We start from the raw sequence: 56,646 nt of genomic DNA, 5'->3' as shown, positions 1-56,646 counted from the left end.
CAGAAACTGCAATGACCCCCTCGACGAACAATTGACGTCAAACATTCGCCGAGCGGTCAACAACAAAAGCCCCACCCAGCGTTTCGAGACGCTCAAAAGGGCGGTTCAAAGCCTCCCGACACGGCGTACACCCTTTTACATCCCGATACGCAGGACACACGACATGATCGATCTCGCAACCTGGAACCTGAGCATTCCTGAAGGCGCACCACCGGCGACCATCCAGACTTCGCAACTGGTACAAGGCTTCAAGAACCAGTATTTCAACTCGGAAACCGGCACCGTTTTTTTCTGGGTCCCCGTCACGGGCGCCACGACGGCCAACGCCATTTACCCGCGCAGCGAGCTGCGCGAAACCAACAGCGACGGCACATTGCGCAATTGGTTGTACCCGGCTGCGGATAACAAGCTGGCCGCCACGTTGACCGTCGGCCAGGTGCCCAGCACCGGCAAGCTGGTGATCGGTCAGATCCATACCAAGGACAGCACCAGCCCCATGGTGAAGCTGGAATACCAGTACAAGACCTACAGCTCCACCGGCAACATCGTCGCCAAGGTGCGCATGCGTCCCGACGACGCCACGGGCCAGGTCATCACCATCGCCACCGGCATCAAGCTCAACCAGCCGTTCTCGTACCTGATCCACCTCAACCGTGCAGGCCTCTTGACCATCAACGGCGCCGGCTATCAGTGGAGTGCCACCGTCAGCAACACCTGGAGCACTAAACCGTTGTACTTCAAGGCAGGCGTCTACGTGCAGGACAACGCTGGCTACGCCACCGAAGGTGCAAAAGCCACGTTCAGCCTGCTGGATATCGATCACAACCTCTAAGGTTTCCCCCCGAGCAGCAGCATGGATCGCTGCCTGCCCGCCGCCGACTCGCTCCCCTTCGATCAACGTGGCAATGGCACCGCCAAAAAGCCATCGTTCAATAAAATTTTGACGCTACCGACCAACGGTCAACTATCTGCGGCACAAAATCGCCAATCCCTACTCTGACGGACTGCTGACGCCAAACCTCCGCCGTACGAACGTGCCAAATGTTTGTCCGCATTCCTGCTGGCGTCCGCAGAAAGCGCGTCTTAGAGCCTCCGGCTGTGGCGTAAATCATTTCTTCTTCTCAGAAAGGATCCGAACATGGTCGATCTAGCAACTTGGAACCTGAGCATCCCCGAAGGCAGCCCGCCGAAAACCATCGAAACCCCTCGACTGGTGGATGGATTCAGGGACAAGTACTTCAACTCCGAAGGCAGCACGGTGTATTTCTGGTCGCCGGTGACCGGCACCAAGACCGAAAACGCGATCTACCCGCGCAGCGAACTACGCGAGACCTACCGAGACGGCACCCTGCGCAACTGGCTTTACCCAGAGGCCGACAATCAATTGCGCGCAACGCTGGTGGTCAATCAAGTTCCCAGCAGCGGCAAGATTGTCATTGGCCAGATCCATGCCAAGGACAGCAACAAACCGATGGTGAAGCTGGAATACCAATTCAAGGACGCCACCAACACTGGCAACATTGTCGCCAAGGTGCGCATGCGCCCCGATGACAGCAAAAGCCGGGTCATCACAGTAGCGACAGGCGTGAAGCTTGACCGGGCCTTTTCTTATCGGATCCACCTGGATCGCACCGGCGACCTGGGCATCACCGCCGCCGGTAATAGCTGGTACACCACGGTCGGCGCCGCCTGGCGGGTCAAGCCGTTGTATTTCAAGGCCGGGGTTTATGTGCAGGACAACAGTGGCTATACCAGCGAAGGCGGCAAGGTGACGTTCAGCAAGTTGGACATCGATCACAACACTTGAAATTTCACGTCCTAAAAACTCGTAGGAATTTACGCCCCGTGGCGAGGGAGCTTGCTCCCGCTGGGCTGCGAAGCGGCCCCATCTTTTGTCAGACCTAGCTCATACAACGGTTTGCGGCGGCTGCGCCCCCGAGCGGGAGCAAGCTCCCTCGCCACGGGGGCGCGGTGCGTCCTACAGGTCGATTTTGGCCTGGGAAATCTGCTCTATAGTTTGGTTGGTCTGCTGGCTTTGGTCAGTGGCAGGGGTTTCGCAGCCCTGGTGAGTTAGAATCACGACCGTCAGAAGTCAACATAGGCGAATCCCGCCTGCGTTCGGCTTTTTATGGCGGCTGTGTGTGGGAGATCTTCGGGTCTGCCGGGTTTCTCTAACTCCTCGGTCTGCGAACCCGCACATGGCTGCCACCCAATTTGTTTCGCAGCGAACGGTGGCAATTACTTTTCTTGAGTTAGAGGTTTGTCATGAAAACCGAACAATTGCTTGGCCGCTTTACCCCACTCACCCCAATCGCCACCAACCAACCCGTCCTGTTCATCGACAGCACCGCGCCACTGACCGAGCTTCACGCCTGCGCCAGCGAACGCTTGCAGGCCACTCTTGATTACCTGACGCTCATGGCCTGCACCACCCTGCGCGATTCGGCTGCCGGCGATCTCAATACCCTCACTAATGTCGCCCGGATTCTGGTTCAGGATGTGGCCGATGTGTTCGGTGTCATTGAGCAACGTGGGCTCGAAGAGCACTGAAACCCGCCTGCAGGAGATCCCCTGTGGGAGCGAGCTTGCTCGCGATGGCGTTGGGTCTGTAGCGGAAATGTTGGCTGACTCGGCGCTATCAGGATCGGTGTGTATATCCGTTTCTGCGGTAACGGCTGCTTATGGTTCCGCTTTTACAGCGGGTCACTTTCGAAAAGCGCGAGGCGGCCTGATAGCCGACCTGGTTTTGGATGGGTCCGCGTTCCTCCTGTGGGAGCGAGCCTGCTCGCGAAGAGGCCAGTCATTCAAATATCCTCAACGCACATGCTCATCCACTTTCCGCTTGCCAAGCCTAGGTGATGACAGGAGGTCATGTGCATATTCTTCTGAGCAGAGTAGGATTAAATCCTATCGTCTCAAGGGGTCCGTCATGCGTAGCACTCAACAATTCAGCATCACCCTGCCCAACCAAATGGCTGACCTAGTGAAAGCCAAGGTGGCCGCTGGCGAGTACGCGACTGAAAGTGAAGTCATTCGCGATGGGCTGCGCGCGCTACTGGCTCGTGATCGTGCTTTGGAAAACTGGCTTATAGGCCAGGTAGCTCCTGCTTACGATGCCTTGAAAGCTGATCCGTCGCGTGCACTAGGCGCTGATGATGTGCGCTCCCGATTGGCGGCAGAGCACCAGAACCTCACTGCTGAATCCTGATGGCCTATACCGTCAAGTTTGCACCGGAAGCCCTTGAGCAATTAGCTGCGCTCTATCGCTACATTGCCGCAGCGGCTTCGCCGAAAATTGCCCATAGGTATACCGACGCTATTGCGACCTACTGTGAAGACCTATGGACATTCCCGCACCGAGGGGACCAGAGGGACGATATACGGCCGGGGTTGCGTATAACAAACTACCGCAAACGGACTGTGATCGCCTTTGTCGTTGAACCCGAACAGGTTTTCATCTTGGGCGTGTTTTACGGCGGACAGGACTTCAAGGTCGCTTTGCAGACCGAGCAGGAAGATTGATGCAAGCAGCTCACCAGGAAGCCTGCTTATCCAATATCCTCATCGACTGACACCTCGCCTTCGCGAGCAGGCTCCCACAGGGGCAACGCGAACCTCATCCAGAACCAGGTCGGCTACCAGGCCGCCTCGTGGTGGACGTTGATCTCGGGCGCCCCGTTAACCACGATGGCCGAACGCAGGTATTGTGGAGGGGGCATCCCGGCATGGATGCCGGGATAGCCGCGCTGGGCCAGGGACGGCCCTTCGCGGCGGGCCCACGGAGCAATGCCGGAGTGAGGGCATGCCGAGCCTAGGCGAGGCACCAAGTGGTGGGGCAAAAGCGTTTTGCTTACTTTTGCGCTTCTCAAAAGTGAGACGCTGTAAGAGCGTAACCATAAGCAGCCATCACCAAAAAAACGGATATACACACAAAACCACAACATCCCAAGCATAAAAAACCCGCATCACTGCGGGTTTTCCAACAACGCTAAACCATCAATTAACCTTAGCGTTCAACTCACCCTTCAAATACCGCTGGTACATGGCTTCCAAAGAGATCGGCTTAATCTTCGAAGCATTACCCGCCGTACCAAACGCCTCATAACGCGCGATACACACATCACGCATCGCAGTAACAGTCGCCCCGAAGAATTTACGCGGATCGAACTCGCTAGGATTGGTCGCCATCAGACGACGCATGGCACCGGTGGAAGCCAGGCGCAGGTCAGTGTCGATGTTGACTTTGCGCACGCCGTACTTGATGCCTTCGACGATTTCCTCGACCGGCACGCCGTAGGTTTCCTTGATGTCGCCACCGTACTGGTTGATGATCGCCAGCCACTCCTGCGGTACCGAGGAAGAACCGTGCATCACCAGGTGAGTGTTGGGGATGCGCTTGTGGATTTCCTTGATGCGGTCGATCGCCAGCACGTCGCCGGTAGGCGGCTTGGTGAACTTATACGCGCCGTGGCTGGTGCCGATGGCGATCGCCAAGGCGTCGACCTGGGTTTTCTTGACGAAGTCGGCGGCTTCTTCCGGGTCGGTCAGCATCTGGCTGTGATCCAGCACGCCTTCGGCGCCGATGCCATCTTCTTCACCGGCCATGCCGGTTTCCAGCGAGCCCAGGCAACCCAGCTCACCTTCCACCGAGACGCCGCAGGCGTGGGCCATGGCGACGGTTTGCTGGGTGACGCGGACGTTGTATTCGTAGTCGGTCGGGGTCTTGCCGTCTTCGCCCAGGGAGCCGTCCATCATGACCGAGCTGAAGCCCAGCTGGATGGAGCGCTGGCAGACGTCAGGGCTGGTGCCGTGGTCCTGGTGCATGCACACCGGGATGTGCGGGAATTCTTCGATTGCCGCCAGGATCAGGTGACGCAGGAACGGCGCGCCGGCGTATTTGCGAGCGCCGGCCGAAGCCTGGACGATCACCGGGGAGTCAGTCTTGTCAGCGGCTTCCATGATGGCGCGCATCTGCTCAAGGTTGTTGACGTTAAAGGCTGGGACGCCGTAGCCGAACTCGGCTGCGTGGTCCAGCATCTGACGCATGCTGATAAGTGCCATTAGTGTGTCTCTCCCGGTCGAGGGTCGTTAATCGTGCCAGCCTGCCGGAGCGGCGGCGGCTATTCAAGTCATTGCGGGTCGGGGCTGGCCCGAACCTGCGTGTTCCGTATCGCCAAACCCAAACATTGACGCGATCCCTGTGGGAGCGAGCTTGCTCGCGATGAGGGTGGCACATTCAACATCTCTGTTGCCTGATGGACCGCTATCGCGAGCAAGCTCGCTCCCACATTGGAACTGCTTCCCTGTTCAGATCTGTGTAAATCAGATGAATCCTGTCAATCGGCCTTGCAGCCCCGCCCAATCAGATCATTGGTGGCGACCCAATACGCCAGGCCTTCCTCACCCTTGATGTGCAACGCCAGCATGTCATCGCTGTACAGCGAACCTTCGGCGCCGGGTTCGAGCTTGAGGCGATAAACCTTGTCAGCGCCGCCCAGCCGGACATCGACTTCCTTGCGCGCAGCATCGGCATAACGCCAGAGCACCTTGGCCTCGCTGTCACATGTCCAACTCGTCCAACCCCCTGCAGCAGGCTCGGACGACTGCAAAAAACCCAGTTGCGAGCAACCGGCCAACAATGCCAACGCCACGACGGCGATAAAGCCTTTCATCCGTGTTCCTCGACGGGCGGCCCGTGCCGCTCGCCATGAGTTAAGAGTCTGACCCGTCAAGGGCAACCATGTTCCTTGACCGGCGCCTGCGTCTCGTATTTATCCAGGCCGTCCGGCCCGGAACGCTTGTTCAGTACCGGGTTGGTCTCGGCCTGCCAGTCAGCCTGATAACAGCCTTGCTCAGGCACTGGCACCGGCGTATCCGGCGCGGTGGCTTGCGGGCTGCTCGAGCAGGCCACCAACAGCGTCGCGGCTATCAGCGACATGAACGTCTTGACCATCGGAACACTCCTTTGCCTGGTCAACGTCGCCTCAGGCCTTGGCCCGGCTTTCCAGGACTTCCACGGCAGGCAGCACTTTGCCCTCGACGAATTCGAGGAACGCGCCGCCACCGGTAGAAATGTAGGAGATCTGCTCGGCTACGCCATATTTATCGATGGCGGCCAGGGTGTCGCCACCGCCCGCGATGGAAAACGCAGCGCTTTCGGCGATCGCCTGGGCCAGCACCTTGGTGCCGTTGCCAAACTGGTCGAACTCGAACACACCGACCGGACCGTTCCACAGGATGGTCTGGGAGGATTTCAGCAGTTCGGCGAAGTTGGCTGCGGTTTGCGGACCGATGTCGAGGATCATGTCGTCCTCGGCCACGTCGTCGATCAGCTTGACGGTGGCGGTGGCGCTTTCGGCGAACTCCTTGGCAACCACCACGTCCACCGGCAACGGTACGCTGACCTTGGCGGCGATATCACGGGCGGTGTCCAGCAGATCCGGCTCGTACAGGGACTTGCCTACCGGGTGACCGGCGGCGGCGAGGAAGGTGTTGGCGATGCCGCCACCGACGATCAACTGGTTGCAGACCTGGCTCAGGCTGTTGAGCACGTCCAGCTTGGTCGAAACCTTGGAGCCGGCAACGATGGCGGCCATCGGCTGGGCCGGCGAGCCCAGGGCCTTGCCCAGCGCGTCCAGCTCGGCCGCCAGCAACGGACCTGCGGCGGCGACTTTGGCGAACTTGGCCACGCCGTGGGTCGAGCCCTCGGCGCGGTGCGCGGTGCCGAAGGCGTCCATCACGAACACGTCGCACAGGGCGGCGTATTGCTGGGCCAGCTCATCGGCGTTCTTTTTCTCGCCCTTGTTGAAGCGCACGTTTTCGAACAGCACGACATCGCCAGCCTTGACGTCGACGCCGCCCAGGTAATCGGCGATCAACGGCACGTCACGGCCCAGGGCCTTGCTCAGGTAGTCCGCCACTGGCTTGAGGCTGTTCTCGGCCGAGAATTCGCCTTCGGTCGGACGGCCCAGGTGCGAGCAGACCATCACCGCCGCGCCTTTTTCCAGGGCCAGCTTGATGGTCGGCAGCGAGGCCAGGATGCGCGCGTCGCTGGTGACAACACCGTCCTTGACGGGAACGTTGAGGTCTTCGCGAATCAGTACGCGCTTACCTTGCAGATCGAGGTCGGACATCTTCAACACGGTCATGGGTCGCAATTCCTGGGTAACTGTTTAGAGAGCAGGTTTATTGGAAGCGGTTTGCAGGTAATGCTCGGCAACGTCCAGCATACGATTGGCAAAACCCCATTCGTTGTCGAACCAGGCCAGGATGTTCACAAGCCTGGGCCCGGAAACGCGGGTCTGGCTGGCATCGACGATGGCCGAATGTGGGTCGTGGTTGAAATCACAACTGGCGTGAGGCAACTCGGTGTAGGCCAGGAGGCCTTTGAGCGGGCCGCTGGTGGCGGCTTCGCGCAGGATCCGGTTGACCTCGGTGGCGTCGGTATCGCTCACGGTCTGCATCGTGATGTCGAGGCAGGACACGTTGACCGTCGGCACCCGCACGGCTTTGGCCTGAATTCGCCCGGCAAGTTCCGGCAACAGCCGTTCAATGCCGCGCGCCAGACCAGTGGACACCGGAATCACCGACTGGAAGGCCGAACGGGTACGGCGCAAATCCTCGTGGTGATAGGCGTCAATCACCGGCTGATCGTTCATCGCCGAGTGGATGGTGGTGATCGACACGTATTCCAGGCCGATAGCCTGGTCCAGCAGGCGCAACAGCGGCACGCCGCAGTTGGTGGTGCAGGACGCGTTGGACACCAGCAGCTCCTCGCCGGTCAGGCAGTCCTGGGTTCACCCCGTAGACGATGGTGGCGTCAACGTCGGCCTCGCTGGCCATCGGTTGGGAGAACAGCACCCGTGGCGCGCCGGCAGCGATGAAGCGCTGGCCATCGTCGCGAGTGTTATAGGCACCGGAGCATTCAAGCACCAGAACGTTCAGGGACGCCCAATCGATGCCTTCGGGCGTGGCGCTGCGCAGGATCTTCACGCAGTCGCCATTAATGTACAGACAATCGCCCTCGACCCGCACTTCGCCGGGAAACCGGCCGTGGGTGGAGTCAAAGCGTGTCAGGTATTCAATGCTGGCCATGTCGGCCAGATCGTTGATGGCCACAATCTCGAACCCGGCCTTTGCCCCTCGCTCGAACAACGCACGCAAGACGCAACGACCAATGCGGCCGTAGCCGTTGAGTGCAACTTTGTAGGGACGCGGTTGGGGCATGGGGGTTCTCTGATCGGGTGAATCCGTTAAGACCAGCATTGCCTGCACCACCGCTATCGCGAGCAAGCTCGCTCCCACAGGGTCAGTGGAGATCCTTGTGGGAGCGAGCTCGCTCGCGATGGCGTCAGCAGAGACAACCTTTTACAGATCAGTCTTCCAGCAGCTCTTCAGCCTGCCCCAGGATGTTCTCCAGGGTGAAGCCGAATTCCTCGAACAGCGCCGACGCAGGCGCCGACTCACCGTAGGTGGTCATGCCGATCACGCGGCCTTCCAGGCCCACGTACTTGTACCAGTAATCGGCGTGAGCGGCTTCGATGGCAATGCGCGCGCTGACTTGCAACGGCAACACCGCTTGCTTGTAGCCCGCATCCTGGGCATCGAACACGCTGGTGCAAGGCATGGACACCACGCGCACGTTGCGGCCCTGCCCGGTCAGCTTGTCGTAGGCCTGGACGGCCAGGCCGACTTCCGAACCGGTGGCGATCAGGATCAGCTCAGGCTCGCCGATGCAGTCCTTGAGCACGTAGCCGCCACGGCTGATGTCGCCGATCTGGCCGGCATCGCGCTCCTGGTGTTGCAGGTTCTGGCGCGAGAAGATCAGCGCCGATGGGCCGTCGTTGCGCTCGATGGCGTGTTTCCAGGCCACAGCGGACTCCACGGCGTCGCATGGGCGCCAGGTGTCCAGGTTCGGCGTGCAGCGCAGGCTCGCCAGTTGCTCGATCGGCTGGTGAGTCGGGCCGTCTTCGCCCAGGCCGATGGAGTCGTGGGTGAACACATACAGGATGCGTTTTTTCATCAGCGCCGACATGCGCACGGCGTTGCGGGCGTATTCCATGAACATCAGGAAGGTCGCGCCGTAAGGCACCAGGCCGCCGTGCAGGGCAACGCCGTTCATGATCGCGCTCATGCCGAACTCACGAACGCCGTAGTACATGTAGTTGCCGCTGGCGTCTTCGGCGGTTACGCCCTTGCAGCCTTTCCACAGGGTCAGGTTGGAACCGGCCAGGTCGGCCGAACCGCCCAGCAGCTCCGGCAGCAGAGGACCGAAGGCGTTCAGGGTGTTCTGGCTGGCCTTGCGGCTGGCGATGGTTTCGCCCTTGGCCGCGACTTCGGCGATGTAGGCAGAAGCTTTCTCGGCGAAATCGGCCGGCAGCTCGCCGCTGAGGCGACGTACCAGTTCGTTGGCCAGCTCAGGGAATTCGGCGGAGTAGGCGGCAAAACGCTGGTCCCACTCGGCTTCGGCCGCGCGACCTTTGTCCTTGGCGTCCCATTCGGCATAAATATCGGCCGGGATTTCGAACGGGCCATGTTCCCATTTCAGCGCAGCGCGGGTCAGGGCGATTTCCTCGGCGCCCAGTGGCGCGCCGTGGCAGTCTTCCTTGCCCTGCTTGTTTGGTGAGCCGAAACCGATGGTGGTCTTGCAGCAGATCAGTGTCGGCTGGGCGCTCTTGCGCGCAGTCTCGATGGCGATCTTGATTTCTTCCGGGTCGTGACCGTCGACGTTGCGAATCACCAGCCAGTTGTAGGCTTCGAAGCGCTTGGGGGTGTCGTCGGTGAACCAGCCTTCGACTTCGCCGTCGATGGAAATGCCGTTGTCATCGTAGAAGGCGATCAGCTTGTCCAGGCCCAGGGTACCGGCCAAAGAAGCGACTTCGTGGGAAATGCCTTCCATCATGCAGCCATCACCCAGGAACACGTAGGTGTGGTGATCGACGATGTCGTGGCCCGGACGGTTGAACTGCGCCGCCAGGACTTTTTCCGCCAAAGCGAAGCCCACGGCGTTGGCCAGGCCCTGGCCCAACGGACCGGTGGTGGTTTCTACGCCCGGGGTATAGCCGTATTCCGGGTGGCCCGGGGTGCGGCTGTGCAGCTGGCGGAAATTCTTCAGGTCATCGATCGACAGGTCATAGCCGGTCAGGTGCAGCAGCGAGTAGATCAACATCGAGCCGTGGCCGTTGGACAGCACGAAGCGGTCGCGGTCGGCAAACGATGGGTTGCTCGGGTTGTGCTTGAGGTAGTCGCGCCAAAGCACCTCGGCGATATCCGCCATACCCATGGGGGCACCGGGATGGCCGCTGTTGGCTTTCTGCACGGCATCCATGCTGAGGGCACGAATGGCATTGGCACGCTCACGACGGCTGGGCATCGCTGATCTCCTGGGTTTTGAATAACGAAACTGAAAAAGGCGAGCATTTTCCCTCACCCACCCGCCTCGGGGCAATCAGATACTCGTCCAAAGGCGATATTTGCGCTGGATAAAGCCGCATCGGCCAGGTGAAACCTTTCCGCTGTTGCTGGGTAGAGTCAAGCTGCTCCCGGGAAGTGCCATTTATCGAGCAATATCAAAACTTTTTGATATTGCCCTTGCGATGCGCCAGACCCGTCACTAGACTGCCCCCCATGAATTTACGCGTGCCTTCCATTCGCCATGACGATTGCGATGAGCTGGCGGCCCTTTGCAAGGCCGGCGGCGATCCGCTGCGGCTCAATGTATTGCGCGCCCTGGCCAACGACTCGTTCGGCGTCCTGGAACTGGCGCAAATCTTCGGCATCGGCCAATCCGGCATGAGCCACCATCTGAAGGTGCTCGCCCAGGCCGACCTGGTGGCGACGCGCCGGGAAGGCAACGCGATTTTCTACCGCCGCGCCCTGCCCCACACCGAACTGCTCGGCGGCAAGCTGCACGCAGCGCTGCTCGAAGAGGTGGACGAACTGGCCTTGCCGCTGGACGTGCAAGCCCGCATCGCCCAGGTACACGGGCAACGAGCCGCCGCCAGCCAGGACTTTTTCGCCCGGGTAGCAGAGAAATTTCGCGCCCAGCAGGACCTGATCGCAGGACTGCCGCAATACCGTGACAGCGTCGTGGCGCTGTTGGACAAGCTGAGCTTCGAGCCCACCGCCACGGCGCTGGAAGTCGGCCCCGGCGACGGTGCATTCCTGCCGGAACTGGCGCGGCGCTTCAGCCAGGTGACCGCGCTGGACAACAGCCCGGCGATGCTCGAACTGGCCCGCCAGGTGTGCGAACGTGAGTCCCTGGCGAATGTCCGCCTGCAACTGGCCGATGCCCTCAACGGCGTGAGCCTGCAGGTCGATTGTGTTGTATTGAACATGGTGCTTCACCATTTTGCCGCGCCGGCCGATGCACTCAAGCACATGGCCAACCTGCTGCAACCGGGCGGTAGCCTGTTGGTGACAGAGTTATGCAGCCACAACCAGAGTTGGGCCAAGGAGGCCTGCGGTGATCTCTGGCTGGGGTTTGAACAGGACGATCTGGCCCGTTGGGCCACCGCTGCGGGCCTCGTGCCCGGGGAAAGCCTCTATGTAGGCTTACGTAATGGTTTCCAGATCCAGGTTCGCCATTTTCAGCGACCGGCTGGCGACACTCACCATCGGTAACTTGTAGGAAAACATCGAGATGAGCGAATACTCCCTTTTCACCTCCGAGTCCGTGTCTGAAGGGCATCCGGACAAAATCGCCGACCAGATTTCTGATGCGGTGCTGGACGCCATCATTGCTGAAGACAAGTTCGCCCGCGTGGCGTGCGAGACTCTGGTGAAAACGGGCGTGGCGATCATCGCCGGCGAAGTCACCACCTCGGCCTGGGTCGACCTGGAGCAGATCGTTCGCGACGTGATCCTGGGCATCGGCTACAACAGCTCCGACGTCGGCTTCGACGGCGCGACCTGCGGCGTGATGAACATCATTGGCAAGCAGTCCCCGGACATCAACCAGGGCGTTGACCGCGCCAAGCCGGAAGACCAGGGTGCCGGCGACCAAGGCCTGATGTTCGGCTACGCCAGCAACGAAACCGACGTGCTGATGCCGGCACCGATCACCTTTTCGCACCAGTTGGTCCAGCGCCAGGCTGAAGCGCGCAAATCCGGCCTGCTGCCTTGGCTACGCCCGGACGCCAAGTCCCAGGTGACCTGCCGTTACGAAGGTGGCAAGGTGGTTGGCATCGACGCCGTCGTGCTGTCGACCCAGCACAACCCGGAAGTCTCCTACAAAGACCTGCGCGAAGGCGTGATGGAGCTGATCGTCAAGCACGTGCTGCCTGCCGAACTGCTGTCCAAGGACACCCAGTTCCACATCAACCCGACCGGCCAGTTCATCATCGGCGGCCCGGTAGGCGACTGCGGCCTGACCGGTCGCAAGATCATCGTCGACAGCTACGGCGGCATGGCCCGTCATGGCGGCGGCGCGTTCTCCGGCAAGGACCCGTCCAAGGTTGACCGTTCGGCCGCCTACGCCGGTCGTTATGTGGCCAAGAACATCGTCGCCGCCGGCCTGGCCGAGCGTTGCGAGATCCAGGTGTCCTACGCCATTGGCGTCGCCCAGCCTACGTCGATTTCGCTGAATACCTTCGGCACCGGCAAGATTGGCGATGACAAGATCATCCAACTGGTCCGTGAAGTGTTCGACCTGCGTCCTTACGCGATCACCACCATGCTTGATCTGCTGCACCCGATGTACCAGGACACCGCAGCCTACGGCCACTTCGGCCGCACGCCGCAGACCAAGACGGTGGGTGACGATACCTTCACCACCTTCACCTGGGAAAAGACCGACCGCGCCGACGCCCTGCGCGCCGCTGCTGGCCTGTAATACCCCGCCGCACTGAAAAAGCCCCTGGCGACCCGGTCGCCAGGGGCTTTTTTGCGCCTGCTGCTGTAGCAATGTTCAGGTCCGCCGCGCCACCAGCAAAAACGACGCTGCACTGGCGAGTAACCCGGCGCACATCCGGTTGAACAACCGCCTGCCGCTCGGCCGGGCGAACAGCCGCCGGGCATAAATACCCATGTAGCAATACAAGCCAATGGCAACGCATTCCAACGCCAGGAACAGCCCGCCCAGCACCGCGAACTGCTGGGTGACGGTGTCCGCGCGGTCAACGAACTGTGGCAGGAAAGCGGTAAAAAGCAGGATTGCCTTCGGGTTGCCGATCGCCACGAGGAATTCCTGGCGCGCCAGGCTGGCCATGCTCATCGAACTGGCCTCTGCCTCGCCGGCAGCTTCAGGTTGCGCACGCCACAACTGCACAGCGAGATAAAAAAGATAACCGGCACCGACGAGCTTGATGCCCAGGAACAACAGCTGCGAGGTGTGCAGCACCGCCGTCAGCCCCACCGCCGCCAGGGCGATCATGATCGCAAATGCCAGCAGACGGCCGATGCCACCGCTGCAGGCGCGGACGAAACCATAGCGCGAGGCATTGCTGATCGACAGCAGGTTGTTCGGGCCCGGCGCCATGTTCAGCGCAAAGCAGGCCGGGATGAAGACCGCGAGCGTGGTCAGGTCCATCGGTTGCACTCCTGGCAGAGCGGATCGAGTGTCCATTCTGCACCGCTCACCGACGTGTTCAAGGCACAGTTGCCCGGGCAAATCATTCCCGACTGTACCGCCACCGCTGCGCCATCGTGCTTGGCAAAACCCGGTAACGCACTGGGCCTCGCGCCTTTCGCGACAGTGACTAGCCTTCCAGTACCTCACCTGGCAAGGATGCTTCGATGCTGTCGTTATTGCGCGTACTTATGTGCTTTTTACTGGCCATGCCCGTCATCGCGGCTCCCTGCCCGAGTGGGCCAACCGAAGGCGCCCAGGCACAGGCCGAGGTCCTCCAGCAACAGATCGATGACTGGGACGACGCTTATCACCGCCTCGGCCACTCCCTAGTGGCCGATGAGCTTTACGATCAGTCGCGGGCGCAACTGGAAGATTGGCGCAACTGCCTTGGCCTCGGCTCGCCGGGCACGCCCTTGCGCTCCGCTGGCGGGAAAGTCCTCCACCCGATCGCTCATACCGGCCTGGATAAACTCAAGGATGCCGATGCCGTGCGCAGCTGGTTGGACGGCCGCGACGACGTCTGGGCCCAGCCAAAAGTCGATGGCGTAGCGGTTACCCTGGTTTATCGCGGTGGACGCCTGCACCAGGCGATCAGCCGCGGCGATGGCATCCTGGGACATGACTGGACCAACACTGCACGAAAGATCCGCGATATCCCCCAACGGTTGCGCGAACCTGCGGACCTGCTCGTCCAGGGCGAGCTCTACTGGCGGCTCGACGATCACGTACAGGCCGTCAGCGGCAGCCTTAACGCTCGATCAATCGTGGCGGGACTGATGGTCCGTAAGGACCTGAGCGCGGAACAGGCGTCTGGCATCGGCCTGTTCGTGTGGGAGTGGCCGGAAGGGCCGGTGACCCTGACGGAACGGATTGCCGCACTGCACGAACTGGGTTTCGCCAATGCGACCGTTCATAGCCAGCCCATCCAGACGTTGGCCGAAGCAGAGCACTGGCGCAACCACTGGTACCGCACGCCGCTGCCGTTCGCCAGCGACGGGGTCGTCTTGCGCCAGAGTCGTCGCCCACCCGCCGACCGCTGGCGAGCCCGGGCGCCCTCCTGGAGCGTGGCCTGGAAATACCCACACGCCCAGGCGCTGGCCGAGGTGCGCGAGGTGCGTTTCAAAATCGGCCGCACCGGGCGCATCACGCCGGTGCTGGAGCTTGCGCCAGTGATGCTCGACGACCGCCAGATTCGCCGGGTAAGCGTCAGCTCACTCAAGCGCTGGGAAGGCATGGATATCCGCCCCGGCGATCAGGTCGCCATCAGCTTGGCCGGGTTGACCATTCCGCGGCTCGACGGTGTCGTACTGCGCAGTGTCGAGCGCCGGAGCCTCGACATCCCCGTCGCTGCCGATTATCACTTCTTGAGCTGCTGGCAACCGACGCCTGGCTGTGAAAGCCAGTTCCTCGCGCGCCTGAACTGGCTCAGCGGCAAGCACGGGCTCGCGCTGCCCCATGTTGGCCCCGGCACCTGGGAGCAACTGCTGGCCGCCGGCCAGCTCGACGGATTGCTGGATTGGTTGACCCTCGATGCCGCCGAGCTTGCTAACATTGCCGGTTTCGGCGAACGCAACAGCGCGCGTCTGCTCGCCAGCCTGGACAGCGCCCGGCAGCGCCCCTTCCGTCAATGGCTCAAGGCGCTTGGCGTGCCACCCACCGGAGGGGCAAGGCTCGAGGAGCGCTGGGAGGTCCTGGCCGAACGCGACACTGAACAATGGCAAGCCGAAACGGGTATCGGGCCGGGACGCGCCGCGCAGCTGAGCGCTTTTTTTCGCGACCCGCAGGTACTGGCCTTGAGTGAAACATTACGCACCGCAGGGGTCGATGGCTTCTAGCCCGGCCCGTGCGGTTGAACCCAAGAGACGGGAGGCGCTCCAACTGCGCATCTGTCCCGACCGCTCGTGAGTTTTTATACGGAGTTGCTATGAATTTCCTGTACCCCGTTGCCCTGCTGGCCTTATGCGGTGCCATGGCCGCCCCCTTGATGGCGGATGAACAGACCCCGGAACTGACCGGTTGTGCAGCCAAGCGCCAGGGCATCATCAACCAGATCGAACTGGCCAAGTCCCGAGGCAATCAGGACCAACAGGCCGGGCTGGAAACAGCCTTGGCCGAAGTCACCACCCACTGCACCGATGCTTCGCTGCGCAAGGAGCGTGAAAACAAGGTGCTGGAGGCCAAGCATGAAGTCAGTCGCCGTCAGGCCGACCTGGAAAAGGCCATGAAAAAAGGCGACGCGGAGAGAATCAACAAGCGCAAGGACAAGCTGGCGGCATCCCGCAAGGAGCTGCAGGAAGCGGTGGACGAGCTGGATAAATAAGCACCGGGCTGGATTTCAATAGTCCCGGAATTCCTTATGACAGGCACTGCACGCATCCTCGACCTTCTGCACCGCCGGCCCCAGGTTACTGGCCCGGTAGGGCTGGACCCGACTGGCGATCACCAATTCGGCGGTGGCCGCTTCGAGACTGCGGGCCAGTTCCTGGAAACGCGCCTGCTTCTGCCAGACTTCGTCCCGGGCGCTGGTGTGATCCTGCTCACGCACCTGCGGAAAATGTTTCCACGGTTCATGGGAAAGTTGATCCAGTCGCACCGCGCCTTCGGCGAAACGCGCGCCATCGAACGGTACACGACCACGCAACATGCCACCCAACTCTTCGTTGGTCTTGAGCATCTGCTTGAAAATCGTCTTGCGCTGGCCCAGTGGTGAGTTGGGATCGACACCACCACAGGCGGACAGCATCAGGCAGGCCAGCACTGCCATGGAAAATCGTCTTACAAACATTTTGGCCTCTGGACAGAAAACGACCGCTAGTATCCCCGGGTCGTCGGAAAACACCAATGGCCTATCAACAATACGGGTGCCAGGCGCATGACAGCGCCTGGACGACCGCAAAGGAAATATCATGAACAGCCGCTTCAAGTCCTGGCGCAAGGGCCTGGCGTTGACCTTACCGCTGATTGCACTGCTGGCCGGCTGCAACCGCGGCGAAAAGGTCGAGGAGCCCCAGACTCATGCCCTCGCCACTTACGTCAGCGCGCCCTGGGAGGCATTGCCGTCGGTAGCCGATGAAGACCTGCTGGCCGGCTTTGGCGCCTGGCGCAGCGCCTGCACCCGCCTCAAGGCCGATGCGGCCTGGGGGCCGACCTGCGCGGCGGCGGCCAATGTGCCGCAAACCGCCGCGGCGGTACGCAGCTTCCTGAAACAGAACCTCGACGTCTATGGCTTGCGCTCGGGCGACAACAGCCCCAACGGCCTGATTACCGGTTACTACGAGCCGGTCTATCCCGGCAGCCTCACGCAGACCGCGACGGCGAACATCCCGGTCTACGGTGTGCCTGAAGACATGATCGTCGTGGCGCTGGACAGCCTCTACCCGGAGCTCAAGGGCAAGCGTCTGCGCGGGCGTCTCGAAGGCCGCGTGCTGAAACCCTACGACGATGCCAGCACCATCGAGGCCAACGGCGTGAAAGCGCCGGTCATCGCCTGGCTCACCGACCCGATGAACCTGCAATTCCTGCAGATTCAGGGTTCGGGACGCATCCGGCTCGATGACGGCCGCCAGTTGCGCATCGGTTATGCCGACCAGAATGGCCACCCCTACCGGCCCATCGGCCGCTGGCTGGTGGAACAGGGCGAGCTGAAAAAAGAAGACGTGACCATGGGCACCATAAGTGCCTGGGCCAAGGCCCATCCGGAGCGAATCCCCGAGTTGCTGGGCAGCAACCCCAGTTATGTGTTTTTCAACCGCAACCCCGACAGCAACGAAGGCCCGCGAGGCTCGCTGAATGTACCGCTTACCGCCGGCTACAGCGTGGCGGTGGACCGCAAGGTGATTCCGTTGGGCAGCCTGCTGTGGCTGTCGACGACTCGCCCCGATGGCAGCGCCCTGAACCGTCCCGTCGCCGCCCAGGACACAGGGGGTGCGATCTCTGGTGAAGTGCGGGCGGATCTGTTCTGGGGCACCGGGGACGCGGCCGGGCAACTGGCCGGGGACATGAAACAGCAAGGTCAGATCTGGATGTTGTGGCCCAAGGGCATGGCACTGCCGCAAGTGCCACAGGTGGCGAATGCGGTCAGCGCCAATCCTTGAGGAATGAGCTGACAGTGCAATCCCTTCGCGAGCAAGCTCGCTCCCACATGGGATCCGGATTCACTGAGATCCATTGTAGGAGCGAGCCTGCTCGCGAAGAGGCCCGCACAAATATCAAATATTCAACAAACAGCCTCAGACCGAAACAAAGAAGAAACTCAGTACCAACCCTACCCCCACGAACCACACCAGCGAACGCAGGATCGCCCAGTCCGCCAGGTAGCAAATGATGTAGAGCAGGCGGCTGGTGATGAACAGCACCGCCAGCACATTGATGGTGACCAGTTCGGCATTGCCGGCCAGATGCGCGACGATCACGGCGGCGGCAAAAAACGGGGCGATTTCAAAACTGTTCAATTGCGCGGCGTAGGCACGGCGGGGAGCGCCCTCGAGCGAGTCGAGAAAATCCCGGGGGTCGTGGTTATCCTGCAGTCTGTATCTGCCGCCGGCCTTGGCGATGCCGATACACAGGTAAGGCAGGATAAAAGCAATCAAAACGCACCACAGGGCTACCGTCATACCGCATTTCCTTATTGAGTTTTATCGAGAATCGAGCGTCAAGCACCGCTAGAGCTTCATCACAGCATGCCAGCCCGCAGGCTAAGAGTCGCGGCCGGCCGAAAGGTTCTTTCAGGTAGCGCATGCCGAAAAGCACCACCACCGTTATACTGCACCCGACCACGCCGCACTCAGTTGCGCATAGATCAATTCCAATAATTCTGCTGCTGCCCGTTCATTCGAACCAAGGCATCGGCATGCGTATGCCTGATCAGAGCGTCAAGACTACAGACAGAGACCTTGCGCATGCCACTTGCCTTGCTTGCTTTGGCCGTCGCCGCTTTCGGCATCGGCACGACTGAATTCGTCATCATGGGGCTGTTGCCCGATGTCGCCCGTGACCTGGCCGTGAGCATTCCCCACGCCGGGCTGCTGATTACCGGCTATGCGCTGGGGGTGGTATTCGGCGCACCGATCCTGGCGATCGGCACCGCGAACATGCCGCGCAAGGCCACGCTGCTGGGCATGACGCTGATGTTCATTCTCGGCAACGTGCTCTGCGCCCTCGCGCCGAACTACGTCACGCTGATGGCTGCCCGGGTCATTACCGCGCTCTGTCACGGGGCCTTTTTCGGCATCGGGTCGGTGGTGGCCGCCGGGCTGGTAGCACCGAACAAACGGGCCCAGGCGATTGCAATGATGTTCACCGGCCTGACCCTGGCAAATGTGCTGGGCGTGCCACTGGGTACAGCCTTGGGTCAATACGCCGGCTGGCGGTCGACGTTCTGGGCGGTAGCGGTCATCGGCGTCATTGCTGCCATCGCCCAATGGGTGTGGTTGCCCAAGGAAATCCCCATGGACAAGGCCAACCTCGCCAGCGAGTTCAAGGTACTGGGCAAGGCCAACGTGCTGCTGGCGCTGGGTATGAGTGTGCTGGCCTCGACCAGCCTGTTCAGCGTATTCACCTACATCGCACCGATCCTGCAGGACATCACTGGCGTGAGTCCCCACGGCATCACCATCATGCTGTTGTTATTCGGCGTGGGCCTGACGGCGGGCAGTTTCCTTGGCGGGCGCCTGGCCGACCGGCGCCTGTTGCCGTCCCTGGTGGGCATGGCGCTGGCCGTGGTGCTGGTGCTCGCCGCGTTCAGTCAGACCAGCCAATCGGTGATTCCGGCGGCGATCACCCTGGTGTTGTGGGGCGTCTTTGCGTTCGCCCTGTGCCCGATCCTGCAATTGCTGATCATCGACCAGGCCCACGAAGCCCCCAACCTGGGCTCGACCCTGAACCAGAGCGCCTTCAACCTGGGCAACGCGGCCGGCGCCTGGATCGGCGGCCTGGTGGTCGCCAGCGGCGCCGACCTCGCCGATTTGCCGTGGACCGGCGCCCTGGTCGGCGGACTCACCGTACTGACCGCGCTTTACTTCATTTATCGGCAACGTCACGTCGGCGCGGCGGCAGACCTTGCCGACTGAGGGGCGTATTGGTTTCGCTGCGCACCTGGGCGTGGCTGATCAGAGCAAAGATGAAGCTGCCGCCGATGATGTTTCCCGCCAGGGTCGGCGCGGCGAACACCATCCAGAAGTCCTCCCACGACAGCTGCCCGGCAAACACCAGGTAAGACACCTCGGCCGATCCCACGACGATGTGGGTGAAATCCCCGAGCGCCATGAGGTAGGTGATGAGGACAATGATCCACATCTTGGCGTTCTCCATGGAGGGGATCATCCATACCATGGTTGCGATCATCCAGCCGGAAATGATGCCTTTGGCGAACATCTGACCGGCGTCGTTCTCCATCACCTTGCGGCCAATCTCCAGAAAGGCCAGGTCGGTGCGCCGGTCAAAGATCGGCAGGTGCAGCATCACATAGGCCACCAGCAAGGTGCCGCACAGGTTGCCCACCAGCACCACGCCCCATAACCGGAACAACCGGCCGAAGTTGCCCAGCGTGGGTTTGCTCATGATCGGCAGCACCGCCGTCAGGGTGTTTTCGGTAAACAACTGCTGCCGCGCGAGGATCACTGCCAGGAAGCCGGCGCAATAGCCAAAACTGGCGATGACCTTGAAGCCTTCATGGTCCGGCAACCGGGAGTTGAGCAGCCCCATCGCCATCAGCGACAAACCCATCGTCAAACCTGCCGCCAAGGCCGACCACCACAGGGCGGCGACACTGCGCTCCAGCTCCTGATCACCCTGGGTACGTATGATTTCATGCAAGACCGCCGCCCGTGGCGGCTGGTTGCGGTCGACCTCGTGCTGCTCCTCTGCCGAGAGGTCAGGGGTCTTGCCGTCTTTATGAGTGTCCATACAGCTCCTGAACCGGTGGCGTGATGTACCTACGACACGCGGCGCTCGGAGCTGTTCAGTGGTGCCAGGAAATGACCGGCGCCGGTAATGCCGCCTTCGCGAGCAGGCTCGCTCCCACAGAGGATCCGGCGGGGAGGTCTAATCCAATGTGGGAGCGAGCCTGCTCGCGAAGAACACAACGCCGACCCTATTCGACGGCATCGTCCTGGAACTGATCCTTGACGTACTTGATCTCGGTCCGGCCATGGGGCGCGGGCAAGCCGTCTTCGCCGAGATTGACGAAAACCATCTTTTCCACCGTCAGGATGCTCTTGCGAGTGATCTTGTTGCGCACCTCGCAGGTCAGGGTGATGGACGTGCGGCCGAACTCGGTGGCGGTGATGCCCAGTTCGATGATGTCGCCCTGGCGCGAGGCGCTGACAAAGTTGATTTCGGAGATGTATTTGGTGACCACGCGCTGGTTACCGAGCTGGACGATGGCATAGATCGCCGCCTCTTCGTCGATCCAGCGCAGCAGGCTGCCACCGAACAGCGTGCCGTTGGGGTTGAGGTCTTCGGGCTTGACCCATTTGCGGGTGTGGAAATTCATGTTCACTCCTGAGCGTCTGGCCGATGAATGCCCGCATCATGGCAGACCCGGCGGGCAGGCTCTACGTCGCCGCCCCTATGACGATCATCGGCATTTTTGATTTGCCGACAGAAACCCTTTGGAAGATCCGCTTGGCCCGTTATAATCGCCCCCGTTTCACCGGCCCACGCTTTGGGTCGTTCCCGCCACCTGTCCGAGGGGCGCTGCAGCAGGCTCGACCTGTCAGGCTCGGATGGGGCGTTGCTGATACGGGGTTACCCGCACTGGCACTAAACGCACAACGGCGCCCATTCGCATACATTACGAATGGAGGCTCTTCATGAGCGCTGTTATCACGCCTGCAGCTTTTACCGACTACAAAGTCGCCGACATGTCCCTGGCTGCCTGGGGCCGTCGCGAAATCATCATCGCCGAATCCGAAATGCCAGCCCTGATGGGCCTGCGCCGCAAATACTCTGGCGAGCAGCCATTGAAGGGCGCAAAAATCCTCGGCTGCATCCACATGACCATCCAGACCGCCGTGCTGATCGAAACCCTGGTTGCCCTGGGTGCCGAAGTGCGCTGGTCGTCCTGCAACATTTTCTCGACCCAGGATCAGGCCGCTGCCGCCATCGCCGCTGCCGGCATCCCGGTTTTCGCCTGGAAAGGCGAGACCGAGCAAGAGTACGAGTGGTGCCTGGAGCAGACCATCCTCAAGGATGGCCAGCCATGGGACACCAACATGATCCTCGACGACGGCGGCGACCTGACCGAGCTGCTGCACAAGAAATACCCGGCCGTGCTGGACAAGGTCCACGGCGTGACCGAAGAAACCACCACCGGCGTCCACCGTCTGCTGGACATGCTGGCCAAGGGCGAGCTGAAGATCCCGGCCATCAACGTCAACGACTCGGTGACCAAGAGCAAGAACGACAACAAGTACGGCTGCCGTCACAGCCTCAACGACGCCATCAAGCGCGGCACCGACCACTTGCTGTCCGGCAAGCAGGCCCTGGTGATCGGCTACGGTGACGTGGGCAAGGGTTCGGCCCAGTCCCTGCGCCAGGAAGGCATGATCGTCAAGGTGTCCGAAGTCGACCCGATCTGCGCCATGCAGGCCTGCATGGACGGTTTCGAACTGGTTTCGCCGTTCATCGACGGCAACAACGACGGCACAGAAGCCAGCGTCGACAAGGCACTGCTGGGCAAGATCGACCTGATCGTGACCACCACCGGCAACGTCAACGTCTGCGACGCCAACATGCTCAAGGCCCTGAAGAAGCGCGCCGTGGTCTGCAACATCGGTCACTTCGACAATGAAATCGACACCGCTTTCATGCGCAAGAACTGGGCGTGGGAAGAAGTGAAACCACAGGTGCACAAGGTTCACCGCACCGGTACTGGCAGCTTCGACCCGCAGAACGATGACTACCTGATCCTGCTGGCCGAAGGCCGCCTGGTGAACCTGGGCAACGCCACCGGTCACCCGAGCCGCATCATGGACGGCTCGTTCGCCAACCAGGTCCTGGCCCAGATCTTCCTGTTCGGCCAGAAATACGCCGACCTGCCACCGGCGCAGAAAGCCGAACGCCTGACCGTGGAAGTATTGCCGAAGAAGCTCGACGAAGAAGTGGCCCTGGAAATGGTCCGCGGTTTCGGCGGCGTGGTCACCAAGCTGACCAAGCAACAGGCTGACTACATCGGCGTGACCGTCGAAGGCCCGTTCAAGCCGCACGCCTACCGCTACTGATCGGCGCGGCTCCCCCTGCGGGAGCCGGTTCCTTTGTGCGAGCGAGCCTGCTCGCGATGCAGACACCTCGGCCAGCTGCCAGACCGAGGCGATGCCAATCGCGAGCAAGCTCGCTCCCACAAAGAGCCCGAGCGCCTCACCGGCCTACGAGTTTCCAAGGATATGACCATGTCCCAAGAACGTCGCTACAGCTTCGAGTTCTTCCCGACGAAGACCGATGCTGGGCATGAAAAACTGATTGCCACTGCCCGCCAGCTGGCAGGCTACAACCCTGATTTTTTCTCCTGCACCTACGGCGCCGGCGGTTCGACCCGTGACCGCACGATGAATACCGTGCTGCAGCTTGAAAGCGAAGTCAAAGTCCCGGCCGCTCCGCACCTGTCCTGCGTGGGCGATAGCAAGGATGACCTGCGCAGCCTGCTGACCCAGTACAAGGCCGCCGGCATCAAGCGTATCGTCGCCCTGCGCGGCGACCTGCCCTCGGGCATGGGCATGGCCAGCGGTGAACTGCGGCACGCCAACGAGCTCGTCGAGTTCATCCGCCAGGAGACCGGCGAGCACTTTCATATTGAAATCGCCGCGTATCCGGAAATGCATCCGCAAGCACGCAATTTCGAAGACGACCTGAGCAATTTCGTGCGCAAGGCCAACGCCGGCGCCAACAGCGCGATTACCCAGTATTTCTTCAACGCCGACAGCTACTTCTACTTCGTCGAGCGTGTGCGCAAGTTGGGTGTCGATATTCCGGTGGTGCCGGGCATCATGCCGATCACCAACTACAGCAAACTGGCGCGTTTTTCCGACGCTTGCGGCGCGGAAATCCCGCGCTGGATCCGCAAGCAACTGGAAGCCTACGGCGACGACACGGCCAGCATCCAGCGCTTCGGCGAAGAGGTCATCACGCAAATGTGCGAGCGACTGTTGCAAGGTGGCGCGCCGGGCCTGCACTTCTACACGTTGAACCAGGCCGAGCCGAGCCTCGCGGTGTGGAACAACCTCAAGCTGCCGCGCTAGGCACTGGGGTGCCGGTACGCAAAGGCCTTGGTGGAAACCCGGGCCTTTTTCATGCGCCTTGCAGGCAAAGGGCAACCAACCCGCGAGCCAGAGCGCTCTAGCTATTTGATGAGCTCTCATCGTAACCTCAGGCAATGCCCGTCTTTGCCCAACTCCTGACCGCCCTGTTACTCCTGTGCCTGAGCGTTTGCGCCCGGGCCGAAAAGCTGCGCATCGTCACTGAGCCCTGGGCGCCCTACGTCTATGAGGAGAACGGCAAGGCCCTGGGCCTGGACTATGAAACCACCGCCATAGTGTTCAAGCGCCTGGGCGTTGATGTCGAATGGCAGTTCCTGCCATGGAAGCGCTGCCTGGCGATGCTGGAACAGGGGTTGGCAGACGGGGCACTGGATATCTTTCGCAGCGAGGAGCGCGACTCCCTGCTGCTCTACCCGAGCGAACCGCTGTCGGACGTCGAGTTCGTGATGTTCTACGCCAACGCCCGGCCCCATCCGTTTCGCACGCTCGATGAGCTCGACGGACTGACAGTCGGCACGTCTCCGGGTTATCTGTACAGCCAGGCGTTTAGGGAGTCGACCCGGTTCAAGCGGGAAACCGCGCCTACCCACGAAGCCAATTTCGGCAAGTTGCAGTTGGGCCGGATCGACCTGCTCATCACCGACCGCCGAGTGGGCCGGCACGTGCTCAAGGCGCTGCAACTGGGTGACCAGATCAGCGAAAATCCCACGGTCGTGAGCCGTCAAAGCCAATACCTGGCGGTACGGCGCAGCGCCGGCATGGATTTGCTGGTGCAGCGCTTCGGCGCTGAACTCAAGCGCTTCAAGCGCGAACCGGCCTATGCCGAGTTGAGCGCCCGCTATGGTGCCGACCCGGCCGGCAAGGCGGCACCGCAAGACCCGGTACCCCACTGAAATACACCGTTGAGCAGCAGGAAAGCGGCGCGCGGCGATTGCTCTGTTATACTCGGGCCTTCCCGCCAGGCTCACGCCCGGACGCCCGGTCTTGCAAAAGGCATCCCGACACCGCTACAGCGCAGCTTCCAGCCCGCGCGAGCCCTGTCCGGACCCGTCTTCCAGACCCGGCAGGACCGGACGGGATGACGTCTTCCAATGACCGTCATTTGCGCCAGGCAAGACTATCCCATTGGGCCAGGCCCTCACTAAAAACAGGATTACTCATGTCCTTTGCTTCCCTCGGTCTCTCCGAGGCTTTAGTCGGCGCCATCGAAGCCGCCGGCTACACCCAGCCTACCCCGGTGCAACAGCGGGCCATCCCCGCCGTGTTGCAAGGTCGCGACCTGATGGTCGCCGCACAGACAGGTACTGGTAAAACCGGCGGTTTCGCCCTTCCGATCCTGGAGCGGCTGTTCCCCAACGGTCACCCGGACAAATCCCAGCGTCACGGCCCGCGCCAACCCCGCGTGCTGGTCCTGACCCCAACCCGCGAACTGGCGGCCCAGGTCCACGAGAGCTTCAAGGTCTACGCGCGTGACCTGAAGTTCGTCAGCGCCTGCATCTTCGGCGGCGTCGGCATGAACCCGCAGGTCCAGGCCATGGCCCGTGGCGTCGATGTCCTGGTGGCCTGCCCCGGCCGCCTGCTGGACCTGGCCGGCCAGGGCAGCGTCGACTTGTCCCACGTGGAAATCCTCGTGCTGGACGAAGCCGACCGCATGCTCGACATGGGTTTTGTCCATGACGTGAAGAAAGTGCTGGCCCGTTTGCCGGCCAAGCGTCAGAACCTGCTGTTCTCGGCGACGTTCTCCAAGGACATCACTGACCTTGCCGGCAAGCTGCTGCACAACCCGGAACGCATCGAAGTCACGCCGCCGAACACCACGGTCGAGCGCATCGAACAACGCGTGTTCCGCCTGCCGGCCAGCCACAAGCGCGCCCTGCTGGCTCACCTGATCACCATGGGAGCCTGGGAACAGGTCCTGATCTTCACCCGCACCAAGCACGGCGCCAACCGCCTGGCCGAATACCTGGACAAGCACGGCCTGCCGGCTGTGGCGATCCACGGCAACAAGAGCCAGAACGCCCGCACCAAGGCCCTGGCTGACTTCAAGGCCGGCGAGGTGCGGATCCTGGTAGCCACCGACATCGCCGCCCGTGGCCTCGATATCGACCAGTTGCCTCACGTGGTCAACTTCGAGCTGCCGAACGTCGATGAAGATTACGTCCACCGTATCGGTCGTACCGGCCGGGCCGGTCGTTCGGGCGAGGCTATTTCCCTGGTCGCGCCGGATGAAGATAAGTTGCTCAAAAGCATCGAGCGCATGACCAAGCAGAAAATCCCTGACGGCGACCTGATGGGCTTTGATGCCAGCACCATCGAGGCCGAAAAGCCCGAAGTGCGCGAGCGTCCGGATGTGCGCAACCCGCGCAATCCTCGTGGCCCGCGCGGCGACGGTCCGAATGGCGGCGGCGGTGGCGGCGGTCGTAAGGACAAAGGCAAAGACAAGGGCAAGGAAAAATCGGCCAGCAACAGCAACGGTCGCGGCGAACGCCCAGCCCGCGAGCAGAAGCCCCGCGAAGGCACTCCGGCCCGGGAGCAGCAACGCCCGGCCCCACGCGCCGCAGCGGCCGACCGCGCCCCGGACGAGTTCCTGGATGACGATGTGGATAACTTCGGTAACCGCGTCGACTACGTGCCACAGCAGAAGCCGGCCCAGGGTCGCGGTCGCCGTCCGGGCGCCCCGGCACCAGGCGCAGGCGCCGGCGCCCCCCGCAGTGGCCAGCCACAGGGTCGCCAGAACGGACCGCGCAACAGCAACGGCTCGTCCACCGGCACTCCGCCAGGCAAGCGCAGCGGTCCGCGTAATGGCGCCCCCCGTGACGGCCAGGCCCGCCGCGAAGAGTCCCGTCCACGCCGCCCGGCCCGTGCTGATGAGCAGCCTCGTCAGGAACCTGCCGTGCAGAATCCGCGTGGCAACCAGCCGAAAATCATGCACAAGGAATCGAAAGTCGATCGTTTCCCGACGCCTGAGCAGTTGGACCAATTGCCAAGCCGCCCGCGTGGCGAAAAACCCGCGCTGCTGACACGCAATCGCTGAGTTTTCCCAAGCCATGAAAAATGCCCCGGTTCTTGCGAGCCGGGGCATTTTTTTGACCCACACCATTCCAAATGTGGGAGCGAGCTTGCTCGCGATAGCGGCGGCTCAGTCACCATCAATGTGGCAGAACTGACGCCATCGCGAGCAAGCTCGCTCCTACAGGGTTATCTGTGTCGCCAAAATCCGCACAATAAAAAACGCCCCTGGCCGCAAGACCAGGGGCGTTTTTTTGTCAGGCGCGAAAATTACTTCGCCTGAACACCTTCAAACGTCACGTACAGCTCGACCACGTCGGATTTCGGACCCAGGTCTTTCTGCTTGCCGAAGTCGGAACGCTTGATGGTGGTAGTGCCTTCGAAGCCGGCACGGTAGCCACCCCATGGATCCTTACCTTCGCCCAGGAAAGTCGCCTTGACCACGACCGGCTTGGTCACGCCCAGCAGGGTCAGGTCACCGGTCACATCGGCGGTGTTTGCGCCGGTCGACTTGACACTGGTGGACACGAAAGTGGCCTTGCCGAATTTGCTGGCGTTCAGGAAGTCAGCGCTGGCGATGTGCTTGTCACGCTCGGCGTGGTTGGTGAACACGCTGGCGGTATTGACGTTGAATTCGATCTTGCTGGCTTCAGGCTTGGCGGCGTCGAAGCTGAACTTGCCGTCGATATCCTTGAAGGTACCTGTGATGTAGCTGTAGCCCAGGTGGCTGATCTTGAAGTCGACGAAGGCGTGCTGGCCTTCCTTGTCGACCACGTAGTCTGCGGCCATGGCCTGGCCGGCGGACAGCAGGGCAGAACCGATTGCCAGGGCGGCGAGCGTCTTTTTCAACATGCTTTCTATTCCTTTGGAGTCGAGGTTGAACATCAGGCTTGGCGCCCCAGCATGCGCTTGAGGGTCGCGTCACGGTCGATAAAGTGGTGCTTCAATGCTGCCAACGCATGGAGGCCGGAAAAAATTACCAGCGCCCATGCCAGGTAGAAGTGGATCTGGCCGGCGACGTCTGCCTGATCGGGCAGTCCGGACACCAGCGCGGGTACTTCAAACAAACCAAACACCGAGATCCCGACACCGTCTGCGGTGGAAATCAGGTAACCGGCGATCATCACGGCGAACAGCCCGAGATACAGTGCACTATGACCAATCCTGGCGCCGACGCGTGTAAGGCGGCCATAGGTCTCCAGGGTCGGTGGCGGCGGGCTGACGAAACGCCAGATCACTCGCAGCACCATCACCGCCAGCAGCACCAGGCCGATGCTCTTGTGGATGTCCGGCGCGTCTTTGCGCCAGGTGCTGTAATAATCCAGCCCGACCATCCACAGGCCCAGCGCGAACAGCCCATACACCGCCAAGGCAACGGCCCAGTGCGAAACGATGCTGACCCAGCCATAGCGAGAAGAAGAGTTGCGTAGCTGCATTGCTCATATCCTGTAAAAACTGTGACCAAGACTAGCGAGTTATCTATCGAATTAAAGCGGAAAATTTCGCTTTGAAATATCGAGAAATACGATCATCAGTCTGGGACGGGTGCGTTAAGGAAAGATTAAAGCGGATGCGCTGCGTGATGCGGGGGGAGCAGGCCATCAGCTTGGCCGGAAGGCCTCATCGCGAGCAGGCTGGCTCCCACCAGAACCCCGGTTTTTATGAGCCAAAGCCTGTGATTATTAGTTCACTGAGCATTTGGGGTCGTATGGATCGAAGGTGCATTTGTACGCCAACTGAGGGTCCCGTTCTGGAATCATCGGAATCATCAGGGGATCCCGACATTCACCATACACACACCCGTACAGCGAAACCGATACGACCATTGCCATTAGTATTTTCATACGCGCTCCTGTTTTTCGAGGAGCCTAGACTTTTGGCTTGGTGCGCTATATCGCCTGCTTCCGGTTAAAGGGTGGGAAGTTTCCGATATATCGTCTAGCCCTGTAGGACGTCGGCGTAATGATCGACCCGTGGCGAGGGAGCTTGCTCCCGCTCGGCTGCGAAGCAGTCGTAAACCGGCGGGTGCGGTGTGCCTGATGCTCCGCATTCGGCAGGACTGGGGCCGCTTCGCGGCCCAGCGGGAGCAAGCTCCCTCGCCACGGGTTTATTGATTGCCTTAAGTGAACGGCAGCGGTCTTTCAACCTGACGTTACTGAGCCTTCGTCTCAGTAGTTGCCGCCGGCTTGGCGGCGGGTTTCTTCACTGGCTCAGCCTTTTTCACTGGCGCCTTGACCGGGGCCTTTTTAGCCGGGGTCTTGGCCGCCGGCTTCTTCGCCGCTGGCTTGGCCGTGGCTTTCTTGGCTGGCTCGGTCTTCGCCGGCGCCGGCGCGGGTGGTTCCACCGGCGCAGGGGCTGGGACGGGGGCCGGTGCCGGCGCTGGAGGCGGCGCTACCGGCTCGGGAGCCTTGGCCGGCTCCGGCTTCTTGTCGTCATCCGAGCCGCCGAACAGGTTGCTGAAGAAATTGCCTTTCTTCGCCGCCACCGCTCCGGCGGCAGCTGCTGCGGCCGGGGCGACTTTTGCTGGTTCGAACGACTTGCCCGCCGCCAGGTCTTCAACCTGGCTGGCGGCGCGCTGGCCGCTGCGCAGTGCGCCTTCCAGGGTGCCTGGGTACAGCGCGTCGGTGTGTTCGCCGGCAAAGGCTACGCGCTGCAATGGTTTTTCCCACAGGCGCCAGTACTTGCTGATCTGGCCCGGACCAAACGCCAGGTACGCGCCGCCCATGGAAGGGTCGGTGCTGTAGCGGCGGATCTCATAACCGGTGAATGCACCGCGCGCCTGTGGATAAAACGCGTGGAGACGGATCAACACCTGGTCGACCATCTGCTTGTCGCCGAAGGCCTGCATCACCCGTGCGTTGTCGCCCGACAGGTTGATAACAACGTTGGCGCCACCCTTCATGGCTGGCTCGATCCACATCATGCCCAGGCCGGCGTTGCTGTAGATCTCGCCCGACATGCGTGCCTTGCTGTCCCAGACCGGGTTCTTGAACTTGAGCATGATCTGGTCACGCCAGCCGTAGTTGGTGCCTTTGATCGCACCCAGGTGCTGGGCATCCAGGGCCGGGGTCAGCTGGATCTTGTTCAGCGCCCGCAAGGGCACGGCCAGTACAACATAGTCGGCCTGGTAACCGACGCTGCCGACCTTGACGGTGACGCCGTCCTTGTCCTGGGAAATGGCCGACACCGGCGAGCTCGTCTTGATGGTTTTCAGTTGCTTGACGAACGCCTGGGCCAATACCGGGCTGCCACCGAGCAGGCGCGAGGCGCGCAGGTCACGGTCGGACACGCCGCGATAGACGCGGTTCTGCTGGGCGAAATACAGCAACGACAGGCGCGACGGCTCGTCATAGCGCGTGCGGATTTCCTGGTTGACCAACTGTCGGGCGGTGGCCGGCAATTGCAAACGGTCCAACCAGTTGGACACGGTGATCTGGTCGAGCGCGTGTAACGTACTGGTAGCCGTCGGGTTCAGTGGGTCGTCGATGGAACGGGCCAGATCATCCAGGGTGGTTTCGTAGCGCTTGAGCGCTTCGGCGGTCGCCGGCTGCTTGGTCGCCAGGTCGGTGGCAGTAAAATAAGTGCCGTCGATCAGGTAGCTGGGGGTGCGCACGAATTCCGGCGCCGGCGTGGTGCTCAGCTTGAAGGTCGAAACGTACTTGTTCAGTACCGGCTGGACCTTATCGTTACCGATCCACTCGCTGGTGGCCATGCCCGAACGGCCGCCCAGGCTCGGTTTGGCTTCCAGCAGGGTCACGGCCCAGCCCTTGTTCTGCAACTCGTAGGCTGCCGTGAGTCCGGCCAGCCCACCGCCGATGACGATGGCCGTCGGTTGTTTGTCCTTGGCCAGCGCCGAAACGCTGAACAGCCCTATCATCACCAGCGCACAGGCGCGCAGCCAACCAGCAGACATTCAGCGAACTCCGGAATTACGTAAGAATTTTCGGTTTTTCGAGCCAGTCGGCTCCGGGAACGGCGAAGAATACGTCAGCCATCAAAACGCCGCCAGCGACGTCTATCACCTCACTGAAACGGGCGGGTACGACACAATGGGTTGTTCCCCGGCCCGCCATTGCATAGGCTTGCGCGATTGTTTTGCCCGCGCCCGCCGCGAGCCGCCTCGAGGAGACTGTACATGGGCCTGAATAACCAGTGGATGCAGCGCGATCTTGCCGTGTTGTGGCACCCCTGCACCCAGATGAAAGATCACGAACAGCTGCCGCTGATTCCTATCAAGCGCGGCGAAGGCGTGTGGCTGGAGGACTTCGAAGGCAAGCGCTACCTCGATGCGGTGAGTTCCTGGTGGGTCAATGTGTTCGGCCACGCCAACCCGCGCATCAACCAGCGCATCAAGGATCAGGTCGATCAGCTTGAGCATGTGATTCTCGCCGGTTTCAGCCACCAGCCGGTGATCGAGTTGTCCGAACGCCTGGTGAAGATGACGCCCGAAGGCCTGACCCGGTGCTTCTATGCCGATAACGGCTCGTCCTGCATCGAAGTGGCGATGAAGATGAGCTTTCATTACTGGATCAATCGCGGCCAGACCGACAAGAAACGCTTCGTTACCCTGAGCAACAGCTACCACGGCGAAACCATCGCGGCGATGTCGGTGGGCGATGTACCGCTGTTCACCGAAACCTACAAGGCGTTGTTGCTGGACACCATCAAAGTGCCGAGTCCCGACTGTTATCACCGCCCTGAGGGCATGGGCTGGGAAGAACATTCGCGAAACATGTTCGCGGCCATGGAGCAAACCCTGGCCGAGCACCACGACTCGGTGGCGGCGGTGATCGTCGAACCGCTGATCCAGGGCGCCGGCGGCATGCGCATGTATCACCCGGTGTACCTGAAGCTGTTGCGTGAAGCCTGCGACCGCTATGGCGTGCACCTGATCCACGACGAAATCGCGGTCGGCTTCGGCCGCACCGGGACGATGTTTGCCTGCGAACAGGCCGGTATCACGCCAGACTTCCTTTGCCTGTCCAAGGCCCTGACCGGCGGCTACCTGCCGCTGGCGGCGTGCGTGACCACCGATGAGGTCTACAGCGCGTTCTACGACGACTACCCGACCCTGCGCGCCTTCCTGCATTCCCACAGCTACACGGGCAATCCGCTGGCTTGCGCGGCGGCGCTGGCGACCCTGGACATCTTCGAAGACGACAACGTCATCGAAACCAACAAGGTCCTGGCCCAGCGCATGGCCAGCGCCACCGCCCACCTGGTTGATCACCCGCACGTGGCCGAAGTGCGTCAGACCGGCATGGTCCTGGCTATCGAGATGGTCAAGGACAAGGCGAGCAAAACCGCGTACCCATGGCAAGAGCGGCGCGGCCTGACGGTGTTCCAGCACGCGTTGGAACGCGGCGCATTGCTGCGGCCGCTGGGCAGCGTGGTGTATTTCCTGCCGCCGTATGTCATCACGCCGGAGCAGATCGATTTTCTCGCGGAAGTTGCCAGCGAAGGGATCGATATCGCCACCCGGGACAAGGTCAGCGTGGCGGTGCCGAAGGATTTCCACCCGGGGTATCGCGATCCTGGCTGACACGTCTGTGAACGAATTTCTCCGTGGCGAGGGAGCTTGCTCCCGCTCGATTGCGCAGCAATCGCAAGAACAGGGCCGCTTCGCAGCCCAGCGGGAGCAAGCTCCCTCGCCACAAAGGCTTGCTCACCACAAAGCACCCGACCACGCAGCAATGCGCAATCCGATTGTGTAGAGACCAAACATGAGACTCTCCCGCTTCTTCATCGACACCCCCCTGAGCCTCGGCGATCACGAGCTGCCCGAAGCCCAGGCCCACTACATCGGCCGGGTGTTGCGCATGGCCGAGGGCGATGCGGTGCAAGTATTCGACGGCTCCGGCCAGGAGTTTCGCGGAACCCTGGCCGAGGTCGGCAAAAAGCGCGTGCGCGTGCAGCTCGACGAGCAATTTTCCGGACAGGCCGAATCGCCCTTGCGCATTCATCTCGGCCAGGGTCTGTCCCGGGGCGAGCGCATGGATTGGGCGATCCAGAAAGCCACGGAACTGGGCGTCAGCGAGATCACACCGATTTTCACCGAGCGCTGTGAAGTGCGCCTCAAGGACGAACGGGCCGACAAGCGTCTGCTGCACTGGCGCCAGGTGGCGATCAGCGCTTGCGAGCAATGCGGGCGCTCCAGCGTGCCGGTAATCCACCCTCCGCTGCTGCTGGCCGACTGGTTGAAACAGACCGACGCCGAGCTGAAACTGGTCCTGCACCCGGTCGCCGAACCGCTGGTCAGTCATGCCAGGCCGTCGACCCTGGCGTTCCTGATCGGCCCCGAGGGCGGGTTGTCGGATGCTGAAGTCGAACAGGCCAGGACCGCCGGCTACCACGCCGCCCGCCTCGGTCCCCGCGTGCTGCGTACCGAAACCGCGCCGGTGGTGGCGCTGGCGGTGGCGCAGCAGTTGTGGGGAGATTTCTAAGGCTCCGCGACACTGAAGATCACCTGTGGGAGCCCCATCGCGCTAAAGCACATAAAACAGAATCGCCACGAAATGCAAAAGGCTGCCGGCAATAACGAACAGATGCCAGATGCCATGGGCATGGCGCAGGCGATGGTCGAGCGCGAAGAAGATGATGCCGACGGTATACAGCACGCCTCCCGAGGCCAGCCAGGCAAACCCGGCGCTGCCCAGCGCCGCCAGCAGTGGCTTGACCGCCACCAGAACGATCCAGCCCATCACCGCATAGATGACGATCGAGAGGATCCGCGCTTCGGAACGCGGCTTGATTTCCTGCAGGATACCGATCACCGCCAGCCCCCAGACGATTCCGAACAACGTCCAGCCCCACGGCCCGCGCAGCGTTACCAGGCAGAACGGCGTGTAGCTGCCGGCAATCAGCAGATAGATCGAAAAGTGGTCGACCTTCTGCATGATCTCTTTCTTGCGCCCGCGCACGCTGTGATAAACCGTCGAGGCGCTGTAGAGCACCAGCAAGGTGAACCCGTAGATCGCCACGCTGACAATCTTCCACGGATCGCCGGCCATCCCGGCAATCACCAGCAGCCACACCGCACCGATAAACGCCGCGACCGCGCCCACCAGGTGCGTCCAGGCGTTGAGTCGCTCCCCGTGATACATCCAGACCCACCCCCCTATTACGAATTTGGCGCCAAGGCTCAGGCCTGGCGCTTTAAAGTGCAATGTTTTGTACCCACGCAAAACACAAAACCCGTGGCGAGGGGATTTATCCCCGCTGGGCCGCGAAGCGGCCCCAATAGGCCTGAATGCGATCAGCCTGACACGTCGAGGTGACAGGATTTGGGGCTGCCGTGCAGCCCAACGGGGATAAATCCCCTCGCCACAAAGGCAGGTTCGGGCACAATCAGCCCATACGAACAAGAGTCCGCCCCATGCTCATCGACGAAGAATTGACCCTGAAGAAACTCGAGGTGTTCCTGGCGTTCATGCGCACCGGCAACCTGGCGCGGGCGGCGGTCGAGTTGCAGACCAGCAATGTCAGCGTGCATCGGGCCATTCACTCGCTGGAGAGCGCGTTGCGCTGTCCGTTGTTCAAGCACGAAGGCCGCAATCTCACGCCGCTGGAAAGCGCCTATGTGCTGGAGGAGCGCGCGCAGAAGCTGATTCAGGACGTGGTCGAAAGCGTACGCCTGACCCGCGAGGCGGCCGGCTTTTCCGCCGAGCGATTCAAGCTGGGATCTTTGTATTCACTGACCGTCAAGACCGTGCCGCAACTGATCATGGGCCTGAAGATCCGGCGCAGCGAGCTCAACATCGACCTGATCATGGGCTCCAACATCGACCTGTTGTACAAACTCAAGAACATGGAAGTCGATGCGATCCTGGTGTCGCTGGATGACAGTGTCAACGACCCGGACTGCGAGCAGATCGCGCTGTTCTCCGATGATATTTTCCTCGCCACGCCCGCCGACTCGCCCTTCGCCCAACGCAGCGAGGTCGACCTGGCTGAAGTTCGCGACGAGACCTTCATCACCCTGACCCAAGGCTTCGCCACGCACCAGGACGGTATCCGGGTGTTCAGGCAGGCGGGGTTCGAGCCGAAGGTGGCGATGCAGGTCAACGACATCTTCACCCTGCTGAGCATGGTCAGCTCCGGGGTGGGTTATGCCCTGCTCCCCGGCCGGATCGCGGCGGTGTATGAGAACCGGGTGAAACTGATCCCGTTGCAGGAAAAGTACCGGTTGCAGCAGCACATCGGCGTGGTGTTCCTCAAGGCCAAGGAGCGCGACCCGAACCTGCTGGCGTTGTTGGCGGAATGCCGGATGTATGCCAATCGCCAGGCCTGAAACCGAGTCGCGCCTTTCGCGAGCAGGCTCGCTCCCACACGGGTAAATCCAATCAATGTGGGAGCGAGCCTGCTCGCGAAGGCGCCAGCGCGGTGAGCGAAAAGCCGAAGCCCTACCCCATCAGTCCCCGCATGATCAGGAACAACAGCGAAGGCCCGAGCAAGCAGCCAAGCGCGGTATAGAACGCCGCCGTCAGGCAACCATACGGAACGAGCTTGGGATCGGTCGCCGCGAGGCCGCCGGCGACGCCGCTGGAGGTGCCCATCAGCCCACCAAAGATCACCGCGCTACGAGGATTGTTGAGGCCGATGAGCGGCGCCACGAACGGCGTCGCCACCATGACCAGGATCGCCTTGATCAACCCGGCCGCAATCGACAACGCCATTACCTCGGAACTGGCCCCGATGGCCGCCCCGGTCACTGGCCCGACGATATAGGTGACCGCTCCGGCACCGATCGTGGTCAGGCTCACCACATCGGTATAACCGAAGGCCATCGCCACGCCGACGCCGGCAATGAACGAGGTGCCGACTCCGACGAACAACGCCAGCACCCCAACGAAACCGGCGCGCTTGAGCTCCTCGACACTCACGCCGAACGCCGTGGCGACAATCGCGAAATCCCGCAGCATGGCGCCGCCCAGCAAACCAATCCCGGAAAGCAGTGGAATGTCCACCACACCTTTTTGCCCCCCGGTCATTGCACCGCCGATGTAGGAGAGCACCAACCCCAGCAGGATCGCGATGGCCGAACCATGCAGGCGGCCTTTGGTGAAGGTATTGCTGATCCAGTAGGACACCCACATGGTGATGCCGACAATGGCAAATCCGCTGATCAGACCGTAGCCGGTGATGACTTTCATCATGGATTCGTACATGGCAATCACCCGACCGTCTTGACGGAAACATCGGCCTGCGGGTCCTTGTTGCCGATGCGTACCAGCACCGGCACCAACGCAAAGGCAACCACCACCGCCAGGGTCCCGGCCAGGATCGCCATCGGCCCGCCTTTCAGTGCGCCATAGACGTTTTGCTGGGCCGCCATCGCCACCACGATCGGAATGTAGATGGCGCTCCAGAACTCCACGCCAGCTTCGGATTTGCCCTTGAACAAGCCGCGCTTGTTCAAGTAGCTGCCCAGGCCGATCAGCAACAGCATTGCAATGCCGACGCCACCGACGTTGGCCGGTACGCCAATCAGTTTGCCCAGCAGCTCACCGATGAAAATGCCCACCAGGGTACAAAAAGCCAGAAACGCCACACCATAGATAATCATTGTTGTAGTCCTCAAAGTGCATCGTCGAAGTTGTTGTTTTTGTGCTTCGCCAGCTTGAGTCGGTGTCTAGGGTCGGCGGCTTCCCTCCTCTTGCAACAGCGCTTGCAGGGTGTCGAGTCGCGCGCCGTCATAGGCCATGACGGTGCCCTGCTCGAATACCCGGCGCGCCAGCCCGGTCAACACCGCGCCGGGCGGCAACTCGATCTGCAGGCGCACGCCACGCTCGTAGGCGCTTTGCACCGTGCCGCGCCAGTCGACGACGCGGCACATGTTGAAGGCCAGGTCGTCGCGCAGCGCGTCGGCCTTTATCACCGGTCGGGCGCGACTGCCGCTGAGATAGCCCAGCGCCGGAGTTTTCAAGGGTACTTCGGCAAAGGCCTGGGCCAACGTCCGCGCCGGAGCCTCCAGCAACGGGCAGTGGGACGGTACGCTGACCGCCAACCGGCAGGCCTTGCCGGCACCCTGGCTGCGAGCCCGTTCGGCGACGCAGCCCATGGCTTCATCACTGCCGGCGATAACCACCTGGTTATCGGCGTTGATGTTGGCCAGGTACACCGGTGTTGTTGCGCTGTGCACCTGGGCGAGCAAGGTTTCCACGGCCGCGAGGTCCAGGCCGATGATTGCGGTCATGCCGTAGCCATGCGGATACGCCTGCTGCATCAGTTCACCGCGCAGGCTGACCAGTCGCAACGCGTCCCCGAACCCCAGCGCCCCGGCCACGACCGCCGCCGGGTACGCGCCGATGGAAAGCCCCGCTACGTAATCCGGCGCAGGGGCCTGTTCCAGCAATCGACGGGAAGCGGCCACACCGGCGATCAACAGGCACAGCTGCACGGCGCGAGTCGACCGCAGCGCCTGGGCAGTGTCGAGCTGCAAGACATCCTCCCCGAGCACGTCACTCGCCTCGTCCAGAATCTGCGGCGCCAAGCCATGGAGCATGCCCACGCGCTGTGCACCCTGGCCGGGGAAAACCAGGAGGCTGCTCACGCGACCTGCTCCCACGATGGCTGCCATGGATCGCTGACCAATCGTGCCTGGATATCATCCTTGAGCAAGACCCGACGCGACGAACCCGCCCACTCGCGCAGGGCGACGGCGCCGCAGGGCGTCTGCAACTGCATGTCCACGGCGCAGACCGAGGCGTCCAGCTGCGCCAGCAGGTTCCTGGCCTGAAGGCGATCCAGGCGGTGCGGCGTCCTCAGTATCAAGTCCAGGTCGCTGTGTTCATGCAGCGCCTCGATGCCGGTAGCAAGCTCAAACCCGGCACTACCACTGACGCCCCAGGCCCAGCCACTGGCGTCAAGCAACGGGCGCAACTCGGCCAGCGCGTGCAAGGCCGGCAGGTCGCGCGGGGATTGAACATGGCAGAGGTCCTCCGGGCGCACCCGGCGCTGGATCGCCGCCAGCGGCATCGATGTGGCGTAACGCTGCTCCCGGGATCGGCCACGTACGCCCACGGCGATGTGTCCAGGCGAGGACCGCGCGCGGCGCACCACGACCGGTTGCCCAAGGTCGAGCGACTCGACAGCCCAGCCCGGCGCATCCGCAGGCAACTGCAAGGCAGTCATCCCCCAGAGCAGGTCATGGGCCAGGAGCATGCTCACCATTGCGCCCTCAACAATTGCCGGACGTGGCTGGACGCTGCCCGGTGAACAGCGCCCAGGCGACCGCTGAGATCCCGAGGCGTGCCCGCCACGTCATTGATCGCCTGGAGCAAACAGTCGCTAACCCGCGCCAGATCCGCCGCCGTCGGCTGCTCGATCTGTTCTACCGACAAGGTCTCCCAGAGCAGTCCCAGGCTGGCGAAGCTGTCAATGTCGTAGGCCATCGGCGGCACGCTGGCGGCCAGGGCTTCGAGTTCCTCGACGCTGCGCAGGGTGACCCGCGCTGCCGAAGCCTTGCCCATCGCATGGACCATCACGCCCGGGTCGCGCAAGGCGATCAACCGGTTGGCCTGGTAGCCGTGGGCGAGGAACGCACCGGACATCGCCTTGCCCACCAGCAAGCCGATCACCGGATGCCCGGCCAGTCGGGCGCGGGCATAACTGTCCGCCGCGCCGGCCAATGCCTGATGAATGCCCAGCGCTTCTTCCCGCCGACCGTAGGCCTGGCTCGGCACATCGACAATGGCGATGAGCGCACGTTTGCTGGCCGCGTTGCGATCGGCCGCGATGGCGTCGTCCACGGCTTTGGCCAGGCCCCAGCCTTCGAGCAAACCGACTTCGCCATTGCGCGCCCGAGGGAAACGGTTGGCGGGATCGGCCACGACAGCCAACAGACGCGCAGTGTGTTCGCCGAGTTGGACATCGGCCACTTTCAGCGAAGCGGGCAAGCCTTCCAACGGTTTGACGCCACCGCTCAAGGCCTCGAACCAGCGCAGGCCCCTCAAAGAATACGTATTCATGGACGTTCTCCCTGATACAACTGGCGAACCGCTGCCGGTTCGATTTGCACCTCAGTGTCCAGGCGCGACAGGCGCTGGAGGAACAATCTGGCTTGGCCACTGCGGTGTTCAGTGGGCACACCCAGATGCAACAGTTCGCTGACCTGACGACGAATCTGCGCCACGTCATCGGCGACGTAGCGGTCCACCAGCCCGGTCGCGAAACGTTGTTCGCCACCGGTCAGGCTCCAGATGAACGGACGGTCGCGGGAGTCGTACTCATCGATGCCGGCTTCCTGCTCGATCACCTGCGGGCCGTTCAGCCCCAGCCGCGCTTCCTGCGTCACCAGCAGATAACTGCACAGCCCGGCAGCGATGGACATGCCGCCAAAACAGCCGACGCTGCCAGCGACCACGCCGACCACCGGCTGGTATTGGCGCAGGTCGATAATCGCCGAATGGATCTCGGCAATCGCCGCCAGCCCGAGGTTGGCTTCCTGCAACCGCACGCCGCCGGTCTCCAGCAGCAGCACGGCCCGGGTCGGGATGCCTTTGCGATTGTCCTCGGCCGCCAGCTCGAGGGCACCGGCGATCTTTGCCCCGCCGACTTCACCGAGGCTGCCGCCCTGGAACGCGCCTTCAATGGCGGCGATGACCACCGGCAAACCGTCGAGCTCGCCCTTGGCGATCACCACCCCATCGTCGCTTTGCGGGACCACACCCTGGCGCAGTAGCCACGGCGACATGATCCGCTGGAACGGGTCGAGCAGTTCGCGGAACGTACCGTCATCGAGCAAGGCCCTGGCCCGTTGCCGGGCACCGAGCTCGACGAAACTGTGCTTGTTGAGCAACGCTGCGCTGTCAGTCATGGCCGATCTCCTCGAAGCCTTGTTCCAGGCGCAAACGCACCACGCCGGGGGTGGCGCCGAAATCGTGGATTTCAATGGCCATCGCGGGAGGCGTCTGGCCGTCGAACATGCGCGCGAACAAGTGCTGCCAGCGTTGCTCGCTGCCATTGACCGAGGTCTGCACCTGGATGGTCAGCTTGCCCGCCAGCCCGGGTTCGATCAGCACTTCGAGATCGCCCGAGCCGACGCAGCCGACCAGTGCCCGGCCCCGTGGCGGCTGCCCGGCGGTGAATTCAAAGGATAAGGTTTGCATCAGCACACTCCTGGAAAGAGGCCATCACCGCGCTCGATACGGTCGAGGAACAGGCAGGCGGCGAGCAGGTCGGCGGCGCCGCCGGGCGAGGCGTTCAAGGCAATCAGTTGTTGGTCCAGCGAATGCAACTGGCGGCGACCGCCCAGGCTCGCACTGCCGCCGGCGTCGAGCACCGCTCTGGCGCCCTGTTGCATGGCTTGGAGCCCCGCTTCGCCGGCGCGATAGAGCACGCAGGTGTCGGCCAGGCGGGTCATGATCGCCAGCAAGGCGTCGAGGCGGGCGTTCTGTTCGCCGACGCCCGCCGCGCGGCTGCGCTTGAGTTGCGGCAGGCCCAGGGTTGTCACCGCCGGAAATGCCAGTTGCGCTTCCTCGCGGGCACCGCGTGCGCCGTAGCGCTGGGCCACTTGGGCGCCATGGCTCAAGGGTTGAGGCGCATGACGATCGTTGAGCAAGGCCAGGCGGGCGGCACGCAACGTGACGGCGCCAGCGCCATTGGATTCAGGTTCCAGCGCCGCTGCGGCGACCAACAGGCCCAAGGCCCAGATCGCGCCCCGGTGAGTATTCACACCGCCAGTGGTGACGAGCATCGCGGCTTCACCTTCCCGGCCGATGCGCCCCACGACTTCACGCAGCGGCAAGCCGATCTCGCCGCACTCGAGCGCGGCCTCGGCCATTTCCTTGAACGCCGGCCACAGCGACAACGCCGAAGCGTGCATCAGGCCCAGGTGCAGATCGGTGTGGGCGCCGTTGCCCCGGCGGTCCACCAGCGCGGGCTTGGGCGACAGGTCAGCCTCGTCGATCAACGCGTCCACCGCGAGGTCGGCCAGACGTTCAGCCAGGGATAAGGTTTTCGGTTGCAGATTCAGGGCGCGCATTTACCAACTCCTGAACTTGGCGGGTGGGTTGTAGAGGCCACCGGACCATTCCACCAGATCGGCCACACTCTTGGCCGCGAGCAATTCGCGGGTGGCGTCGGTGCGACGGATACCGAGGTCTTCGGGCAAGGCGATCAGCCCTTCGCGACGCATGCGCGCGGTGTCTTTCGGGTCGTGACGCAGGCCGATGGCGGTGACCCCGGCCACGGCCGCGATCATCGCCTGGCGTTCTTCCAGGGAGCGGGCCTTGTACAGATAGGCGATGCCTTCTTCGGTCAGCAAATGGGTGACGTCGTCGCCGTAGATCATGATCGGCGCCAGGGGCATGCCGGCTTTCTTCGCCACGTCCACCGCGTCGAGGGTGTCGACGAAGGTCGGTTTGCCGCCCTCCTGGAACGTCTCGACCATTTGCACCACCAGTTTCTTGCCGCGTTCGAGCAGCGGCGCCTCGCCGTCGCCATGACGCATGTCGAGCCAGGCCGGCGTGCCGTGGCGGCGACCGCGCGGGTCGTGGCCCATGTTCGGCGCACCGCCGAAACCGGCCAGTCGGCCACGGGTCACGGTGGAGGAATGACCGTCGCCGTCCACCTGCAACGTGGCGCCGATGAACAGGTCCACCGCGTATTGCCCGGCCAGTTGGCAAACCATTCGATTGGAACGCAGCGAACCGTCGTGCCCGGTAAAAAACACATCAGGCCGGGCGGCGATGTAGTTTTCCATGCCCAATTCGGTGCCGAAGCAATGCACGCTCTCGACCCAGCCGCTTTCGATGGCGGGGATCAGCGTCGGGTGCGGATTGAGCGTCCAGTTGCGGCAGATCTTGCCTTTCAGGCCGAGTGATTCGCCGTAGGTCGGCAGGATCAATTCGATAGCGGCGGTGTTGAAACCGATGCCGTGGTTGAGCGACTGGACGTTGTGTTTTTCGTAGATCCCGCGAATCGCCATCATCGCCATCAAGACATGCACAGGCTTGATGTGGCGCGGGTCGCGAGTGAACAGCGGCTCGATGTAGAACGGCTTGTCGGCCACCACCACGAAGTCGACCCAGGATGCTGGAATGTCTACGCGGGGCAGGTCGCTGACGTCGTCCACCAACTGATTGACCTGGACGATGACGATGCCGTCGCTGAACGCCGCCGGTTCGATCAGCGCCGGGGTGTCTTCGGTGCTGGGACCGGTGTAGATATTGCCGGCGCGGTCGGCCATGAAACCGGCCGAAAGCACCACGTTGGGAATCAGGTCGACCACCAGCCGGGCGTAGAGCTCGATGTAGGTGTGGATCGCGCCGATTTCCAGCAGGCCGTCTTCCAGCAATTGGCTGATGCGCAGGCTCTGCGTGCCGGCGAAGGAGAAATCCAGCTTGCGGGCGATGCCGCGTTCGAACAGGTCCAGGTGCTCGGACCGGCCGACGCTGGGCATGATCATGTGCAAGTCATGCAGCTTGCCCGGATCGGTCTTCGCCAGGGAACGGGACAGGAAATCCGCCTGCTTCTGGTTATTGCCCTCCAGCACCACACGGTCGCCAGGCAGGATCAACGCCTCCAGCGCCGCGACGATCTTGTCGGTGGGCAGCACCACACCGTCGGCAAGCCCTTTTACCAACGCCAGGCGCCGCTGCTTTTCGCTGCGCCGCCGCGTCCATCGCGAGTCGGGGGATATTGTTGTTGTCATGACCACTCCACGGGTTCGCTGTCGTGGAGGTCACCTTAGAAGCGTTGTGACGCGGGCATCAATCAAGCTCAGCGGCGGATCGTTACGGTTGGCGTAATGGTTAGCCCCGGATTGATGCGAGCCCTTGTGGGAGCGAGCTTGCTCGCGATGGCTGCGCAACAGTCAACATTGATGTTGCCTGACCCACCGCTATCGCGAGCAGGCTCACTCCCACAGGGTCTAGCGTCGACGTCTGATCCTCGCTGGCAGAGGCGACGCCGGGTTAGTGGCATGCCTGAACTTCAATGCTCACCATGTCCCCCTGTGGGAGCGAGCTTGCTCGCGATGGCTGCGCAACAGTCAACATTGATGTTGCCTGACCCACCGCTATCGCGAGCAGGCTCGCTCCTACATTAGTCAGGTGGCTGACTCAACTCTTACCAACCCCGCCGCAACCACCAGCTCTTCCAACGCCAGCAGATCCGGCACTTTCGCCACATGCTCGCCCACTTGCACGGCCGCCTGCTCCAATCCGCACAGCGGCACGTCGACGTAGCTCAATTGGGTGTCGAGCTTGCAGGAGCGCGGGATGCCCTGGACCAGCAGTGCGATGAAGCGCAGTTCCGGGCGGCCGCCCAGGGCGTTGAGCACGACGATGCGGGCGCGCTCGCCGATCACGGTCTTCTGGCCGCAGGCTGATTCGAAGCTCAGCAGCGGGATCTGCCGTTCACGCCAGCTCACCCAGCCTAGGAACCACGGGGGGGTGTCCAGATCGAACGCGCTGCTCTGATAGTCGATCAATTCGGCCACGGCCACGTTCGGCAGGATCAGGTGCCGGTCGGCCAGGGGCAGCAGCAAACCAGTGAGATGGCTGGTGCGGTGCTCATGCATGGGTCTTGCTCCAGTGGGCGATGCTGTCGAGCAGCACCGACTCCTGGTACGGCTTGCCCAGGTAGTCGTTGACGCCGATGGCCATGGCGCGGTCGCGGTGTTTCTGGCCGGTGCGGGAGGTGATCATGATGATCGGCAGATGAGCCAGGCGCGGGTCGTTGCGCACTTGCGTCGCCACTTCGAAACCATCCATGCGGGGCATCTCGATGTCCAGCAGCATCAGGTCCGGCGAATGTTCGGCCAGCAATGCCATCGCGTCCACCCCGTCCTTGGCGGTGAGCACATGCATGCCGTGGCGTTCCAGCAGGCGACTGGTGACCTTGCGCACTGTTACCGAATCGTCCACCACGAGCACCAGCAAAGGCCGCTGCTGCTCGCCCTCGCCTTGCACCACGGCCGGACGGCGCGCCGCCTGGTTGGGCAAGGCGCGGATCGGCGCGAGCAGGTCGAGAATCAACACCACCCGGCCGTCCCCCAGGATCGTTGCCCCGGACAAGCCCCGGACCGCCGAGAATTGCGGGCCGAGGCTCTTGACCACGATTTCCCGGGTGCCGGCGGTGGCGTCCACCTGCACGGCGACGTGTCGTTCGTTGCATTGCACCAGCAGCACCGGTAATGGCTGGCTCTGGCCGAGCAATTTCGGGCGGGCGCCGGTTTTCAGCAGCTCGCCCAGGTAGCACAACTCATAACGTTGCCCGGCGTAGGTGTAGGTCGGCGGATCGAGCTGATAGTAGCCATCCAGTTCGGCGGGCAGTACCCGGACGATGCTCTCTATGGTGTTGAGCGGGATGGCGTATTGATCGTCGTGACACTGCACCATCAGGGCCCGGTTGACCGCCACGGTGAATGGCAGCCGGATACGAAAATGCACGCCCTTGCCCGGCGTCGAATCGATGACCATGCTGCCGCCCAGTTGTCGCACTTCTTCGTGGACCACGTCCATGCCGACGCCGCGCCCGGAAATCTGGGTGATTTTTTCCGCCGTGGAAAAACCTGGCTGCAGGATGAATTGCAGCACGTCGCGGTCGCTGATATCGCTGTCGGGCGCCAGCAGCCCACGCTTTATCGCCTTGCGCCGCACCGCGTCCAATGGCACCCCGGCGCCGTCGTCACGGATGTCGAAAATGATGTCGCCGCCTTCGCGGGACAGATCCAGGCTGATGCGTCCCCGCGCCGGTTTGCCGGCTGCGATGCGCACATCGGCAGGCTCCAGGCCATGATCGACGGCATTGCGCAGCATATGTTCCAGAGGCGCCGCCATGCGTTCGAGCACGTTGCGGTCCATCTCGCCTTCGGCATTGTCGACCACGAACTCGACGTCCTTGCCCAGCTCCTGCGCCACCTGCCGGACGATGCGCTTGAGGCGCGGCAGCATGCGCTCGAACGGCACCATGCGCGTACGCATCAGGCCTTCCTGGAGCTCGGTGTTGATGCGCCCCTGCTGTTGCAGCAGGTTTTCGGCGTCGTGGTTGCTGCGGTCTAGCGTTTCCTTGAGGTCAAGCAGGTCCGAGGCAGACTCGAACAACGCCCGGGACAGTTGCTGCAGCTGGGAATGGCGATCCATTTCCAGCGGGTCGAATTCTTCGTAGCCCAGTCGTTCGGCGTCCACCTGCTGGCGGCTGAGAATCCGCCCCTGGGTTTCGGTATCCAGGCGGCGCAGTTGATCGCGCATGCGCTCGATGGTGGTTTCCATCTCGTTCAGGGCAATGCGCGCGTCGTTGACCTGTTGCTCGATGCGCCCACGGAAAATCGACGTTTCCCCGGCCAGGTTGACCAGATCGTCGAGCAGTTCGGCGGAGACCTTGACCATGTCCGCGCCATCGCCCGGCGCGGCGGGCTCGGCTCGCATCGGCGGCGCGACCTGGGCCAGCACCGGCTCGACCGGCGTAGCGACCTGGGGCGCCTCGCTGTCCTGCGGATGATTGACCGCCTGGATCTGCGCGATCAACCGGTCGGCCGGCGGGCACGGCTGCCCGGCACGGACGGCGTCGAGCATGTGGGCCAGTCGGTCCTGGCTGCCTTGCAGCAAGGCAAAAAGCGCCGGGCTCGGTTGTAACAGGCCCGCCGACAGCCCTTCGTAAAGGTTCTCCAGTTCGTGGGCAAGGTCGCCAATGGGCCCGATCTCCACCATCCGCGCGCCGCCCTTGAGGGTGTGCAGATCGCGCAGCAGGGTTTCCACCGCCTGACGGTTCGACGGCTCTTCCTGCCAGCGTTGCAACGCCGCCCCGGAACTGTCGAGGATATCGAAACCTTCCTCGAGAAAGATTTCCAGCAACTCCGGATCATGGCCCGCCGTGTCATTTTGCCGATGCCCCGCCACCTCGATGGCGTTCGGCTTGTCCTGGCGGAAACGATGAATGGCGTCGATCAACGCCACGGGATCGCCCAGCGGTTGGCCTTGCTGCAGTTGCCCGAGCAACAGATCGAGGCGTTCATGACTGCTGTTAAGCAGTTGCGCCAGCTCCTCGCTGTAACTGTAGCGGCGATCCACCAGGCCTTCGTATAGGGTTTCAAGCTCCCCGGCCAGGTCGCTCACCGGCCGCACATCCGCCATGCGCGCGCCGCCCTTGAGGGTGTGCAAGTCACGTTGCAGCGAGGACAGCGGCGCGCCGTTCTCCGGGTCGGCGAGCCAGCGCCGCAGGGCCTGTGCGGCGCTTTCGAGAATATCCTGGGCCTCTTCGAGAAAGATCGCGGCGATATCGTCATCCACCGAAACAGCCGCCGGCGAACTGCGCTCCATCTCAGCCGTCGCATGACCCAGTTCGCGGATGCTCAACGTACGGCTGCCGTCACTGCGGATCAGTCCCGTGGCTGTCGGGTCGAGACCTTCCTGGAGCAGGCTGCGCAGGGCCTGCACCCGGGCAGGTTGCGCACGCACGTGCTGGCCGGCAGCCAATTCGTCGAGCATGTCGATCAACGCTTCGTGAGCAAGCTGCGCCTCATGGAAAAACCTGTCGCTGACCGCCAGGCTGCTTTCCTCGACGGCGCCATAGAGGTCCAGCAAGGCTTCGCAGAGCTCGTCCACCGGGTGCAGGTCGGCCAGATGCGCGCCTTCGCCAAGGGTGGTCAGCTCATCAAGCAGCGCGCTCAGTTCCTGGCCCTCGCCGGGGTGTTGCTGCCAGCGCCGCAGCAGGTTCTCCGCGTCCAGCAGGATATCCATGCCCTGGGCGAGAAAATTGTTGATCAATTGCGGGTCGCGCTTGGTTCGCACGCCCTGGTCGGGCGTGTTGAGAGCCGTTTGCAGGCGTTCGACGGACAGTGCCTGGGTTCGCTGGATCAGGTCCGCGGCGCCGGGGATCGCTGCCAGCGGCTCGTTGTGCAACTGGCGCAGACCGCGGCGCAGCAACCCCTCAGCCTCCAGAAGCAGCTCGATTTCATCCAGGTCAAAAGCGATCAGGTGCGCCTTGTATTCCCGGGCCATCTCGTCCATCGCCCCGGCCAGTTCGGCGATCGGCAGCACACCGGCCATCGATGCACTGCCCTTGAGCGTGTGCAAGGCCCTTTGCAGCTCGTCGCTGGCCTGCAATGGCAGATGTTCGGCGGCCTGGTCGAGGAATCGATCAAGCGCGGCCAGATGCCCCTGGGCTTCGTTGTCGAAGATTTTCAGCAGCAAGGGGTCGAGAGCGGCCACGTCCTGCTGGTCGTCATCTTCCTCATCGCCACCCTTGGCCAGGGCATGGGCGCGAGCGGCCAGACGGTCGACGTCGTCGCGCTGGCATTGGCGCTGGGCAGCGAATTCAGCGACCAGTTCCGGCAGCAATCGCACCGCGTCCTCAAGCAATTGCCGAACCGAAGCGCCCGGCTCGACGCTGCGCTCCAGCACGCGGTTGAGCAGGTTTTCCACCGCCCAGGCCAACTCACCCAACACCAGCGCCCGGACCATCCGGCCGCTGCCCTTGAGGGTATGGAAGGCCCGGCGCAGCTCAGTGAGCGCGCCTTGGTCATCGGGCTGCGCAGCCCAGCGCGGCAGGTATTCGCGCAGGACATCGAGCACCTCGTCGGTTTCCTCGAGGAACACCTCCCGTAGCTCGTCGTCCACCGGATGCTCATCCACGGGCGGCGGCAGCAGGCTGCCGGGCATGCCTTTGGCCGGCGGGTTGACCGCCGAGACCGGGCTGGCCAGAACATCAGCGAGGGATTGCACGGTCTGTGGGTCGTCCAGTTCCTGCAAATCCTGCATGACCTGGGCCTCGTTCGGGCTCAGCCGGTCATCGAGCAAGGGCACGCGGGCTTCGTCGGGAAAGTAGCCGAGGGCGCCGAGGCTCCGCTCGACGCCGTCGAGCAGATTCTCGGCGGGCATCAACGGGTCTTCGCTCAAACGCTCCAGGTAATATTCCAGGCCGGTAATCACATCGGCCAGGTGATCGAGCGCTTCCCAACCCGGCTGGGCAGGGTCGAGCAGCAGGTGTTCGCGGATGAAATCGTTGCAAGCCTCCACCAGGCGGGCGGCGCGGCTCAGGGGAATCATCGCCAGCGCCCCGCGGACCTGGGTCAGCAGCGCCGGCAATGGCTCAAGCTGCGCGCTGTTCCAGTGTGCGTCGATGTAGTCGACGATCATGTCCTTGGCCTGTTGCAGGCAGGTGTGGGCTTCCTTGATGACGATCTGATGGATCTGGGTCAGGTCGGTCGTCGGCAGGCGATTGTCTTCGCGGCTTTCAGGCTCGACGGTGCCGACCATTCCGGCCAGGGTCGCCTCGACGTAGAGCAGGGCTCCGGCAACATCCATCAGCGTCGCGTCATCAGGCTCGCGCTGGCCCTGGGCGAGGCTCAGTACGACGGCCAGTTGATCGATGATGACCTTGCGCGGCTGGCCGAAACCCAGCACCGCCAGGGTGTCGGCAATCTGCCGCAGGGGCGCCAGCAGGCTGTCCAGCTCCGAGGCATGCTGGCGGTCGCTGCGCACGAACAGGTCCAGGCGCTCCTTGACCCGCACCAGCTCCTCGCAGAGCGCCGCCAGCACCGAGCGCATGGCATCGCGGTCGGGCCCGGCCAGGCGCGCGCGTTCTTCGTCGACCATGGCGCTGTCGGGCAGCGCATCGTCCAGGGAGTAGCGTTCTTTCATGATCTGCATCTGCCCGCTGGGATGTTCGGCCTTGGCAATATAGAACAACAGACTCTTGAGCAGGTGTGGCGGGGCCGCTTGGTTGATGCCGGGCATGCCTTGCTCCAGCAAGCGCTTGAGTTCCTTGTCGGCATCCTTGAACAGGCTGCGCAGCGCCGGGCTGTTGGCGATACGCCCCTCGCGCATGCCTTCGACCAGCGCCGAAGCGACTTGCCACAACGCATTGAGCGGCGCTGCGGCGCAAAGCGCTTCAAGGCGCTGAAAGACTTTGGCCAGGTAACCGAGGTGAGTCGCGTCGTCCTGCTCGCGCAACAGTCCCACCAGGGCCACCTGCAGGGTCTGGCGCAATTTGCGCAACGTGCTCGGCAGGTCCGCCGGCGCGAGCCGCTTCAAGGCGTCTTCGCCCAGCGGTGCAATATCGGGCAGTTCCGGGCTGAACAGGCTGGTCTCCGACAACAGGCTCTCGCCCCGCGCACTGCGCAGATCGTTGAGCAAGGGCAGCACCGCCAGCGGCAGGTCGCGACGAGCACCCTGCACGCGCTCGAGGTAGACCGGCAACTGGCCCAGGGCCTGGCGCAACAGGCTGATCGCCTCCTCGCGGTGGGCGATGCGGTTGTCCTGCAGCGCGCTGCACAGTTGCTCCATTTCCTCGGCCAGCAACGCCGCGCCGTAGAACTCGATCATCTGCAGGCCGCCATGGACCTGATGAATGCAGGCCAGGCATTGGGCAAGCGCATCCGACGCCTGGGGGTCGTCCACCAGGCGATTGAGGGCCAGGTGGGCCTGCTTCAGCGTTTCGGCAATCTCGCCCTTGACCCATTCCAGGGCCACGTAGTCGTGCCGATCACCCATAACCACTCCAAATCAACAGTCATATCCCCAGAGCTGATCAGCTCTTGTGGCGAGGGGATTTATCCCCGCTGGGCTGCGAAGCGGCCCCCAGCAATGCAGAATCCAATATCAATGTTCCAGACTGGCTATTTTGGGACTGCTTCGCTGTCCAGCGGGGATAAATCCCCTCGCCACAGAAGATCTCCATAGCCAGGAAAGTGCAGCCCAGTCACACCTTATCCTCATCCGCCACAGGCGCCGCCGGCAAAGTAAACCCCGACACCGAGCGGCGCAGCTGGCTGGCCATTTTCGCCAGGTTGCCGATGCTCTCGGCCGTGGCGGTTGAGCCGGACGAGGTCTGGCTGGTGATCTGCTGGATCACGTTCATGGTCAGCGAAATCTGTCCCGCCGAGGTGGTCTGTTGCTGCGCCGCGTTGGAGATGCTCTGGATCAGCGCCGCCAGGGTCTTGGAAACGCCCTCGATTTCCTCCAGGGCGACGCCGGCATCCTGGGCCAGTCGGGCACCGCGCACCACCTCGGTGGTGGTCTGCTCCATGGAGATCACCGCTTCGTTGGTGTCGGCCTGGATCGCCCGCACCAGTGTCTCGATCTGCCGGGTAGCCGCCGAGGAGCGCTCCGCCAAGCGCTGCACTTCGTCGGCCACCACCGCAAAACCCCGACCGGCATCACCCGCCATGGACGCCTGGATCGCCGCGTTGAGCGCAAGGATGTTGGTCTGGTCGGCGATGTCATCGATCAGGCTGACAATGTCGCCGATTTCCTGTGACGACTCACCGAGGCGCTTGATGCGCTTGGCGGTGTCCTGGATCTGCTCGCGAATGTTGTCCATGCCATGAATGGTGTTGTGCACCACCTCGTTGCCCTTGTTGGCGATTTCTACCGAGCGCTCGGCCACCGCCGACGACTCGGCCGCGTTGGCCGATACCTGGTCGATGGACTGGGCCATTTCATTGATTGAAGTCGAAGCTTCGGAAATTTGCTGGGCCTGGTGTTCCGATGCCTGGGCCAGGTGCATCGCCGTGGCCTGGGTTTCCTGCACGGCGGCGGCCACCTGGCCGGCCGTGAGGTTGATGGTCGCCACCAGATCGCGCAATTGATCCACCGAATAGTTGATGGAGTCGGCGATGGTCCCGGTGAAGTCCTCGGTGACCGAGGCAGTAACGGTCAGGTCGCCATCGGCCAGGTCTTCGATTTCATCCAGCAGGCGCATGATCGCGTTCTGGTTGCGCTCGTTCTTTTCCGCGGTTTCGCGTAATTGGCGGTTGGTTTCACGCACCATCACCAGGCCGATGAGGATGATCGACATCAGTGCCAGCAGGCCCAGCACATATCCGCCGATGCTGTTGACGGAACGGCCGCCGGCCAGGTTCTCGAACGCTGTGGCCAGGTGAGAGGCTTCGTCGAGCAGGGTCTGCGACAGGTTGAAGATGTTGCCCGCCGACTCGCGGACCTTGAACAGCTCCGGGGAGGTCTCGAGGATTTCGTCCACCGAGCCCGAGACGAATTCGAACAACTCGCTGATTTCCGTCAGGCGCGCCCGGGCGTCACGATCCTGGACCTGGGGGATCTTCAAGGTCGGGTCGCCTTGCAGCATGCCATTGAGCACCTGGCCGAAACGCGCGGCGTCACGGCCGAAGGTGTCGGCAGCCTGGCTGGCGTTCTCGTCGCCGGCCAATACGGTATTCACCGCGCCGAGAATCCGCTCGGCCAGCAATGATTGGCGCTGGGCCATGGCCACCTGTGAAGCCGGGGCGCCTCGCTGCAAGAGGATTTCGACGACTTTTTCGTATTCGACCTGCAGTTGCGGCACGGTTTCGGCGAGGGTCGCGGCAACCTGGTGCAGCGACAGGACGGTCTGCTCACTGGAAAGAATCGCATCGGTGTTCTTCAGCAAGCGCTCCCAGTCCAGCTGTACCGCGCGCATCTGCGGGCGCAGGGTGGCGGGCGCCGGAGGCAGGCCGGTCACCGGGTCGCCTTGCTTCAGGTACCCCCAACGCTGGGCAAAATCGTTGCGCGCATCACTCAGCAACTTGAACGCGGCGGCCTTGCCAGCCGCGGCTTCGGTGGCGTTCTTGGCAATGCGCTGTGACAGCACCCGCAGCTCACCGGCGTGGCCGATGTACTGTTTGTCATAGGTGGACTGGGTGTTGAGGTACGCGAAGTTGGCGAACAACAGCATGATGAAGACAATCAACGCGACGAACAGCACGATGATCTGCGACCGACTGCGCGACGCTTCCAGAGGCTTGCCTGTTTTTGCTTTGATCATCGGTACTCGCCTGTCCCCAAAACCCCAAACCACCGCCATTCCAATGTGGGAGCGAGCTTGCTCGCGATAGCGGCGGTACAGCTTGCATCAATGTTGACTGTACTGGCGCCTTCGCGAGCAGGCTCGCTCCCACAGGGACAGCGCTGCATTCTGTCAAACCGCCACATCCATGAACCCTGGCGAACGTGTCACGGCAAACGGGCTGAACACCTGCCACTGCCGATCGCCAGGAAAACCGCCCTGGACGAAGGCCGATTCCGGACCATCGAGGTGGCCCGGCGCAACCGGTTCCAGGCTGCCCTGGGCGAAATGCTGCAGCCCGAGGACTTCGTCCACCAGCAAGCCGGCGAAGACTTCTTCGTTATCGACCACCAGCACCCGCCGCTGCTTGCGCACACTGGACAGCTCGTGACCGAAAAAACCGCACAGGTCCATCAGCGGCAATAAACGCCCGCGCAGGTTAGCCACTCCGCGAACCCATGGCTTGACTCCGGGCAACGACGTGTAGCGCGGCTCGTGCAGCACTTCGCTGACCTCGCCCATGGGCGCCACGTACCAATGCTCGCCGAGGCGAAAGCCGATCCCGCTCCAACTGTCGCGATGGGTTGGCTGGGACGGCAGGTCCGCGCCCAGCAGCCGACAGCGCCGATCGATCTGAAGCAACAGTTCGAATGCGGTCAGGGAGTGGCTCATGGCCGCGCGTTCAACCCGCCAGTACTTTGTTCAAGGTCGCGATCAGGGTTTCTTCGTCCACCGGTTTGGTCAGGTAGTCCTTCGCCCCTTGGCGGGTCCCCCAGACCTTGTCGGTTTCCTGGTCCTTGGTGGTGATGATGATGACCGGGATATGCCCGGTGTCCGGGTCCTTGGTCAGCTGGCGCGTGGCCTGGAACCCGTTGAGGCCGGGCATGACGATGTCCATCAGCACCGCGTCGGGCTTTTCCTGGCGGGCCAGGGCCACGCCGTCGGCGCCATTCTCGGCCTTCAAGACCTGATGGCCATGTTTTTCCAGCATGCCGGTCAATTTGTACATTTCGGTCGGCGAATCATCGACGATCAGAACTCGTGCCATGGTGTTCCCCATTTCTTCTGTAGACCCCAGGCCGAAGGCCGAGCGTCATTAATGTGCCTGGTGCGACTGGACAGCGGCAAAACCCGGGACATGGGCCTGTATCGCGCCCAGCAATTCTTCCTTGCTGAAAGGCTTGGTCAGAAACTGATCGGAGCCGACGATGCGCCCCTTGGCCTTGTCGAACAGACCGTCGCGGGACGACAGCATGATCACCGGCGTCGCCTTGAAGGCGCTGTTGTTCTTGATCAGGGCACAGGTCTGGTAACCGTCCAGGCGCGGCATCATGATGTCGACAAAGATGATGCCTGGATGGTGGTCGACGATCTTGGCCATGGCGTCGAAGCCGTCGACCGCCGTGATGACCTCGCAGCCAACGTTGCGCAGCAAGGTCTCGGCCGTGCGGCGGATGGTCTTCGAGTCGTCGATGACCATGACCTTCAAGGCGCTGGGTTGCTGCTGCGTGAGATGCTCTGCCATTGCCACTGCAAACCGGTTTTTAACGCGTAAGTGTGATCGACAGCGCAAACCCTTGATGTTCAAGGCCCGCACGTCACATGGCAGCCTTTTTAGCACAGTCTCCATCGCCGATCTATCAGCCGCTCGGCACGGCGGTTTTTCCTTGACCGCCAAACTTCGGGGCGCCACTCTGACGCCACTTTTTCAAGCCATTCGTGCCCACCCCATTTTCGAGGAACCAAGCCATGAGCGTACGCGTCGGCATTGTCATGGACCCAATCGCCAGCATTTCCTATAAGAAGGATAGCTCGCTGGCCATGCTGCTGGCCGCTCAGAAGCGCGGCTGGGAGCTGTTCTACATGGAACAGCGCGACCTTTACCAGGCCGAGGGCCAGGCGCGCGCGCGAATGAAGCCGCTGAAGGTCTTCGCCAACCCCGAGAAGTGGTTCGAACTGGGCGCGGAAAGCGACGCGCTGCTGAGCGACCTGGACGTGATCCTGATGCGCAAGGATCCGCCGTTCGACATGGAGTTCGTCTACTCCACCTACCTGCTGGAGCAGGCCGAAAGCGCCGGTGTGCTGGTGGTCAACAAGCCCCAGAGCCTGCGCGACTGCAACGAGAAGCTGTTCGCCACGCTGTTCCCGCAGTGCACGCCGCCGACCATCGTCAGCCGTCGTCCGGACGTGCTGCGCGAATTCGCCGATCACCACGGCGACGTGATCCTCAAGCCGCTGGACGGCATGGGCGGTTCGTCGATCTTCCGTCACACCGCCGGCCATCCGAACCTGTCGGTAATCCTCGAAACCCTGACCTTGCATGGCAAGCAGCAGATCATGATCCAGGGTTACCTGCCGGCCATCATCGACGGCGACAAGCGCATCCTGATGATCGACGGCGAACCGGTGGACTATTGCCTGGCGCGCATCCCGGCGGCCGGTGAAACCCGTGGCAACCTGGCGGCTGGCGGCCGTGGCGAAGCCCGCCCGCTGACCGACAAGGACCGCTGGATCGCCGCCCAGGTCGGCCCGACGCTACGCGAGAAAGGCCTGCTGTTCGTCGGCCTGGACGTGATCGGCGAGCACCTGACGGAGATCAACGTCACCAGCCCGACCTGCATCCGCGAGATCGACAATGCCTTTGGCACCGACATCGGCGGGATGCTGATGGATGCCATCGAGAAGCAGCTGCAAGCGGCAAGCCACAAGCGGCAAGCCTGATGCAGCTTGTCGCTTGCAGCTTGAGGCTTGAAGCTAAAAACCAACATTGCGTTATCATGCCCGGCCTGTGAAACCCGCGATGTTGGTTTTTTTGTCATGACACTCCCGTCCGATCTGCCCCAAGAGCTCGCCCATCGTGGCGTGCGCCCGGCTGATCGCCTCGGTTTTACCCTGTTCCTGGCGGCACTGATCCACCTGGCGGTGCTGCTGGGCGTCGGGTTTGCCACGGTCGAACCCAAGCAGATCAGCCAGACCCTGGAAATCACCCTGGCGACCTTCAAGAGCGAAACCAAGCCCCAGAAGGCCGATTTCCTTGCTCAGGAGAACCAGCAGGGCAGCGGCACCCTGGAAAACAAAGCGATTCCCAAGACAACCGAGATCGCGCCGTTCCAGGACAACAAGGTCCAGAAGATCACCCCTCCGCCAGCCGCCAAGCCGGAAGTCCAGGAAACCGCGCCCAAGGCCGCCGTGACCACTACCGCGCCGAAGCCGAAAAAGGCCCCGATCAAGGAAGAGGTCAAGCCCGATCCCAAGCCCAAGGCGCCGGAACCGACCTTCGACAGCTCCCAGCTGTCCAGCGACATCGCCAGCCTGGAGGCCGAACTGGCCCAGGAACAGCAGTTGTACGCCAAGCGCCCGCGCATCCACCGCCTGAGCGCCGCGTCGACCATGCGCGACAAGGGCGCCTGGTACAAGGATGAATGGCGCAAGAAGGTCGAGCGTATCGGCAACCTGAACTACCCCGAGGAAGCCCGGCGCAAACAGATCTACGGCAATTTGCGGCTGATGGTTTCGATCAACCGCGACGGCTCGCTGTATGAGGTGCTGGTGCTTGAGTCCTCCGGCCAGCCGCTGCTGGACCAGGCCGCCCAGCGGATCGTGCGCCTGGCCGCGCCGTTCGCGCCGTTCACCGGGGACCTGTCGGACATCGACCGCCTGGAAATCATCCGCACCTGGAAATTTGCCCGGGGTGATCGGCTGTCCAGTAACTGATCTTCAGACAGTAACAATATCCTGTGGGAGCGAGCCTGCTCGCGAAAGCCATTGGTCATTCAGCATGGATGGCGACTGATACACCGCATCGCGAGCAGGCTCGCTCCCACAAGGGAATTTGCCTGAGCCGGACCATTTGCAGCACATCCCCGGCTTGTCAGTTCGGCCATGCGCCGCCACACTAGCGCCTATGAAAAACGTCAGCCCCACCTACCTCAAGCATCACTTCCTGATTGCCATGCCGCACATGGCCGATCCGAACTTTGCCCATACCTTGACCTACATCGTCGAGCACACGGCTAATGGGGCCATGGGATTGGTGGTAAACCGCCCGCAGGAGCTGAACCTGGCGGATATCCTTGAGCAACTGCGTCCCGAGGTCGAACCGCCACTTCTGTGCCAGCACGTGCCGATTTTCATCGGCGGGCCGGTGCAGACCGATCGCGGTTTCGTGCTCCATCCGTCGGGTCCCAAATTCCAGGCCACCGTTGATCTGAACGGCGTATCGCTATCCACTTCCCAGGACGTGCTGTTTGCCATTGCCGACGGCGTCGGTCCGGAAAAAAGCCTGATCGCCTTGGGCTATGCCGGTTGGGAACCCGGGCAGCTGGAAGCCGAGCTGGCCGACAACGCCTGGCTGACGTGCCCGTTCGATGCCGACATCCTGTTCAACACCAGCAGCGAGTTGCGCCTGGAAGCGGCGGCCAGCCGATTGGGCGTGAACCTGGGCCTGCTTACCAGCCAGGCGGGCCACGCCTGATGGCCCTGCGCCTGCTGCTGGGCTTTGATTACGGCACCAAACAGATCGGCGTCGCGGTCGGCCAGGTCATTACCGGCCAGGCCCGCGAGCTGTGCACATTAAAAGCGCAGAACGGCGTTCCGGACTGGAACCAGGTCGAAGCGCTGATCAAGGAATGGAAACCCGACGCCGTGGTGGTCGGCCTGCCGTTGAACATGGATGGCACGCCCAGCGACATGTGCCTGCGTGCGGAAAAATTCGCGCGCCGGCTCAATGGCCGCTTCAATCTGCCCTTCTATACCCATGACGAACGCCTGACCACCTTCGAGGCCAAGGGCGAGCGCCTGATGCGCGGCGGGCAGAAAGGCAGTTACCGCGACAATCCGGTGGACGCCATCGCCGCCGCCCTGCTGCTGCAAGGCTGGCTTGATGCCAACGCCGCCCTGTTCGAAACCTGATTTTTGAAAGCGCCGCCGAGGCGCTTTTTTCTAGCGACAAGCCGAGTCATGAGCACCGACCCGCAAACCTGAAGGAGCCAGCATGAGCCTGCCCAATCCTGCCGAACTGATCAGCCAGATGGCGATCCGTCTCACGGCGCACCTGGAACAACGTGGCATCAGCGAACCGCGCTA

General features: G+C 62.5%; 51 protein-coding genes, 3 pseudogenes and 1 riboswitch (1 of these 55 cut by a window edge). Of the genes and pseudogenes, 23 read left to right on the top strand and 31 right to left on the bottom strand.

The features are described 5' to 3' along the window. The first annotated feature begins 163 nt into the window (after positions 1–163). The 5 genes from PSH78_RS02175 to PSH78_RS02155 all read left to right on the top strand — a co-directional run bounded on the left by PSH78_RS02175 (position 164) and on the right by PSH78_RS02155 (position 3,522). Positions 164–832 (top strand): polysaccharide lyase family 7 protein, encoded by a 669-nt coding sequence (locus PSH78_RS02175; protein WP_305498252.1) that lies wholly within the window; start codon positions 164–166, stop codon positions 830–832. Positions 833–1,138: 306 nt separating this feature from the next. Further along, on the top strand, positions 1,139–1,807 hold the full coding sequence (locus tag PSH78_RS02170) for a polysaccharide lyase family 7 protein (protein ID WP_305498250.1): 669 nt from the start codon (positions 1,139–1,141) through the stop codon (positions 1,805–1,807). Positions 1,808–2,265: 458 nt separating this feature from the next. After that, entirely contained in the window at positions 2,266–2,550 is a 285-nt protein-coding gene (locus tag PSH78_RS02165) for a fructose-bisphosphate aldolase (RefSeq protein ID WP_305498247.1), read from the top strand. A gap of 379 nt (positions 2,551–2,929) precedes the next feature. Continuing rightward, positions 2,930–3,208 (top strand): type II toxin-antitoxin system ParD family antitoxin, encoded by a 279-nt coding sequence (locus PSH78_RS02160; RefSeq protein WP_305498246.1) that lies wholly within the window; start codon positions 2,930–2,932, stop codon positions 3,206–3,208. After that, positions 3,208–3,522: a type II toxin-antitoxin system RelE/ParE family toxin gene (locus tag PSH78_RS02155; protein ID WP_305498245.1), complete on the top strand. Its 315-nt coding sequence runs from the start codon at positions 3,208–3,210 to the stop codon at positions 3,520–3,522. Before PSH78_RS02160 ends, PSH78_RS02155 begins: the two co-directional genes overlap by 1 nt. Positions 3,523–3,996: 474 nt before the next feature. Here PSH78_RS02155 and fba read toward each other — a convergent pair whose 3' ends face one another. From fba to tkt, 6 genes and pseudogenes are all read right to left on the bottom strand, one after another. Further along, positions 3,997–5,061 (bottom strand): class II fructose-bisphosphate aldolase, encoded by a 1,065-nt coding sequence (gene fba, locus PSH78_RS02150; protein WP_003177554.1) that lies wholly within the window; start codon positions 5,059–5,061, stop codon positions 3,997–3,999. 275 nt (positions 5,062–5,336) lie between these two features. After that, a complete protein-coding gene (locus PSH78_RS02145; protein WP_305498244.1) occupies positions 5,337–5,672 on the bottom strand; it encodes an MliC family protein in 336 nt (111 codons plus the stop codon). Positions 5,673–5,728: 56 nt separating this feature from the next. Further along, on the bottom strand, positions 5,729–5,953 hold the full coding sequence (locus PSH78_RS02140) for a hypothetical protein (protein WP_305498243.1): 225 nt from the start codon (positions 5,951–5,953) through the stop codon (positions 5,729–5,731). Positions 5,954–5,984: 31 nt separating this feature from the next. Beyond that, on the bottom strand, positions 5,985–7,148 hold the full coding sequence (locus PSH78_RS02135; RefSeq protein ID WP_305498241.1) for a phosphoglycerate kinase: 1,164 nt from the start codon (positions 7,146–7,148) through the stop codon (positions 5,985–5,987). A 24-nt stretch (positions 7,149–7,172) separates the two neighbouring features. Continuing rightward, positions 7,173–8,226 (bottom strand): annotated as a pseudogene (gene epd / locus PSH78_RS02130) (erythrose-4-phosphate dehydrogenase). 148 nt (positions 8,227–8,374) lie between these two features. Further along, positions 8,375–10,372, bottom strand: coding sequence for a transketolase (tkt, locus tag PSH78_RS02125; protein ID WP_305498240.1), 1,998 nt, complete (start codon positions 10,370–10,372; stop codon positions 8,375–8,377). 254 nt (positions 10,373–10,626) lie between these two features. On the opposite strand from tkt, the gene PSH78_RS02120 reads away from it, so the two are divergent. Beyond that, positions 10,627–11,622 (top strand): metalloregulator ArsR/SmtB family transcription factor, encoded by a 996-nt coding sequence (locus PSH78_RS02120; protein ID WP_305498239.1) that lies wholly within the window; start codon positions 10,627–10,629, stop codon positions 11,620–11,622. Positions 11,623–11,641: 19 nt separating this feature from the next. Continuing rightward, entirely contained in the window at positions 11,642–12,832 is a 1,191-nt protein-coding gene (gene metK, locus PSH78_RS02115; protein WP_030137860.1) for a methionine adenosyltransferase, read from the top strand. A gap of 75 nt (positions 12,833–12,907) precedes the next feature. On the opposite strand, the gene PSH78_RS02110 is transcribed toward metK, so the two are convergent. Further along, positions 12,908–13,528, bottom strand: coding sequence for a LysE family translocator (locus tag PSH78_RS02110; protein WP_305498238.1), 621 nt, complete (start codon positions 13,526–13,528; stop codon positions 12,908–12,910). A 206-nt stretch (positions 13,529–13,734) separates the two neighbouring features. On the opposite strand from PSH78_RS02110, the gene ligB reads away from it, so the two are divergent. Then, positions 13,735–15,405: an NAD-dependent DNA ligase LigB gene (gene ligB / locus PSH78_RS02105; RefSeq protein ID WP_305498236.1), complete on the top strand. Its 1,671-nt coding sequence runs from the start codon at positions 13,735–13,737 to the stop codon at positions 15,403–15,405. Between the two features lie 89 nt (positions 15,406–15,494). Beyond that, positions 15,495–15,890, top strand: a complete 396-nt coding sequence (locus PSH78_RS02100; RefSeq protein WP_305498234.1) for a DUF1090 domain-containing protein — start codon at positions 15,495–15,497, stop codon at positions 15,888–15,890. 15 nt (positions 15,891–15,905) lie between these two features. On the opposite strand, the gene PSH78_RS02095 is transcribed toward PSH78_RS02100, so the two are convergent. Further along, positions 15,906–16,355: a cytochrome c gene (locus PSH78_RS02095; protein WP_305498232.1), complete on the bottom strand. Its 450-nt coding sequence runs from the start codon at positions 16,353–16,355 to the stop codon at positions 15,906–15,908. Positions 16,356–16,476: 121 nt separating this feature from the next. Between PSH78_RS02095 and PSH78_RS02090 the strand changes: the two genes are divergently transcribed. Further along, on the top strand, positions 16,477–17,664 hold the full coding sequence (locus PSH78_RS02090; protein WP_305498230.1) for a murein transglycosylase A: 1,188 nt from the start codon (positions 16,477–16,479) through the stop codon (positions 17,662–17,664). Between the two features lie 135 nt (positions 17,665–17,799). Here the strand turns inward: PSH78_RS02090 and PSH78_RS02085 are convergent, their stop codons facing one another. Both PSH78_RS02085 and PSH78_RS02080 read right to left on the bottom strand, forming a co-directional pair. Further along, positions 17,800–18,183 carry an MAPEG family protein gene (locus tag PSH78_RS02085; RefSeq protein WP_249877090.1) on the bottom strand — a complete coding sequence of 128 codons (384 nt, stop codon included), beginning with the start codon at positions 18,181–18,183 and terminating at the stop codon, positions 17,800–17,802. A 70-nt stretch (positions 18,184–18,253) separates the two neighbouring features. Continuing rightward, positions 18,254–18,334 (bottom strand): annotated as a pseudogene (locus PSH78_RS02080) (EamA family transporter); the annotation flags it as partial. A gap of 134 nt (positions 18,335–18,468) precedes the next feature. Here PSH78_RS02080 and PSH78_RS02075 point away from each other — a divergent pair. Beyond that, on the top strand, positions 18,469–19,638 hold the full coding sequence (locus tag PSH78_RS02075) for an MFS transporter (RefSeq protein ID WP_305498227.1): 1,170 nt from the start codon (positions 18,469–18,471) through the stop codon (positions 19,636–19,638). Here PSH78_RS02075 and PSH78_RS02070 read toward each other — a convergent pair. Both PSH78_RS02070 and PSH78_RS02065 read right to left on the bottom strand, forming a co-directional pair. Continuing rightward, positions 19,589–20,473, bottom strand: a complete 885-nt coding sequence (locus PSH78_RS02070; RefSeq protein ID WP_305498226.1) for a formate/nitrite transporter family protein — start codon at positions 20,471–20,473, stop codon at positions 19,589–19,591. The two genes, PSH78_RS02075 and PSH78_RS02070, sit on opposite strands and share 50 nt — an antisense overlap. Before the next feature lie 187 nt (positions 20,474–20,660). Further along, a complete protein-coding gene (locus tag PSH78_RS02065; RefSeq protein WP_305498224.1) occupies positions 20,661–21,062 on the bottom strand; it encodes an acyl-CoA thioesterase in 402 nt (133 codons plus the stop codon). A gap of 189 nt (positions 21,063–21,251) precedes the next feature. Further along, a riboswitch (S-adenosyl-L-homocysteine riboswitch) is annotated at positions 21,252–21,358 on the top strand. 23 nt (positions 21,359–21,381) lie between these two features. Here PSH78_RS02065 and ahcY point away from each other — a divergent pair. From ahcY to PSH78_RS02045, 4 genes and pseudogenes are all read left to right on the top strand, one after another. Further along, positions 21,382–22,791 carry an adenosylhomocysteinase gene (gene ahcY, locus PSH78_RS02060; RefSeq protein ID WP_305498222.1) on the top strand — a complete coding sequence of 470 codons (1,410 nt, stop codon included), beginning with the start codon at positions 21,382–21,384 and terminating at the stop codon, positions 22,789–22,791. Between the two features lie 168 nt (positions 22,792–22,959). Further along, on the top strand, positions 22,960–23,805 hold the full coding sequence (gene metF, locus PSH78_RS02055; protein WP_305498220.1) for a methylenetetrahydrofolate reductase [NAD(P)H]: 846 nt from the start codon (positions 22,960–22,962) through the stop codon (positions 23,803–23,805). Between the two features lie 134 nt (positions 23,806–23,939). After that, a pseudogene (locus PSH78_RS02050) lies at positions 23,940–24,751 on the top strand (substrate-binding periplasmic protein); the annotation flags it as partial. Positions 24,752–24,982: 231 nt separating this feature from the next. Beyond that, positions 24,983–26,857, top strand: a complete 1,875-nt coding sequence (locus PSH78_RS02045) for a DEAD/DEAH box helicase (protein WP_305498216.1) — start codon at positions 24,983–24,985, stop codon at positions 26,855–26,857. 245 nt (positions 26,858–27,102) lie between these two features. Here the strand turns inward: PSH78_RS02045 and PSH78_RS02040 are convergent, their stop codons facing one another. The 3 genes from PSH78_RS02040 to PSH78_RS02030 all read right to left on the bottom strand — a co-directional run bounded on the left by PSH78_RS02040 (position 27,103) and on the right by PSH78_RS02030 (position 30,745). After that, positions 27,103–27,684, bottom strand: a complete 582-nt coding sequence (locus PSH78_RS02040; RefSeq protein ID WP_305498214.1) for a YceI family protein — start codon at positions 27,682–27,684, stop codon at positions 27,103–27,105. A gap of 32 nt (positions 27,685–27,716) precedes the next feature. Next, positions 27,717–28,268 (bottom strand): cytochrome b, encoded by a 552-nt coding sequence (locus PSH78_RS02035; protein WP_305498213.1) that lies wholly within the window; start codon positions 28,266–28,268, stop codon positions 27,717–27,719. A 716-nt stretch (positions 28,269–28,984) separates the two neighbouring features. Continuing rightward, positions 28,985–30,745: a flavin monoamine oxidase family protein gene (locus PSH78_RS02030; protein ID WP_305498211.1), complete on the bottom strand. Its 1,761-nt coding sequence runs from the start codon at positions 30,743–30,745 to the stop codon at positions 28,985–28,987. 222 nt (positions 30,746–30,967) lie between these two features. On the opposite strand from PSH78_RS02030, the gene PSH78_RS02025 reads away from it, so the two are divergent. Both PSH78_RS02025 and PSH78_RS02020 read left to right on the top strand, forming a co-directional pair. Next, positions 30,968–32,374 (top strand): adenosylmethionine--8-amino-7-oxononanoate transaminase, encoded by a 1,407-nt coding sequence (locus PSH78_RS02025; protein WP_305498210.1) that lies wholly within the window; start codon positions 30,968–30,970, stop codon positions 32,372–32,374. Between the two features lie 181 nt (positions 32,375–32,555). Then, complete coding sequence (locus tag PSH78_RS02020; RefSeq protein WP_305498209.1) at positions 32,556–33,275, top strand: 16S rRNA (uracil(1498)-N(3))-methyltransferase; 720 nt, start codon at positions 32,556–32,558, stop codon at positions 33,273–33,275. Positions 33,276–33,317: 42 nt separating this feature from the next. On the opposite strand, the gene PSH78_RS02015 is transcribed toward PSH78_RS02020, so the two are convergent. After that, positions 33,318–33,935, bottom strand: a complete 618-nt coding sequence (locus tag PSH78_RS02015) for a hemolysin III family protein (protein ID WP_305498208.1) — start codon at positions 33,933–33,935, stop codon at positions 33,318–33,320. Positions 33,936–34,207: 272 nt separating this feature from the next. Here PSH78_RS02015 and PSH78_RS02010 point away from each other — a divergent pair, with 272 nt between their 5' ends. Further along, complete coding sequence (locus PSH78_RS02010) at positions 34,208–35,122, top strand: LysR substrate-binding domain-containing protein (RefSeq protein WP_305498207.1); 915 nt, start codon at positions 34,208–34,210, stop codon at positions 35,120–35,122. Positions 35,123–35,234: 112 nt separating this feature from the next. On the opposite strand, the gene madM is transcribed toward PSH78_RS02010, so the two are convergent. The 15 genes from madM to pilG form a co-directional block, all read right to left on the bottom strand. Then, entirely contained in the window at positions 35,235–35,999 is a 765-nt protein-coding gene (madM, locus tag PSH78_RS02005) for a malonate transporter subunit MadM (RefSeq protein WP_014340652.1), read from the bottom strand. 5 nt (positions 36,000–36,004) lie between these two features. After that, a complete protein-coding gene (gene madL, locus PSH78_RS02000; protein WP_305498206.1) occupies positions 36,005–36,397 on the bottom strand; it encodes a malonate transporter subunit MadL in 393 nt (130 codons plus the stop codon). A gap of 66 nt (positions 36,398–36,463) precedes the next feature. Beyond that, a complete protein-coding gene (gene mdcH / locus PSH78_RS01995) occupies positions 36,464–37,384 on the bottom strand; it encodes a malonate decarboxylase subunit epsilon (protein WP_305498205.1) in 921 nt (306 codons plus the stop codon). Continuing rightward, on the bottom strand, positions 37,381–38,004 hold the full coding sequence (locus tag PSH78_RS01990) for a malonate decarboxylase holo-ACP synthase (protein ID WP_305498203.1): 624 nt from the start codon (positions 38,002–38,004) through the stop codon (positions 37,381–37,383). Before PSH78_RS01990 ends, mdcH begins: the two co-directional genes overlap by 4 nt. Further along, positions 37,998–38,801 (bottom strand): biotin-independent malonate decarboxylase subunit gamma, encoded by an 804-nt coding sequence (mdcE, locus tag PSH78_RS01985; protein WP_305498202.1) that lies wholly within the window; start codon positions 38,799–38,801, stop codon positions 37,998–38,000. The genes PSH78_RS01990 and mdcE overlap by 7 nt, the downstream gene beginning before the upstream one ends. Further along, a complete protein-coding gene (locus tag PSH78_RS01980) occupies positions 38,798–39,649 on the bottom strand; it encodes a biotin-independent malonate decarboxylase subunit beta (RefSeq protein ID WP_305498201.1) in 852 nt (283 codons plus the stop codon). The genes mdcE and PSH78_RS01980 overlap by 4 nt, the downstream gene beginning before the upstream one ends. Further along, the gene (locus PSH78_RS01975; RefSeq protein WP_305498200.1) at positions 39,642–39,941 is read right to left on the bottom strand and encodes a malonate decarboxylase subunit delta; all 300 of its coding nucleotides are present in this window, start codon (positions 39,939–39,941) and stop codon (positions 39,642–39,644) included. Before PSH78_RS01975 ends, PSH78_RS01980 begins: the two co-directional genes overlap by 8 nt. Continuing rightward, a complete protein-coding gene (locus PSH78_RS01970) occupies positions 39,941–40,816 on the bottom strand; it encodes a triphosphoribosyl-dephospho-CoA synthase (protein WP_305498199.1) in 876 nt (291 codons plus the stop codon). Before PSH78_RS01970 ends, PSH78_RS01975 begins: the two co-directional genes overlap by 1 nt. Then, on the bottom strand, positions 40,817–42,487 hold the full coding sequence (gene mdcA, locus PSH78_RS01965) for a malonate decarboxylase subunit alpha (RefSeq protein WP_305498198.1): 1,671 nt from the start codon (positions 42,485–42,487) through the stop codon (positions 40,817–40,819). A gap of 396 nt (positions 42,488–42,883) precedes the next feature. Then, on the bottom strand, positions 42,884–43,357 hold the full coding sequence (locus PSH78_RS01960; RefSeq protein ID WP_305498197.1) for a chemotaxis protein CheW: 474 nt from the start codon (positions 43,355–43,357) through the stop codon (positions 42,884–42,886). Then, positions 43,350–49,271: an Hpt domain-containing protein gene (locus PSH78_RS01955; RefSeq protein ID WP_305498195.1), complete on the bottom strand. Its 5,922-nt coding sequence runs from the start codon at positions 49,269–49,271 to the stop codon at positions 43,350–43,352. Before PSH78_RS01955 ends, PSH78_RS01960 begins: the two co-directional genes overlap by 8 nt. Before the next feature lie 208 nt (positions 49,272–49,479). After that, positions 49,480–51,540 carry a methyl-accepting chemotaxis protein gene (locus PSH78_RS01950; RefSeq protein WP_305498193.1) on the bottom strand — a complete coding sequence of 687 codons (2,061 nt, stop codon included), beginning with the start codon at positions 51,538–51,540 and terminating at the stop codon, positions 49,480–49,482. A gap of 153 nt (positions 51,541–51,693) precedes the next feature. Next, on the bottom strand, positions 51,694–52,233 hold the full coding sequence (locus tag PSH78_RS01945; protein ID WP_305498192.1) for a chemotaxis protein CheW: 540 nt from the start codon (positions 52,231–52,233) through the stop codon (positions 51,694–51,696). Between the two features lie 10 nt (positions 52,234–52,243). Next, positions 52,244–52,609, bottom strand: a complete 366-nt coding sequence (pilH, locus tag PSH78_RS01940) for a twitching motility response regulator PilH (protein ID WP_186612056.1) — start codon at positions 52,607–52,609, stop codon at positions 52,244–52,246. Positions 52,610–52,657: 48 nt separating this feature from the next. Next, entirely contained in the window at positions 52,658–53,086 is a 429-nt protein-coding gene (gene pilG, locus PSH78_RS01935; RefSeq protein WP_305498188.1) for a twitching motility response regulator PilG, read from the bottom strand. A gap of 224 nt (positions 53,087–53,310) precedes the next feature. Here pilG and gshB point away from each other — a divergent pair, with 224 nt between their 5' ends. The 5 genes from gshB to pyrR form a co-directional block, all read left to right on the top strand. Beyond that, the gene (gshB, locus tag PSH78_RS01930; RefSeq protein WP_305498186.1) at positions 53,311–54,282 is read left to right on the top strand and encodes a glutathione synthase; all 972 of its coding nucleotides are present in this window, start codon (positions 53,311–53,313) and stop codon (positions 54,280–54,282) included. 96 nt (positions 54,283–54,378) lie between these two features. Further along, positions 54,379–55,275, top strand: coding sequence for an energy transducer TonB (locus PSH78_RS01925; RefSeq protein ID WP_305498184.1), 897 nt, complete (start codon positions 54,379–54,381; stop codon positions 55,273–55,275). 190 nt (positions 55,276–55,465) lie between these two features. After that, positions 55,466–56,035 (top strand): YqgE/AlgH family protein, encoded by a 570-nt coding sequence (locus tag PSH78_RS01920; RefSeq protein WP_305498183.1) that lies wholly within the window; start codon positions 55,466–55,468, stop codon positions 56,033–56,035. Then, positions 56,035–56,472: a Holliday junction resolvase RuvX gene (gene ruvX / locus PSH78_RS01915; protein ID WP_305498182.1), complete on the top strand. Its 438-nt coding sequence runs from the start codon at positions 56,035–56,037 to the stop codon at positions 56,470–56,472. The genes PSH78_RS01920 and ruvX overlap by 1 nt, the downstream gene beginning before the upstream one ends. A gap of 82 nt (positions 56,473–56,554) precedes the next feature. Beyond that, on the top strand, positions 56,555–56,646 hold the 5' end (the start) of the coding sequence (gene pyrR, locus PSH78_RS01910) for a bifunctional pyr operon transcriptional regulator/uracil phosphoribosyltransferase PyrR (RefSeq protein WP_305498180.1). Its footprint extends 415 nt past the window's final position; the window shows 92 of its 507 coding nt (coding positions 1–92); its start codon is at positions 56,555–56,557; its stop codon lies beyond the right edge, outside the window.

The sequence above is a fragment of the Pseudomonas sp. FP198 genome, from assembly GCF_030687895.1.
GTDB lineage: Bacteria > Pseudomonadota > Gammaproteobacteria > Pseudomonadales > Pseudomonadaceae > Aquipseudomonas.
The sequence above is the reverse complement of the archived record's forward strand: the minus strand, read 5'-3'. Positions and strand labels throughout refer to the sequence as shown.

Bases quoted from the DNA above. Each gene is read 5' to 3' on its own strand.
- PSH78_RS02015 (WP_305498208.1), bottom strand. From the start codon at position 33,935: ATGTATCACGGGGAGCGACTCAACGCCTGGACGCACCTGGTGGGCGCG.
- metK (WP_030137860.1), top strand. From the start codon at position 11,642: ATGAGCGAATACTCCCTTTTCACCTCCGAGTCCGTGTCTGAAGGGCAT.
- PSH78_RS01975 (WP_305498200.1), bottom strand. From the start codon at position 39,941: ATGCAAACCTTATCCTTTGAATTCACCGCCGGGCAGCCGCCACGGGGC.
- PSH78_RS02140 (WP_305498243.1), bottom strand. From the start codon at position 5,953: ATGGTCAAGACGTTCATGTCGCTGATAGCCGCGACGCTGTTGGTGGCC.
- PSH78_RS02100 (WP_305498234.1), top strand. From the start codon at position 15,495: ATGAATTTCCTGTACCCCGTTGCCCTGCTGGCCTTATGCGGTGCCATG.
- tkt (WP_305498240.1), bottom strand. From the start codon at position 10,372: ATGCCCAGCCGTCGTGAGCGTGCCAATGCCATTCGTGCCCTCAGCATG.
- madL (WP_305498206.1), bottom strand. From the start codon at position 36,397: ATGATTATCTATGGTGTGGCGTTTCTGGCTTTTTGTACCCTGGTGGGC.
- PSH78_RS02070 (WP_305498226.1), bottom strand. From the start codon at position 20,473: ATGGACACTCATAAAGACGGCAAGACCCCTGACCTCTCGGCAGAGGAG.
- PSH78_RS01925 (WP_305498184.1), top strand. From the start codon at position 54,379: ATGACACTCCCGTCCGATCTGCCCCAAGAGCTCGCCCATCGTGGCGTG.
- PSH78_RS01920 (WP_305498183.1), top strand. From the start codon at position 55,466: ATGAAAAACGTCAGCCCCACCTACCTCAAGCATCACTTCCTGATTGCC.
- PSH78_RS02110 (WP_305498238.1), bottom strand. From the start codon at position 13,528: ATGGACCTGACCACGCTCGCGGTCTTCATCCCGGCCTGCTTTGCGCTG.
- PSH78_RS02090 (WP_305498230.1), top strand. From the start codon at position 16,477: ATGAACAGCCGCTTCAAGTCCTGGCGCAAGGGCCTGGCGTTGACCTTA.
- PSH78_RS02095 (WP_305498232.1), bottom strand. From the start codon at position 16,355: ATGTTTGTAAGACGATTTTCCATGGCAGTGCTGGCCTGCCTGATGCTG.
- ruvX (WP_305498182.1), top strand. From the start codon at position 56,035: ATGGCCCTGCGCCTGCTGCTGGGCTTTGATTACGGCACCAAACAGATC.
- PSH78_RS01950 (WP_305498193.1), bottom strand. From the start codon at position 51,540: ATGATCAAAGCAAAAACAGGCAAGCCTCTGGAAGCGTCGCGCAGTCGG.
- PSH78_RS02045 (WP_305498216.1), top strand. From the start codon at position 24,983: ATGTCCTTTGCTTCCCTCGGTCTCTCCGAGGCTTTAGTCGGCGCCATC.
- PSH78_RS01960 (WP_305498197.1), bottom strand. From the start codon at position 43,357: ATGCATGAGCACCGCACCAGCCATCTCACTGGTTTGCTGCTGCCCCTG.
- ligB (WP_305498236.1), top strand. From the start codon at position 13,735: ATGCTGTCGTTATTGCGCGTACTTATGTGCTTTTTACTGGCCATGCCC.
- PSH78_RS02075 (WP_305498227.1), top strand. From the start codon at position 18,469: ATGCCACTTGCCTTGCTTGCTTTGGCCGTCGCCGCTTTCGGCATCGGC.
- PSH78_RS02040 (WP_305498214.1), bottom strand. From the start codon at position 27,684: ATGTTGAAAAAGACGCTCGCCGCCCTGGCAATCGGTTCTGCCCTGCTG.
- PSH78_RS02030 (WP_305498211.1), bottom strand. From the start codon at position 30,745: ATGTCTGCTGGTTGGCTGCGCGCCTGTGCGCTGGTGATGATAGGGCTG.
- PSH78_RS02065 (WP_305498224.1), bottom strand. From the start codon at position 21,062: ATGAATTTCCACACCCGCAAATGGGTCAAGCCCGAAGACCTCAACCCC.
- PSH78_RS02120 (WP_305498239.1), top strand. From the start codon at position 10,627: ATGAATTTACGCGTGCCTTCCATTCGCCATGACGATTGCGATGAGCTG.
- mdcA (WP_305498198.1), bottom strand. From the start codon at position 42,487: ATGACAACAACAATATCCCCCGACTCGCGATGGACGCGGCGGCGCAGC.
- PSH78_RS02035 (WP_305498213.1), bottom strand. From the start codon at position 28,268: ATGCAGCTACGCAACTCTTCTTCTCGCTATGGCTGGGTCAGCATCGTT.
- pilH (WP_186612056.1), bottom strand. From the start codon at position 52,609: ATGGCACGAGTTCTGATCGTCGATGATTCGCCGACCGAAATGTACAAA.
- PSH78_RS02145 (WP_305498244.1), bottom strand. From the start codon at position 5,672: ATGAAAGGCTTTATCGCCGTCGTGGCGTTGGCATTGTTGGCCGGTTGC.
- PSH78_RS02085 (WP_249877090.1), bottom strand. From the start codon at position 18,183: ATGACGGTAGCCCTGTGGTGCGTTTTGATTGCTTTTATCCTGCCTTAC.
- metF (WP_305498220.1), top strand. From the start codon at position 22,960: ATGTCCCAAGAACGTCGCTACAGCTTCGAGTTCTTCCCGACGAAGACC.
- PSH78_RS01945 (WP_305498192.1), bottom strand. From the start codon at position 52,233: ATGAGCCACTCCCTGACCGCATTCGAACTGTTGCTTCAGATCGATCGG.
- PSH78_RS01990 (WP_305498203.1), bottom strand. From the start codon at position 38,004: ATGGTGAGCATGCTCCTGGCCCATGACCTGCTCTGGGGGATGACTGCC.
- PSH78_RS02175 (WP_305498252.1), top strand. From the start codon at position 164: ATGATCGATCTCGCAACCTGGAACCTGAGCATTCCTGAAGGCGCACCA.
- pilG (WP_305498188.1), bottom strand. From the start codon at position 53,086: ATGGCAGAGCATCTCACGCAGCAGCAACCCAGCGCCTTGAAGGTCATG.
- PSH78_RS01980 (WP_305498201.1), bottom strand. From the start codon at position 39,649: ATGACTGACAGCGCAGCGTTGCTCAACAAGCACAGTTTCGTCGAGCTC.
- PSH78_RS02020 (WP_305498209.1), top strand. From the start codon at position 32,556: ATGAGACTCTCCCGCTTCTTCATCGACACCCCCCTGAGCCTCGGCGAT.
- PSH78_RS02025 (WP_305498210.1), top strand. From the start codon at position 30,968: ATGGGCCTGAATAACCAGTGGATGCAGCGCGATCTTGCCGTGTTGTGG.
- PSH78_RS02155 (WP_305498245.1), top strand. From the start codon at position 3,208: ATGGCCTATACCGTCAAGTTTGCACCGGAAGCCCTTGAGCAATTAGCT.
- PSH78_RS01955 (WP_305498195.1), bottom strand. From the start codon at position 49,271: ATGGGTGATCGGCACGACTACGTGGCCCTGGAATGGGTCAAGGGCGAG.
- PSH78_RS02160 (WP_305498246.1), top strand. From the start codon at position 2,930: ATGCGTAGCACTCAACAATTCAGCATCACCCTGCCCAACCAAATGGCT.
- PSH78_RS02135 (WP_305498241.1), bottom strand. From the start codon at position 7,148: ATGACCGTGTTGAAGATGTCCGACCTCGATCTGCAAGGTAAGCGCGTA.
- ahcY (WP_305498222.1), top strand. From the start codon at position 21,382: ATGAGCGCTGTTATCACGCCTGCAGCTTTTACCGACTACAAAGTCGCC.
- madM (WP_014340652.1), bottom strand. From the start codon at position 35,999: ATGTACGAATCCATGATGAAAGTCATCACCGGCTACGGTCTGATCAGC.
- gshB (WP_305498186.1), top strand. From the start codon at position 53,311: ATGAGCGTACGCGTCGGCATTGTCATGGACCCAATCGCCAGCATTTCC.
- mdcE (WP_305498202.1), bottom strand. From the start codon at position 38,801: ATGAATACGTATTCTTTGAGGGGCCTGCGCTGGTTCGAGGCCTTGAGC.
- PSH78_RS01970 (WP_305498199.1), bottom strand. From the start codon at position 40,816: ATGCGCGCCCTGAATCTGCAACCGAAAACCTTATCCCTGGCTGAACGT.
- PSH78_RS02170 (WP_305498250.1), top strand. From the start codon at position 1,139: ATGGTCGATCTAGCAACTTGGAACCTGAGCATCCCCGAAGGCAGCCCG.
- PSH78_RS02165 (WP_305498247.1), top strand. From the start codon at position 2,266: ATGAAAACCGAACAATTGCTTGGCCGCTTTACCCCACTCACCCCAATC.
- fba (WP_003177554.1), bottom strand. From the start codon at position 5,061: ATGGCACTTATCAGCATGCGTCAGATGCTGGACCACGCAGCCGAGTTC.
- PSH78_RS02010 (WP_305498207.1), top strand. From the start codon at position 34,208: ATGCTCATCGACGAAGAATTGACCCTGAAGAAACTCGAGGTGTTCCTG.